Here is a 57,671-nt window from a genome sequence, read left to right as displayed (position 1 = left end):
ACTTTATACCCTATTTTAAATGCATACATATATAGAGGGGTAAAAAAACCGATGCCTTATAAAAAAATTGAAGGCTTAGAGCATGTAGACAAAGTAATTGATATTGATCAATCTCCTATTGGTAGAACACCTAGATCTAATCCGGCAACATATACAGGTACTTTTTCTGAAATTAGAAGCTTATTTGCCAAAACACCAGAAGCTGCAATTCGTGGCTATAAACCAGGCCGCTTTTCTTTTAATGTAAAAGGTGGACGTTGCGAAACTTGCCAAGGGGGTGGCGTTAGAGTTATTGAAATGAACTTTTTACCAGATGTACAAGTAGAATGTGAAACTTGCCAAGGAAAACGTTTTAACAGAGAAACTTTAGAAATTCGTTACAAAGGAAAATCTATTTCTGATGTTTTAGACATGACGATTGAAGATGCCACTAATTTCTTTGAAAACATTCCTAAAATACACAGAAAATTAAAAACGATTAAAGATGTTGGCTTAGGCTACATTACACTTGGGCAACAATCTACAACACTTTCTGGCGGAGAAGCACAGAGGATAAAACTAGCATCAGAATTATCTAAAAGAGATACTGGTAATACTTTCTACATTTTAGATGAACCTACAACCGGACTTCATTTTGAAGACATTAGAGTATTAATGGAAGTTTTAAATAAACTATCTGATAAGGGAAATACTGTTTTAATTATAGAACACAATTTAGATGTTGTAAAATTAGCAGATTATATTATTGATGTTGGTATGGAAGGCGGAAAAAAAGGCGGAAAAATACTTTGTACCGGTACTCCAGAAGAAGTTGCCAAACATAAAACAAGTTATACTGCTAAGTTTTTGAAAAAAGAACTAATTTAGCAAGCATTTCTTTTTTCAAAAAAAGAAGAAATTAACTTTTAAAAAATTATAGATAATGACAACGGAAGACAGAAAAATTAAAGAAAAGTTAAAAACAAAAACTTGGAATGAGATTAAAACAAACGACTCTTGGGCTATCTTTAAGATTATGGCAGAGTTTGTAGAAGGTTACGAAAAACTAAGTAAAATTGGTCCTTCTGTATCTATTTTTGGTTCTGCTCGTACAAAACCAGATCATCCTTATTATAAATTAGCAGAAGAAGTTGCTTTTGAGTTAACACAACATGGCTACGGTGTAATTACTGGTGGAGGACCAGGAATTATGGAGGCTGGTAACAAAGGTGCACATAGAGGAAAAGGAAGTTCTGTTGGCTTAAACATAGAGTTACCTTTCGAACAACATGACAACCCTTGGATTGATGCCGGTAAAAGTTTAGATTTCGATTACTTTTTTGTTAGAAAAGTAATGTTTGTTAAATACTCACAAGGTTTTGTTGTAATGCCTGGTGGTTTTGGTACAATGGATGAACTTTTTGAAGCAATTACATTAATTCAAACCAATAAAATAGGGCGTTTTCCTATCGTTTTGGTTGGATCTAAATTTTGGGGAGGTTTATTAGATTGGATTAAAAATACACTTATAGAAGAAGGAAACATTAGTGAAACAGACTTAAATTTATTTAGAGTTGTAGATACAGCAGAAGAAGCTGTAGAACATCTAAATAATTTCTACGATAAATATCAATTAAAACCGAACTTCTAAACAAAAATAATTATATTTCTATTTTAAACCAGATTTGGTTAGCTTTACAGCTAACCAAATCTGGTTTATTTAAATTATAGAATATTAATAATTATTGAGTTTTAATTGATAAAAAGAAACAACTACATATTACTATTATGCTTTTTAGCATCACAAATATTGTTTTCTCAGCAGAACTCAATTAAAATTAAAGCTAAATTTGATGTTCTAAAAGACCAGTTAAAAATTCAGCAAGAAATAGTTTTTTTCAATACCTCAGACTCTATATTAACCAATATTTATCTTCATAATTGGGCCAATAGTTATAGAGATAGAAAAACTCCTTTATCAAAAAGGTTTATCAAAAATTACAAAAAAGATCTTTATTTTGCTAAACAAGAAGATTTAGGTTTTTCTGATATAAAAAGTCTTTCTGTTGATTTTGAAAATACCTTTTTCGAGGAATTAAAAGATCAAGCTGATATTATAGAGGTTACTTTAAATAAACCTTTATTACCTAATTCTAAAATAAACATTAGTATTACTTATATAGTAAAAACTCCAAATGCTCGCTTTACTAACTACGGAAAAACAAAAACTGGTTATCATCTTAGAAACTGGTATATAACACCAGCAGTTTTTGATAAAGATTGGCAATTAATGAGCAATTTAGATTTAGATGACTTATATGAAAAAGGTACAGATTTTAATATAGAAATTGATGTTCCTAAAGATTTTATTATAGAATCTAATCTTTATCAATATGAAAGAAAAGAAGAAAACACAACTAATTATTTTTTAGTAGGAAAAAATAAAACGGATATTATTTTAGGAATTAATAGAACACCTCAACTAAAAACCTTCGTTACAGATTTAGCTACTATACATACTGATGTTTTTTCTAACGAGCTAGACAAAGATCTAACTACAAGTGTTTTGAATAGAGAATTACTATTCTTAAAGAAGCATTTAGGTAAATACCCTCATATAGAAATATATATAGACAAAGCAACTCAAAGAAAAAACCCTATCTACGGTTTAAATCAATTACCGGCTTTTCTTCGTCCGTTTCCCGACACTTTTAAATGGGACATTACCATGTTTAAAGCATTAACAAAAAGATATTTAGAAAACACTATTTTATTAAATAAAAGAAAAGATTACTGGCTTTTAGATGGTATCCAGAATTATTTAATGATTGAATATATAGAGGAATATTATCCAGAAATTAAACTTTTAGGAAAAGTATCTGATTCTTGGTTTTTAAAGAATTTTAATATTTCTAAACTAGATTTTAATGACAAATACCCTTTTGTTTATCAATTTACTGCCCGTAAATTTTTAGATCAACCATTAACCACTTCTGCTGATTCTTTATCTAACTTTAACAGAAAAATAGTTAGTAAATACAAAGCAGGTTTAGGTTTTACTTTTTTGAAAGGGTATATAGGTGATAGTACCTTAAACCAAACAATTAAAGAATTTTATCAAAAAAACTCTTTAAAGGTTACCAATAGTAATCAATTTAACAAGTTATTATCTTCTAAAGCAACAAAAAAATTAGATTGGTTTTTTGGTGATTTTATACAAACCAATAAAAAAATAGATCACACAATACGAGATTTAAAAATAGAAGAAGACAGTATTTCACTAACAATTAAAAACAGAAGAAACATTACAACTCCTGTAGCAATATACGCTCTTAAAGACAAGGAAATAAAATTTAAAAAATGGATTTCTGATGTTGATAGCACAAAGAGAGTAAAATTTAAAAAAGGAGATTATGACACTTTTGTATTAAATTATGAAAATCTATATCCCGAACTAAATACACTTGATAATTGGAAAAAAATTGATAAAAAAATATTTCATAAACCTTTTAAATTATCACTTGTTAAAGATATAAGCAGCCCAGATTATAATCAAGCTTTTTACCAACCAGATGTAGCTTATAATTTTTACAACGGATTAATCCTTGGATTAAAATTACATAACAAACCTATAATAAAAAGAAATTTCACATTTAAGGTATCTCCATATTACGCCACAAAGAGTAATTCTTTAATAGGTTCTTTTTCTTTTTCTTATGATCATTTTTTTGAAGAATCTAAACTTCAAAGAATATCTTATGGTTTATCCGGTAGCACTTCTGACTATGCTCCTAACCTATCTTACGAATCATTAATACCATACGTTAATCTAGTATTTAAAAGAAAAACATTAAGAGAAGCCACCTCAGAATCTTTAAGCGCAAAATTGGTTCATATTGATAAAGAAATACCTTTGAATGTAACAAGAGGTCCTCAAGACAATTATAGTATTCTTAGTTTAAGCTACAATTACTCTAACCCAGATATTATAAAAGAATTTAGATATCGTGTTAGTACAGAATTTGCCAAAAATTTTTCTAAAGCATCTGTAGACTTAAGATTTAGATCACTTACCACAACCGATACTCAATTAGATTTTAGATTTTTTGCAGGTATCTTTTTAAGTAATAAAACAAAGGGAGATTATTTTAGCTTTGGCTTAGACAGAAGTTCAGATTATTTATTTCAACTTAATTATTTAGGTCGTTCAGAAAGTTCTGGTTTCTTTAGTCAACAATTTATTATTTCAGAAGGTGGTTTTAAATCAATACTTCCCGTTAGGTTTGCCAATCAATTTATGCTTTCTAACAATTCTAGTATTGGAATTTGGAAATGGCTAGAAGCTTATAATGACGTCGCTTTTTTAAAAAACAAGAATCAGCCACTCTATTTTGCTTATGAAAACGGAATTCGTTTTAATTTTGTTCACGAAATATTTGAAATTTACTTTCCATTTTACTCAAATAATGGCTGGGAAATTTCTCAACAAGCCTACCCACAAAGAATACGGTTTTCTTTAACTTCTGATTTAAAATCTATTTACAACTTTTTTAAACGCGGTTTTTTCTAAGTTTCAATTAAAATTAAATAACTTCATTTTAATTATTACTTTACAAATAACACTTTAGCCTAATAATTCATCTTAAATATTGTTTAAATTAAAATACTTTTAAAAATTACATTATCAATAATAAAAACCATTACAAATACACATATATTACGATATTTACATTTAATAAAAGGTTTTTACTTTTCATTCAAAAACACTACCTTTGTTTGATACCTATTACAACGTAATAAATATGACAAAAACTGCTATTAAACCAACAAATAAAGATCTTTCATTTAATGATTTTAAAGAAGAAGTTTTAAAAGACTACAGAATTGCTAAAATAAGTAGAGAGTGTAGCTTATTAGGCCGAAGAGAAGTTTTAACTGGCAAAGCTAAATTCGGGATTTTTGGTGACGGAAAAGAAGTACCACAATTAGCAATGGCCAAAGCTTTTAAGCATGGTGATTTTAGATCTGGTTACTATAGAGACCAGACCTTTATGATGGCTATTGGTGAGCTAACTGCTCAACAGTTTTTTGCAGGTTTATATGCACATACAGATATAGAAGCAGATCCTATGTCTGCTGGTAGACAAATGGGAGGTCATTTTTCTACACATAGTTTAAATGAAGATGGAACTTGGAAAAACTTAACAGAACAATACAATTCAAGTTCAGACATTTCTCCTACTGCTGCTCAAATGCCTCGTTTATTAGGTTTAGCACAAGCATCTAAAGTTTACAGAAATGAAAAAAGCGTACAGCACAAAAGTAAATTTTCTTTAAACGGAGATGAAGTTGCATGGGGTACAATTGGTAATGCAAGTACTAGTGAAGGAATATTTTTTGAAACCATAAACGGTGCAGGTGTTTTACAAGTACCAATGGTTATTAGTGTTTGGGATGATGAATATGGTATTTCTGTACACGCAAAACATCAAACAACAAAAGAAAGTATTTCTGAAATTTTAAAAGGTTTTCAAAGAGATGAAAAAAATAATGGCTACGAAATATTTGTAGTTAATGGTTGGGATTATGTTCAATTAATTGACATTTATAACAAAGCTGCAAAAATAGCCAGTGAAGAACATGTACCTGTATTAATTCATGTAAAAGAACTTACACAACCACAAGGCCATTCTACTTCTGGATCTCATGAAAGATACAAGGATAAAGAAAGATTAAATTGGGAAAAAAATCTTGACTGTATTGTTAAGATGAGAGAATGGATTCTAAACTTTGAATTAGAAACAGAAACAGGGGAAACTTTACGTTTTGTAGAATCTGAAGAAGAAATTATATTAATAGAAAAGAGTGCAAAAAAAGAAGTTACCAGTGCAAAAAGAAATGCATGGAACTCTTATATTAATGATATTAAATCTCAAGTTTTAATCGCGAGTCAATTATTAGATAAAGTAATTGCTAAAAGTAAAAATGCTGCCTTTATCACAAAATATAAAGACAATTTAACATCTATTATTGACCCAAGTAAAAAAGATGTTTTATCAACTGTGAGAAAAACATTGAGGTACTTAAAAAATGAAGATTTTGCAGAAAAAATTCTACTTCAAAACTTTATTAAAGATAGCCTTAAAGACGGTCATAAAAAGTATTCATCCTATTTATACAGCGAATCTAGCTTTAAAGCACAAGATGTACCTGTAAAAAAACCGATTTACGGTAATAATAAAAACTTAGTAGATGCAAGAATTATCATGAGAGATAATTTTGATGCAATATTCAAAAAACATCCAGAAGTTTTAGTTTTTGGAGAAGATGCTGGTTTTATTGGAGATGTAAACCAAGGTTTAGAAGGTCTTCAAGAGAAATATGGTAAAATTAGAGTTGCAGATACAGGTATAAGAGAAGCTACAATTATAGGACAAGGTATTGGTTTAGCAATGAGAGGATTAAGACCTATTGCAGAAATACAGTATTTAGATTATTTGTTATATGCATTACAAATTATGAGTGATGATTTAGCAACTTTACATTATAGGACTTTTGGTAAACAAAAAGCACCTTTAATTATAAGAACTAGAGGTCATCGATTAGAAGGTATATGGCATGCTGGCTCTCCAATGGCAGGTATTATTAACCATGTTAGAGGTATGCATGTATTGGTCCCTAGAAATATGACGAAAGCTGCTGGTTTTTACAATACTTTATTAGAAGCTGATGAACCTGCTTTAGTAATAGAATGTTTAAACGGATATCGATTAAAAGAAGAATTACCTATTAATCTTGGTGAATTTAAAACAATGATTGGTGTAACTGAAACCGTTAAAGAAGGTACAGACTTAACTGTTGTTTCTTATGGTTCTACTTTAAGGATTGTAGAAGAAGTTGCCAAAGAGTTGCAACAAACAGATATAGATATTGAAGTAATTGATGCACAAAGTTTACTTCCTTTTGATTTAAATCATGACTGTGTTAAAAGTTTAGCAAAAACAAACAAACTACTTATTGTTGATGAAGACTTACCTGGTGGAGCTTCTGCTTATATTTTACAAGAAATTTTAGAGAATCAAAATGGATATCAATTTTTAGATAGCAAACCAGCAACTTTAACTGCTAAGGCTCACAGAACTGCTTACGGTACAGACGGAGATTATTTTTCTAAACCATCTGCAGAAGATATTTTTGAGAAAATCTACGAAATAATGAACGAGGCCAACCCTAATAAATATCCCAGTTTGTATTAAATAAATTCTTTAATAAAACATTAAAGCCTCAAAAACCATTCGTTTTTTAGGCTTTTTTTTAACAATTTTATAAGACATATAGGTTTTGATTTTGATAATTTAGTAGCTTATCCAAATTCAAATAATACAATGAAAAAAACACTACTCTTTTCATTGATTTTACTTCTTTCAATTACTTCTAATATAGAAGCCCAAAGAAAAAAATCAAAAGAAAAAAAAGACGAAACTACTCAAAAACCAAGTAAAGACAAAACTCCTAAGTATGCTGATTTTGTATCCAAAAGCACAAAAACAGATGACGGCTTATTTAAAGTACATTCCAACAAGGACAAATTTATTTACGAAATTCCTAAATCTTATTTAGGTAAAGAAATGTTATTAGTTACAAGGCTAAAAGACATTCCTTCTGGTTTAGGCGGTGGCTATGTAAATGCTGGGTCTAAAATTAACACACAAGTTGTTGTTTGGGAAAAATATAAAAATAAAATTTTATTAAAAGTAAAATCTTATGATGCTATTGCAAACGACTCCCTACCAATTTTTAAATCTGTAAAAGCTAATAATTTAGAACCAATCATTTATTCGTTCGATATTAAAACTGAAAACACAGATTCTACTGCAGTTTTGGTTGATGTTACAAAATTCTTTTCATCAGATATAAAAGCAATCTCTGGTTTATCATCTAGATTTAGAAGATCTTATAAAGTTAAAAGATTAGATGCTGCAAGAAGTTTTATAAATTCTATTAAAAGTTTTCCTACAAATATAGAGGTTATTCAAGATTTTACTTTTGATGCAGATACGCCACCAAGTAACCAGAGTACAAGCACAATTACAATTCGAGTAAATCAATCAATGATTTTACTACCAGAAGAACCAATGATGCCCAGAATTTCTGACAAAAGAGTTGGTTATTTTTCTGTTGGTAATGTAGATTATAGTTCGGAAGCTTTAAAAGCAGATAGCAAAAGATATATTAGACGTTGGAGACTAGAACCTAAAGACATTGAAGCTTACAAACGTGGAGAATTGGTAGAACCTAAAAAGCCAATTGTTTATTATTTAGATCCGGCAACGCCAGAAAAATTAAGAAAACATATAAAACAAGGGGTTGATGATTGGGCGAAAGTTTTTGAAACTGCAGGTTTTAAAAATGCAATTATGGCAAAATTACCTCCAAGTAAAGAAGAAGACCCAGATTTTAGTATGGAAGACGCTCGTTATTCTTCTATTAGATACGTAGCAAGCACCACAAGAAATGCAACAGGACCAAGTGTTTCTGATCCAAGATCTGGAGAAATTATAGAAAGTGATATTATTTGGTATCACAATCATTTACGTTCTTACAGAAATAGATATTTATTAGAAACAGGAGCTGCGAATCCGTCTGCAAGAACTTTAGATACTCCTGCAGAAGATATTGGAGAAATGATGCGTATGGTTATTTCTCATGAAATAGGTCATGCTTTAGGTTTACCACACAATATGGCAGCAAGTTATGCTTATCCTGTAGATTCTTTACGTTCTGGTAGTTTTACTCAGAAATATGGAATTGCAGCTACAATTATGGATTATGCTCGTTACAATTATATAGCACAACCTGGTGACAAAAACGTACGATTTGTAAGACAATTAGGTCCTTATGATCATTACGCAATTAACTGGGGTTACCGAGTAATACCAACAGCTACAAAACCAGAAGATGAAGTAAAAACTCTAGACAAATGGATTGAAGACAAAGCTGACGATCCTATTTATAGGTTTGGCGGACAACGTTTTGATCCTTCTGCACAAACTGAAGGAATTGGAAACGACCAAGTAAAAGCAAGTACTTACGGAGTTAAGAACTTAAAAATTGTTGCTAAAAATCTTCCAAGTTGGACTTCTGATCAAACAAATAATTACGAAGATTTAGATGAATTATATGGAGAATTACTAAGCGTTTGGGGAAGATACTCTGGACACGTTGCTGGTAATATTGGTGGTGTTTATGAGTTTAATAAAAAACCATCTCAATCTGGTGATATTTATGTTCCAGTTACTAAAGCAAAACAAAAAGAATCAATGGTTTGGCTACAAAACAACGTTTTTAAAACGCAAAATTGGTTGTTAGACAAAAACATTCTAAACAAGATTGATGAAACAGGTTATGCTAACAAATTGGCCAGTTATCAAAATAGATTTTTAAGCACTTTACTAAATACACGTACTTTAGACAGAATGATTGAAGCAGAAGTAATTAAAGATGAATTTTATGCTGCATCAGACATGATAAAAGATTTAAGGAGAGGACTTTTTTCTGAAACAAATTCTACTAAAAATGTAGATTTACAAAGAAGAAATTTACAAAAATCATTTATTGAAAAAATGGGGATTTTAATGAATGATGAAGCATCTAAAAATAATGACATTTCTTCTATTGTAAGAGGAGAATTAGAAGTTTTAAAATACCAAGTAAATACAGCAAGTAAAAGAGCTATAAACACTATTACAAAATACCATTACAAAGATTGTTATGCAAAAATTAATAAAATATTAGACCCAAAATAAGATTAATTTTTACTTAATAATTTAATTCCTATTGCGCATTGTAAACACAGTTTCTTTGCGCAATAGTTATTTTTAAGTTCTAACAAAGCTTGAGTATCATAAGCGTTTTTAGCATTAATTTTAATTGTATCAAATTTAGAAATAATACTATTTTTTTCTGGTTTTATTTTTTGAAGAACTTCTAAAAACTCACTTTCATCTACTTCTCCCCTATTTTTTTGATAAAGAAATTTTAAAGGGATAATGGTATTTATCAATAATAAATCTACAAACGATTTAGTAATTTTTTTAGAAGATTTTTTAGACTCTTTACTAAAAATATAATGTGTTTTCCAAAACAAGTTTACCTCAATATTAAACAACTCATAAAAACCTGCTAAAGTTTCTATTTGTATCACTTTAGAAAATAAATTTTGATGTACATGGTACAAAGCAATTAATTGCGCAATACGAATTGTAGGAAAATTTGGAGGTCGCATTCTAAAAAAAGAAAACTGATTTTTCAAAATCGGTTTTAATTGATATTTATGTTGTAAATATTGGTATTCATTTTTTAATTGTTGATGATATTCATCTTCAATAACTTCCACTAAAAAACCAGATTGCCCAAATAACAAAGCCGCTAATTGATTTTCATCAAATCGTACTTTTCTTAAAACAGAAAAGTCAAAAGACTTGGCTAAATCTAAAAAAGCTTCACCATTTACTTTTAGTCCAAAGTTTTTTGCTAACAATTGAAATAAAACAGCTTCAAAGTCATTTTGATTAACGATTAAAAGCTGATTCATTTCGGTTGATTTTCGTTCTAAACGTTCAAAAAACAAACGCTCCTTCCAATTTTCTAACACAAACTTATCAACAGCACTAATTTCTTTTTCACAATGTATCCAACGCTGCTTTACATCCAATAAATTTCTATAATTATTTAACGTAGGTTCTAATACAACACCCTTTAACTCTAAAACTGGCAAAGGTTTATCATTCTTCATAAAAACGGTTACATCATCTTCCCAAACAACATGCAAAATAACAGCATCGTAATTTTTATCTATTTCATGATGATGTGCATACCAGTCTGATGATTTTAAATGAATTTCTACATTACCAACCCAAAGCTGCGTATCAATTTTAAGTTGAGCATTTAAAAAATCTGGCCCAGAATTGTGGTTATGAATACCAGTTTTTAAAATAGTTACATCTTCTTTTTGAGTTGTCTGTAATTTAGTAATAGAAAACAATTGATATTGCCATACATAATGAAGAAAATCCTCATTCATACTTTTTTGTTTTCAAGATACAAAAAATGATTTTATCATAAAGGTTATTAATCTGCATAAGAACAAAACACATCAAAATTATTACCTTATTTTTGCACTTATGAATATTATAGAAAGTCTTAAATGGCGTTACGCCGTTAAAAAATTTGATTCAGAAAAACAACTTTCAGAAATTCAAATAAACACTTTAAAAGAAGCTTTTAATTTAACTGCAACTTCTTATGGTTTACAACCTATAAAACTAGCAGTAATTCATAATAAAGAAATTCAAAAAGAACTAGTTTCTTATTCTTTTAATCAATCTCAGGTAGCCGATGCTTCTCATGTTTTAGTGATTTGTGTACCTAATAATTATACGACCGCAGAAGTAGAAAACTATTTTACTTTAGTAAAAAAACTTAGAAATACTTCGGATGACATCATTTTTCCCTATAAAGAGTTTTTAACTACTGACATAGGGGGGAAAACACCAGAAGAATTATTTCTTTGGAACAAAAACCAAGCATACATTGCCTTAGGTAATTTAATGACTGTTTGTGCGGTAGAAAAAATTGATGCTTGCCCAATGGAAGGTTTTATTCCCGATAAATATGATGAAGTTTTAAACCTAAAAGAGCAAAATTTAAAATCTGTATTGGTGTTACCAGTGGGTTTTAGAGCAGAAGATTGCTACATGAAAGATTTAGCAAAAGTTAGAAAAGATACACAAGAAATTGTGATAGAAATAAAGTAAATTTATAGTATAAAATTATTTAATAGAAATGAGTGAAGCAGTAAGAAATTTAGAACCTAAAATTATTTGGAATCACTTTGCAGATTTAAATGCAGTTCCTCGTCCTTCTAAAAAAGAAGAACGTGTAATTCAGTTTATAGTAGATTTTGGAAAAAAATTAAACCTAAAAACTTTTGTTGATAAAGTAGGCAATGTAATTATTACAAAACCAGCAACAAAAGGTTTTGAAGATAGAAAAACAGTTATTTTACAGAGTCATTTAGACATGGTGCATCAAAAAAATGCAGAAACTGTTTTCGATTTTGATAAAGAAGGAATTAAAATGTTAATTGATGGCGATTGGGTTACAGCAGACGGAACAACTTTAGGTGCAGATAATGGTTTAGGCGTTGCTGCAATTATGTCTGTTTTATCTTCTACAGATTTACACCACCCAAATATTGAAGCATTGTTTACCATTGATGAAGAAACAGGAATGACAGGTGCTAAAGGATTAGAAGGAGGCCTTTTAAAAGGAGATATTCTTTTAAACCTAGATACAGAAGAAGATGATGAAATTGGAATGGGTTGTGCTGGAGGAATCGATGTTACTGCTACAAGAAATTATACAGAAGAAGAGATTCCAGAAAACTCAACTGCTTATTCTATTTCTGTAAAAGGATTAAATGGTGGTCATTCCGGAATGGACATTATTAAAGGTTTAGGTAATGCTAACAAAATTATGAACCGTTTATTGTTTGATGGTTTCACAAATTTTGGCTTACGTATTTCAGAAATTGATGGAGGTAGTTTACGTAATGCAATTCCAAGAGAAAGTTTTGCTATTGTTACTATAGACACAATTTCTAAAGGAGCATTTATTTTAGAAACCGAAATACTTATCAACAATATAAAACAAGAGTTTTTAACATTAGAACCTAATTTAGTTATTGATATTCAAGAAACTAAAACTCCAGAAAAAATAATGGAATTAGGTGTACAAGAAGGTTTTGTAAAATCTATTTACGCTGCCCATAATGGTGTTTATAGAATGACGCCAGATATTGATGGACTTGTAGAAACTTCTAACAATATTGCTAGAATTATTGTAAAAGAAGGTACTATTAAAGTAAGATGTTTAACTCGTTCTTCTTCTGAAAGCTGTAAACTAGATTTAGCAAACTCTTTAAAATCTGCTTTCGAGTTATCTGGTTTTGAAGTAAAATTTTCTGGAGAATACCCTGGTTGGCAACCAAATATTAAATCAGAAATTTTAGATATTGTATCTAATTTATACGAAGAATTACATAAGGAAAAAGCACATGTTGCTGCATGTCATGCTGGTTTAGAATGTGGTCTTTTAGGACAAAACTATCCACAAGTAGATATGGTTTCTTTTGGACCGACAATAAGAGGTGCTCATTCCCCTGATGAAAGAGCTGGAATAAAATCAACACAAAAATTCTGGAGATTTCTAGTTGAAATTTTAAAAAACACGCCAAAAAAGTAAAGATTACAACATATTTAAATCCGAAGTATCTACTTCGGATTTTTTTTATCTATTTTTGTTTAAATGTTTTAAGATATAAAACATAAAAAACTAACTGTCAGTATTCTAAAAAATTACATTTTTGTTAACATCTTTCACTTTTAAAAGACAGAAAAAAATGTAATTTTACTTTTCATAAAGACAACTCTTATTATGGGTAAAATAATTGCAATAGCAAATCAAAAAGGTGGTGTAGGTAAAACAACTACAAGTATTAACTTAGCCGCTTCCTTAGGTGTTCTAGAAAAAAAAGTTTTACTAATTGATGCTGATCCTCAGGCAAATGCCTCTTCTGGATTAGGATTAGATGTAGAAACTATAGAACAAGGTACTTATCAAGTTTTAGAACATTCTATTTCTGCAAAAGATGCTATTGTAAAAACCGAATCTCCTAACGTAGATATTATTCCTGCTCATATAGATTTAGTTGCCATTGAAATAGAATTGGTAGATAAACAGAATAGAGAATACATGTTGCAAAAGGCTTTAGTCGATTTAAAAAACGATTATGACTATATTTTAATTGATTGTGCGCCTTCTTTGGGTTTAATTACTTTAAATTCTTTGGTTGCTGCAGACTCTGTAATTATCCCTATTCAATGTGAATATTTTGCATTAGAAGGTTTAGGTAAATTATTAAACACTATAAAAAGTGTACAAAACATACATAATTCTGATTTAGATATTGAAGGTTTACTTTTAACAATGTTCGATTCTAGATTAAGACTATCTAATCAAGTTGTAGAAGAGGTTAGAAAACATTTTTCGAGTATGGTTTTTGATACTATTATTAGAAGAAATACACGATTAGGTGAGGCACCAAGTTATGGTGAAAGTATTATTGCATACGATGCAACAAGTAAAGGTGCAGTAAATTACTTAAATTTGGCCCAAGAATTATTAAAAAAGAATTCGTAGAATGGCAAAAGCAACTAAGAAACAAGCTTTAGGGAGAGGATTATCTGCTTTATTACAAGAAACTTCTAATAATATTAATTCTGCATCAGATAAAAATGCAGATAAAGTTGTTGGTAGTATTATAGAAATAGAATTAGAATTAATTGAAGTTAACCCTTACCAACCAAGAACTTATTTTGATGAAGAAGCGTTAAGAGAATTAGCGGGTTCTATTAGAGAGTTAGGTGTTATACAACCAATTACCGTTAGAAAACTAGAAGGGAATAAATTTCAATTAGTTTCTGGAGAGCGTCGTTTTAGAGCTTCTAAGTTAATAGGCAGCAAAACGATTCCGGCCTATATAAGACTTGCAAACGACCAAGAGATGCTAGAAATGGCATTGGTAGAAAACATACAGCGTAAAAACTTAGACCCAATTGAGGTTGCTCTTTCTTATCAACGTTTAATTGACGAGATTCAACTAACACAAGAAGAGTTAAGTATTAGAGTTGGTAAAAAAAGATCTACAGTTACTAATTACTTACGTTTGTTAAAATTAGACCCAATTTTACAAACAGGTATGCGAGATGGTTTTATTTCTATGGGACATGGTCGTGCCATGATTAATGTGGAAAATACAGAAGATCAATTAGCAATCTACGAGAAAATTTTACGCGACAAATTATCTGTAAGACAAACAGAAGATTTAGTAAAAAGTTTAAAATCTGGTACAGTAACAAAACAAGCAAAAAAGAAATTAGTGCCTAGTTATGTTAAAAGCAGCATAAAAGATATTAGTGAATACTTAGGGCAAAAGATAGACGTTACTGTAGGTACTAATGGTAAAGGTAAAATTTCTATTCCTTTTCATTCAGAAGAAGATTTCAATAGAATTAAAAACTTATTAAAATAAGTGTTCATTAAAAAATATATATACATTTTATATTTTACTTTCTTAACTACAGTCGTTTTTAGTCAAAAAGATTCTGTAAACGTAGAAGGTGTAAAAGTAAAAGGCGATATTAAAGTAGAAAAAGGTGGTGTTTACAATGCTTTAGCACCTTCTAAAGCTGCTTTTTATTCTGCTATTTTTCCTGGAATGGGACAGATTTACAATAAAAAATATTGGAAAGCTCCTATCGTTTGGGGAGCAATGGGTACTAGCATATATTATTACTTAGAAAACAATAGCGAATATAAAAGATATCGTACAGCTTATAAATTACGAAAAAATAATCTTCAAGATGAGTTTACTCTAGATGATGGAACAGAAATAATTTCTTTAACCACTTTAGAAACTGCTCAAGATCAATTAAAAGAAAATAGAGATTTATCTCTTTTAACAACTGTTGTTTTATATGTCTTACAAATTGTAGAAGCAAGTGTTAATGCACATTTATTACAATTTAATACAGACGATAATTTAACATTTAAACCTACTTTTGTAAACGACCCTATGAAGTTTGATGCACCAAAAGTAGGACTAATACTTAAATATAGTTTTTAAATGAAAATTGCACTATTAGGATATGGAAGAATGGGTAAAGAAATTGAAAAAATTGCTTTATCTCGTGGACATGAAATAGTTATTAAAAAAGATGTTGATACTGTAATTGACATAAATTTAGCAGATGTAGCAATCGATTTTAGTGTACCTACATCAGCTTACAATAATATTACCAACTGTATAAATAATAATGTACCTGTAATTTCTGGTACAACTGGTTGGTTAGATAAGTACGAAGATGCAGTTGCTCTTTGTAAAGAAAAAAATAGTGCTTTTATTTACGCTTCTAACTTTAGTTTAGGTGTAAATATCTTTTTTGAGTTAAATAAACAATTAGCTAAAATGATGAGTTCTTTAGAAGATTACAACATCTCTATGGAGGAAATTCATCATACAAAAAAATTAGACGCTCCTAGTGGTACTGCAATTACATTAGCAGAAGGAATTATAGAAAACACTTCTAAAAATGATTGGGAATTAGGAGACAAAGCATCAGAAAAAAACATCCCTATTATTGCTAAAAGAATTCCAGAAGTACCAGGAACACATTCTGTTTGGTACGATTCTGAAGTAGATACAATAGAAATTAAACACACAGCACATAATAGAAAAGGATTTGCCTTAGGAGCTGTTGTTGCTGCAGAATGGATTTTAGACAAAAAAGGCGTATTTACTATGAAAGATGTGTTAAACATCCGTTAAATACTGTAACAATTAGGTAGTTTTTCGCCTTATAAAAACATTACAATTTCATCCTTAAGATATTAAGGAATACAAAAATATTATTATGACGTTTACACAGTGGTTTATCTTTTTTTTGATTGTACAAATTATCCATTTTTTAGGTACTTGGAAACTATATGTAAAAGCAGGTAGAAAAGCTTGGGAAGCTGCAATACCAGTTTATAATGCCATTATTTTAATGCAAATAATAAATCGTCCAAAATGGTGGGTTATTTTATTATTTATACCTGTTGTAAACCTATTAATGTTTCCTGTTATTTGGATTGAAACCATAAGAACGTTTGGCTTTTATAAAAAAATAGATTCTTTTTTAGTAATTGTTACTTTAGGTCTTTATATTTTTTACATTAATTATGCTACTGATGCAAAATACAATGCAGATAGAAGTTTAAAACCTCGTTCTGAATTAGGTGAATGGGTTAGCTCTATTACTTTTGCAATTGTTGCAGCTACTTTAGTGCATACTTATTTTATGCAACCTTTTACAATACCTACCTCTTCTTTAGAAAAATCTTTATTAGTTGGAGATTATTTATTTGTAAGTAAATTTCATTATGGTGCAAGAGTACCATCAACAGTTATTGCTGCTCCTATGGTACACGATTCTTTACCAATAGTTGGTACAGCGTCTTACCTTAAAAAACCTCAACTACCTTACACTCGTTTACCAGGTTTACAAGAAATTAAAAATAACGATATAGTTTGTTTTAACTGGCCTGCAGATACTTTAGCTACAATGTGGGGAGATACCTCTGGTAAGTTTACCTACAAACCTGTTGATAAAAAAACAAATTATGTAAAAAGATCTGTTGGTATTGCTGGAGATTCTATAGAAATGAAAAACGGTTATTTTTACATTAATGGTAAAAAGAACGAATTACCTTATAGAGCAAAACTGCAATTCTATTATACTTTTGAATGTAAGCAACCAATAAGCCAAAGTACATATCCTAAATTTTTATTAGACAAAGAAAGAACTGGTGTTTACAAAATTTTATCAGAATATTGGAATAATGATAAAGTACAAGAAGCTATAAAACAAAATGGTAATTTAACTAAAATTGGTCAAGATTCTTTATATACAGAAGTTGCAGGTGGTGTAAACCCTGAGTTTGCACAAAGATTAAAAATGATTAATGTTGAGAATAAAATAAACATTAACCTAACGGAAGAAGAAGTTACTAGGTTAGAAAAATATCCTTTAACTATTTCTGTTAAAAAAATTAATCACGCTGCAGATGAGGCTATCTTTCCTCATGTAAAAGAATTAGGTTGGAGTCAAGATAACTTTGGGCCAATGTATATACCTGAAGCTGGAGCAACAGTAGCCATTAATGCAGAAACATTGCCTTTTTACGAACAAATTATAAAAAATTATGAAAACAATGATTTACAAGTTGTTGGAGAAAACATTTATATCAATGGAGAAAAAGCGGATTCTTATACTTTTAAACAAGATTACTTCTATTTAATTGGAGATAATAGACATAACTCTTTAGATGCTCGTTATTGGGGATATGTTCCTTTTGACCACGTATTAGGTAAACCAGTTATGATTTGGTTTAGTTGGGATGCAGATGCTGCTTCTTTTGGAGAAAAAATAAAATCGATTCGTTGGAATAGAATGTTTACAACCGTTCACGGAGATGGAGAACCTGTTTCTTATAGATATTTTGTTTTTGCCTTAATCGCTTTATATATTGTGTATAATTTTTACAAAGGCAAGAAAAAATCTGCTAAAAATAAGTAAGAATGTCATTATTTATTCCTACTTATTTTGGACCTATTTCTCAATATTCTGAAATTCTAAAATCTGATAAAGTTGTTTTTGAAATGGAAGACAATTTCCAAAAACAGAGTTATAGGAATAGATGTTATATCTATAATTCTAATGGAAAACAATTATTAAACATTCCGGTTATAGATAAAAATAAAGGAAATTCTCAACGAAAGAAGACAAAAGATTTATTAGTTGATAATGGAGCTAATTGGCAAGATAATCATTTAAAATCTTTACAAACGGCTTACAGAACTTCGCCTTTTTATGAGTTTTACGAGGATGATTTACTTTCTATATTCTCAAAAAAATATACTTTTTTACAAGATGTAAACATAGATACATATTTATTTATTACTGATGCTTTACAAATAACTACAGAATACTCTAAAACAAAAGAATATCATGTTAATTCTAACGAAACTGATTTTAGAGAATTAGCAAATATTAAACATCAACCTAAAAAAATAGTAGAAAAGTACATTCAAATGTTTGATGATAAACATGGTTTTATAGATAACCTATCTATTTTAGACCTCATATTTATGGAAGGTCCTAATGCTATTAGTTACTTATAAAAATTTTTATTACTTTACGGCTATAACTTCAGATTAACTTCCTTAATGAAAATTTTATCTTTCTTTATTAATCGTTTACATAAATTACCTAAAGAATCTCATCAAAAATTTCTAGATCTTGCAGAATTAAAAAAATATTCTAATAAAACTGTTTTAACTAAATTTAATGAAATTCCTTCTAATTTCTACATTATTAAAAGTGGAATTATAAGGTCTTATTATCAAGATGACAATGGTAAAGAATACATTAGAAGTTTATTTACAACATATAGTGCTATTGGTGCTATAGGTTCTTTGATTACTAATAAACCATCTGAACTTGCATATCAATGTTTAACAGATTGCGAAGTCTATTCTATTAATTACAAAAAATTAAAGCAACTTACTTTAATTGATAATGATATAAGCATAATGTATTCTAATGCACTTGAAAACACACTTTTAATATTTGAAAAAAAAATATATAATTTAACTGCATTAGATGCTACAGATAGATATCTTCTATTAAAAAAAGAAATACCAAATGTAGAAAACTTAATTCCTCAATATCATATTGCAGCTTATTTAAATATTTCTGCCGTTCAGTTAAGTAGAATTAGAAAAAAATTATACTCAATTTAATTCTATTAACATATGTTAAGTAAACATATGCTACATATATTTATATTTATCTCATAATATATTTCTCCCTATAAATACATAAAAAAAGGTCTATTATCTTAATAGACCTTTTTTTATGCTTAAAACTTAATAATAAGCTAAAAGAATATAAAGTTTAAAACATGATTATTAACATAAGTTAAGAAGTTTAAGAGAAATAATTCTTAATATTGATTTATAATACTTTCTTCCCCCCAATGATGTATTATGTTTTAAAAAAAGGTTTATTTTGTAATAATAAACCTTTTTTTATGCTTAAATTTTTCATTCACTATTCGCTTCATTTTATAGTACCCGCTTTAATTGCTTTTTTATTTTTTAAAGATAAATGGAAAACTGTCTACTTAATTTTTTTAGGCTCTATGTTAGTAGATTTAGACCATTTATTAGCAACACCAATTTTTGAAGAAAATAGATGTAGCATCAATTATCATCCATTACATTCTTATGTTGCAATTGGTTTTTACTGTATTGGTTTATTCTTTAAAAAAACAAGAATTATATGTATAGCTTTACTTTTTCATATGCTTACTGACAGTATAGATTGTTATTTGTAATACTTTTTAAGAAGATTATCAAACTCAGAAGAAATATTCAACTTAAAAATTAAGAATACATATACTATAATAATCAAAATACATTTTAAGATGATATTTACAATCGGATGAATAGGAAATTTCCAGATATAAATATCTTTTACAGGAAAGTCCCAAAAGTTAAAAGCTAAATATAAACCAATAATAACAAGAATCATTAATAACGATTTATCTGTAAATGGCGTCATAGAAAATTTATTTTTTACAAAAAATAACTTAAATGTATTTGCAGAAAATATAACGATTAATGTTGCTAAGGCTAAACCATCTGTTCCCATATCTAAATGATAATAAAACAATTTATTTAAAAAATAAACAGATAATGCCATAGAAATACTAATTGGTAAAGTAATTCTATAAAATTTGGAATTGTTAATAATTGCTCCGTTATTACCTAAAAAACCATTGTATAATTTAAGTGAAGAAATCATTAATACTACTAATGCTCCACCCGCATATTCTTTAGGTAAAAGGTCAAATAACTGCTTTACATTCGCGTTAATTAAAACAAAAAAAAGTCCGCTAATTAATAATAAATTAATAGAACTCTTTTTATAAAGAGAAGCTACTTCTAAATTATTTTCTTCATTTAAAGTCTTAGACGTTAGAGGTTGTAAGATGTTTAACATTGCTCTACTTGGTGCTTCTATAAAAGAACCTATAAATACCGCAACAGAATAATAAGCTGCTTTAACCAAAGACTCTTTACCAGGTATCATAAATTTATCAATATCTAAAATAATAGCACCTGCACTTCCTGCCAAAATAATATAACCAGAAAAACGGATTACTTCTTTAAAATTATCAGGTTTAGCAAATGTAAATTTTGGCATGTATAAACTAAATGCGTAAAACATCATTATAAACATTCTTATAAAATACGCACCGGTTAAATAATAAATAAATTCAGATTTTGTAATAAATTCAAAATAAACCGCAAATAGTAAAATCATTACTACTACTCTATTGTATAATTCTTTTAAAATATTACCAAAAACAGATTGAAATTGAACTTTTGCCCAAGAATAAAATATTTCAAAATAAGAACAAGCTACAGCAATTAAATATATTACAAACGTATAATCTTTTATAATAGGATTTTCTTCAGATAAATAATCACCTATTTCTTCGTAAAAAATATTACCAAAATAAGCAAAAGGAATTGCCACTAAAAAGGGTAAAAAAAGTACTGATGATAAAAATTTATCTTTTTCTGATTTGGTAAAATAACTAGAATAAAATTTTACAATTGTGTGGTGAATACCTAAAGCTATTAAAGGCATTAATAAATTAGATGTTGATAAAAGAAAAGTTACCAATCCATAATATTCATCCTCTAAAAAACGAGTATATAAAAACAAGGTATTTATACCTCCAAAGGCAAAACCTAAATATATAAAAAGCGTGTTTTTTAATGATTGTTTAAATACAACTCCCATATTATTAATTTAAACTTTTAATTACAGAAGCTAACTCTTTAGTTAACTCTTTTCTGTGATATTTTTCAATATTATTAGAAGCTATACTTAACTTACCTTTTTTATATTGGCTATATAACTTTAAAATCTCTTGCTTTAATTTTATCTCATTATTAAAACCAACAACAACACCTGCGTTTGTTTCTTTTAATATTTCTGATAAATCTCCTTTTTCTGGACCAATAGCTAAAATAGGTCTTTTAGATGTTAAATACTCAAATAATTTTCCGGTTAAAATACCTTCAGACTTTTTTACATTTGGAATTAACAACAACAAAACTTGTGCTTTCTTTTGATACTCTATAGCTTTATTGTGAGAAACGTATCCAATAAAATTCACATTTTCTTCTAATTGATTATGTGTTATTTCAGCTTTAACTTCATCAGAAATATCACCAATAAAATTAATAATTAAATCATTTTTAAACTCTACATGTTCTAAACAAAGCTCTTTTAAAACTTTAAATAATAATTTAGGATTACTTTGTTTTGGTAACAAACCAATATAAGAAATTGAGAATTTTTTATCTAATCTTATTAAATTCCTTGTTAAAACTTCATCATCAAAACCATTAGTAATTACTTCTACTCTTTTTGCATTTTTTATAAATTCTTTTTTTAAAGAATTACTTACAGTTAACACACAATCTGCATTTTTTAAAACAGATATTTCTAATTTTTTGTTTCGTTTTTTAGCAACAGAAAGTTGATTAAAATCTTTATTATAATACAAATCTGTCCACGGATCTCTAAAATCTGCAATCCATTTTATATTATTTTTTTGATGTAATTTATTTCCAATTAAATGCATACTGTGTGGTGGGCCTGTAGAAATTACTACATCTATTTTATTTGAATTTAAAAAGGTTTGTAAATAATTTACAGAAGATTTTACCCAAAATATTTTAGGATCCGGAATAAAAAAATTACCCCGTATAAAAGATAAAAATCCACCTTTACTTACATTAGAAATTCCATTATTCGACTTATTTTTCTTCCAAAAAAGTAAGTCTGTAGGCTCCCAAATTGGTTGTTTTAAAACCTGAACATTATTAGGAATTTGATTTATCAAGGTATTATCTTCTTTGGGATAATTTATAGCATCAACCGTATAAACCACTGGCTCTATATCAAAATTTTGTAAATATTTTACAAACTTTAACCAACGTTGCACCCCAGAACCTCCTGCTGGTGGCCAATAATATGTAATTATTAATACTTTCAAGATTCTAAATTATCGTATAAATTAATAAGTTTTTTTGATGTTTGCTCCCAAGAGAATTCTTCTTCAATAAAACGTTTACCATTTTCTCCCAACTCTATTCTTAAAGTTTCATCTTTATAAAGAGTTATAATTTTATCAGAAAAATCATTTACATCTCTATCTTTATGTACTAAACCTGTTTTATTTTTTTCTACCACTCTTTTTTGGGCAATTGCATCACTCACTAAAAGTGGCTTTGCAAAACTCATGTATTGGAAAATTTTGTTAGCGTAAGCAACATCGTGTTGTAAATTTCTATGTAAAGGAGAAATACAAATATCACTTGCTAAAATATAAGATTGAAATAAGGCTACATTTTGCCAACCTTCAAAATCTACAAACTCTTCTAATTCTAAATCTGCAACTTGTTGTTTTAAAATAACATCTGTAGTATTTTTACCAACAATTACTAATTTAATATTTGGTATTACTTCTTTTAAAAAATTAAGAGATTCTATAGCAGTTTGTAATCCTCTTCGTAAATGAGTATCACCTAAATATAAAATTACAAAATGGTTTTTGTACTTATTTATAATCAACTCATCTACTTTATAATCTTTATAAAAAGACTGCCTAATTGTATTAGGTACCAAAACCAGTTTGTTCTTAGAAGAAGGAATTCTTTCTACTAAATTCTCTAAAAACTCAGGAGAAACAGAAATAACTTTATCTGCTTTTTTTATAAACTTTTTTTCTTTTTGCTTCCATTTTAATGGAGAAATAATATACTTACCAGGAAACTTCTGAAGATGCGGATACAGCTTCATTACTTCTGGCATATTATCATGTAAATCTAAAACTATTGGCAAATTAAATTGCTTATTTACATTAAAAACAGCTTCTGCAATTCTAATATCATGTATATGTATAGCATCAACTTTTGTCTCTTTTACAAATTGATGTATTTTTTTTTCCATTAAAAAATGATATAGAGAAATCGTATAGGCTAAAGCGGACAATTTATATTCTAGTTTATTAGAACTATATCTTTTTACTTGAATCCCATTTATAATTTCAGACGATTTCTCATCCGCATATTTTAAACAAAAAAGAAAAACATCATGACCAGAATTTACCAAAGAAACGGCTTCATTTTCTACTCTAGGATCCGGAGGAAAAGGAGCATCGAGTATCATTCCTATTTTCATATTTAACTTTTTAAAATTAAGAATAAAACTTGGCTGCTACTTTTTAATAATTTTATAGTATTTTCTAATACAAAATTTAGGTAATTAATTTTCAACAATCTTAGTTTATTTAAAAAGTAAATTTAGAAAGAATTAAAGAAGTATCACATAATTTTATACACAAAAAAAGAGGTGATAAAATCACCTCTTCCTTTTTTCTTTCTCTTTCTCAAAAATAAAATAGCTTCCCCCAAAGCATCTTCTATATATTAACCAAAGATACTACTATATAGGTATATTACCTATATTCACCTTAGACTTTTTATAAAAAGCACAGTTAAAATGTCAAAAAAATCCCTTTTTTTAATATATTACACTTCTAAAAAATATATTAGTTGTAATTAAATTTAATGAAAAAAATCAATAAAATATTTTTAAGCCTTCTTTTTATATTTTTCAACAATTTTGTTTTCTCACAAACAAATGAAAAAGATCAATATTATATTGATAAAATAATTTCTTTTACAAACTCTAATAATGATAGTTTAATTTATTATGCTAATAAATTAAAGGTTTCTAAAAGCTTATGTAATTATCATTATGCAATAAATACCCTTGCAAAAGCTTTTTATCAAAAAGGAAATTTAAAAAAAGCAGAAGAAAAGACATTGTTTGTTTTAAAAAACTTAAAAGAAGTAGAAAAATTTTGTTCTAAAAAAAATAAAAACATTGCATTAAATAGACTTTTTTGGATATATAAAAATCAAAATAAATTTGAAGAAGCTTTTAAAGTTATAATGCAAAAGAAAGAATTTATTGAAAGCTTCTCTGTAAAAGACAACTACTATAAAGCCAACCTTATATCTACAGATAAAAATTTAGCAATTATAAAACAAACATTAGGATTACACGAAGAGTCTAGGACAATTTTAAAAAAAATGCTTCCTAAACTTTCTACTGTTTACAACGATTCTAATATAGACAAAAATGCATTAAAATTAAATATTGCATCTACTTTAAATATAATCGGAGATTCTTATTTAGAATCTAATAAAAATAATTCTAATAACGAATTGGATTCTGCAAGAACCTATTTTAAAAGAGCTTTTGATGTTTCTAAAACATTTAACCCAATTCTTAAAAACTCCGAAGCTCTATACGAGTTAAGAATTGCAGAAATTTTAATTGCTGAAAAAAAATATAAAAAAGCACTAAATATTATTCAAAAATACCATGCCTTTTCTAAAGAATTTAGAATTAGACAACTTACAAACTCTTTAAAAGCTATTTGCTTTTATCAACTTAACAATAATGATTCAACTCTTTATTATAGTAAGCAATTTTTAAAAGAACACTCTAAAAAAAGTATCGTTAAAAAAAGTTTAATTTCTATCTACGATATTTTAGCTAATACATATTATAAAAATCAACAAATTGATAGTGCTTACAAATATTCTGAATTAACTATTAAGGAGTTAAATGATTTAAATAAAAATAAAAATGAGGCTAATAGATCTCATCATTTATATGACTATAACACTGCTCAAGAGTTAAATACTTTAATTATAAAAAATGAAAAAGGGAATAGAAATGTTCTTATAATGAGTATTTTATTTATTCTAATTTTTGGTTTTACCATCATCTACTTTCTTTTTAAGAAAAATAAAAATATTTCAAATGATTTAATAGATATTAAAACTGAAATAGATAATAAACCATTACCTCAAAAAAAAGAATATAATATTGATAAAGATTTAGAAATTAAACTTATAACAGAAATTAACAAACTTGAAAAATCTACAGAATATTTATCTCCTGATTTTAATATTAATATTCTAGCTAAAAACTTAAAGACAAACACTTCTTACTTATCTTATATAATTAATAAAGAATACAACCAAACTTTTAAACAATATATTACTGGTTTAAGAATAGAGTATCTAATTAATAAATTAAATAAAGAAAATAAGTATAGAAACTACACCATTAAATCTTTAGCAGAAGAAATTGGCTATACCAATGCATCTGCATTTACAAGAGCTTTTAAAAAATACAAAGGTGTAACTCCTTCTGAATATATAAAATCTATACAAAAAGATTAATTAGATTCTTTTCTTCTTTTTTTAATAAAAAACCAACCGACAGGAATTAATAGTAATAAACAATAAGAAGATAACGAAATAATTTTTCCTTGTTGAATTACTTTTGGCTCAAACTTAAATTCTATTTTATGTTCTCCTTCTGGAATTAACATTCCTCGTAATACATAATTAACTCTAAAATGTGGCGTTAACTCTCCGTCTATATATGCATTCCATCCATCTTGATAATAAATTTCAGAAAAAACAGCAAACTGTTCTTTTTCTGTTTTAGATTGATAAGAAAGATAATTAACATCGTACTTTGACAACTTAATTGTTGCTGTTGAATCAATTTCATTCGAAAAATTAATTTGATTCTCAAACTTACTTACATCTATAACCGCTGTTAATTTTGTATTTAAAGAATCTAAAGCTTGTATTTCTTCATTTGCAGAATTTACTCTTTTAATATTTTTTACAAACCAAGCATTACCATTTGCATCTGGGTTTAATTGTGCTTGTTTTTCTCCTTTATCATTACCAATAATAAAATATTTGGTATTTAACATGTTTAAAACTTGCATGTTATTTTTTGCTATTTGATAATCAAACAACTCTTGATAACGTCCTAATTTTGCAGCATGATAACCACCTATAGATTGATGAAAATACGAAGTACTTCCATCATTCATTGGATTTACCGTAAAATTACCAACTCTAAAATGCGCTTTATCTTTTAGTATTAACTGATCTGCTACAGAAGCTGTAAATGGTTGTTCTATTTTTCTTGCAGATTTAAAATCATCTTCATTTACATATTTTTTATCTACAGAAATTAAATCGAATAAAATAAAAGTACCTAGAGTAATTATTGCAACACCCTGTTTTAATTTACCTTTTAATAAAAACCATAAAACACCCGCAGAAAGAATTGTTAAAACTAAAGTTCTAAAAGTGTCTGCCAATAACATCGATTTTCTGTCTGCAATTATAGCATCTATTAAACCTGGTAACTGACTATATTGTCCATCTCTAATACCTTGAAAAGTAGAAAATCCGTGAGCTAATAAAAATCCTAAAATAATTAATCCACCAAAACTATAAACAGCTTTCTTTATAGCATCTTGCTTTTCTTGCGAAGATATTTTTGATGAAAAGAATTCTCTTAAAGCTAAGACCCCTAAAATAGGCACAGATAATTCTGCGATTACTTGTATAGAAGAAACAGCTCTAAATTTATTATAAAGAGGAAAATAATCAATAAAAAAGTTAGTTAACACGTCAAAGTTTCGTCCCCAACTCATTAAAATTGAAAATACTGTTGCAGTAACCAACCATTGTTTTAAACGCCCTTTTACTAGAAAAACACCTAAAAAGAATAAAAAGAAAATAACTGCTCCAATATAAGCTGGTGCTTCTACAATTGTTTGATCTCCCCAATAAGTTAATGCTTGTTCAGAATATTCTTTTGCCACTTTTTTGCCAGCAGCAGCTTCTATGGTCTCAAAAAAATCAGAATTATTTCCTAATTTCTCAAAAGTTCCTCCTCCCATAAAACGAGGAATAAACAAATTAAAAGTTTCTAATTTAGCGTAACTATACTCTGTTATATAAGCTTTATCTAAACCTACAGATGCTTCTTTTTTAGTTCCGTCTGCATTAATTGTTAACTCAGATTTACCTCTAGTACTGCTATCTGCATATTCTTTCATTGCCATTAAACGAGAAGAATTTGCACCAATACCCAATAAAATTGCTGCTAATATTACAGCTACCTGTTTTATAAACTGAGGAATTATTTTTTCTTTAACAGCGTTTACCAACTCTACAAAACCTAAAATAAGTAATGAAAAACCTAAATAATAGGTCATTTGTGGATGATTTGTATAAATTTCTAATGCCATTGCAACACCAGTAACTACAAAACCTAAAATATATCTTTTTTGAAAAACCCATAAAATACCAGCTAACACCAAAGGCATATAAGCTATGGCATGTGCTTTAGCATTATGTCCTGCACCAAAAATAATTATTAAATAAGTAGAAAAACCAAAAGCAAGAGAACCTAAAACAGCCAATCTCCAATCAACTTTTAAGGCCATCATCAACACAAAAAAACTTAAAAAATAAAGAAATGTATAATCTGCTGGTCTTGGTAAGAAACGTAAAACCTTATCTAAACCTCTTACAAAATCATTTGGGTAATAAGTACTAACTTGGTAAGTTGGCATTCCGCTAAAAGAAGCTCCTGTCCAATAAGGTTCTGTATTCTTTTCTGCTCTAAAATCATTAATCTCTTTTACCATTCCAGTAAATTGAGTAATGTCTGACTGATTAATTTTTTCGCCTTTTAAAACAGGATGAAAATATATAATAGAAGCTAAAACAAAAATAGCAACAGTAATTACATAAGGTAAAAATTTAGTAAACTTCATAAATTAGTCTATTTCCTCAAAATCAACATACTCTCCTACAGAGTTTTTGCTTTGTTTTTGACTTATTGGTTTTTTATCAATAACTGTTTCTCCTTCAGAAACATTACTTTTTGGTCTTTGCTGACCACCATTAAATTGCTGTTCTGCTTTCTTTTGAATTGTTTCTGCTGCCTTTTTCATTAAAAAAGGAGCTAATAAACGTGCTAAAAACTTAAAAGCATAATAAAAAAGAAATATAAATAATATCGTTTTTAATAAACCCATTTAAATAAATATATATAAAAATTTAATCAAAAATAACAATTTGAATACAATTGTAGCGTTAACAACCTATAAAACTTTCATAAACTCAAAAAAGTATAGTTTGCTTTTAAAAAACAGCATATTTATCCTATGTTTGTCTTAATTGATAGTTACTATTTATATTATTGTATCATAATTTATGAAAAACTTTTTTTTAAAACTATTACTCACCTGTTTTGCACTTGTAACCACATCAATACAAGCACAATATACAAGTATTATAAATTCTAATTCTCCTGGTTTTTCTCAAAGCCCATATAGTGTTGGTACAGGGGTTTATCAATTTGAAAGTGATCTTTTCTTAAAAAACTTAAGTATTGAACCTACTTTTTCTCAACCACAGTCTACTGGTGTCAATTTTCTTTTTAGAACTAGTTTCTTCTTAGAAAAACTAGAATTAAACACCCAACTAACCTATCAAAAAGACAAAGTAGCTTTTAAAAATATTTTTACTTCTGATTATTTTACAACAGGTTTAAGTCAGTTTACGATTGGTGCAAAATATTTAATTTATCAACCAAATTATAAAGATAAAACTAAAGAGATTAGAAGCTGGAGAAAAAGACATGCTTTTGATGCGATGCGTTTTATACCTTCAGTAGGTATTTACGTTGGTGTAAATACAGATTATGTAGGAGACTTATACAAATTACAACAAATAACACCTAAAGTAGGATTACTTTTACAACATAACCTAACCAATGAATTTAATGTTATATCTAATATTTATTACGATAAAATAGGATCAGATTTTTCTGAAATCTCATATATTATTACTGCTACACAAAATTTTACACAAAGATGGTCTGGATTTTTAGAACACCAAGCTATCATTATGGAGAACCAAAATAATATAAATTATGGTTTAGGTTTTGCATATTTATTTAATAGAAACTTTCAAATTAATGCTTCGGGTAAATTTATTGAAGAAGGAAGGTCTAAAGGTTTTTACGGTAGCTTAGGTGTATCATATAGAATAGACAGACATAGAGATTCTTATATAGAATTAGATGAAAATGGAAATGAAATAAAAGAGCCTAAAATTTCCGATTCTAAAAAGGCAAAAAAAGCTAATAAAAAAAGGAAAAGACGACGAAGAAGAAAGCGCTTTCTTGGTATATTTTAAGAACGAGAAGAGCATAAAAGTAAACGTAAATAACAAATAGAAATACTATTTTTGTAATATGATTACAATTAAAGAAATTAGTACAAAAAAGGAAATGAAACAATTTGTAGCATTTCCTTTTTCGTTATATAAAGACAATAAATATTGGGTTCCGCCAATTATTAAAGACGAAATAGATAATTTTGATGCAACAAAAAACCCTGTGTTCGAAAATGCAGATGCGCGCTTTTTTGTTGCTCTTAAAGATAATAAAATTGTTGGTAGAGTTATTGCAATCATCAATTGGTTTGAAGTTGAAAAACAACAAATAAAAAAAATGCGTTTTGGTTGGTTTGATGTTATTGATGATATAAAAGTTAGTAAAGCACTTTTAAATAAAGTAAAAGAAATTGGTTTAGAAAATAAACTTGAATTTATAGAAGGCCCAATTGGTTTTAATAACTTAGACAAAACAGGTGTTTTAACAGAAGGATTTGACCATATTGGCACAATGATTACTTGGTACAACCACCCTTATTACAAAGAACATTTAGAACAATTGGGTTTTGTAAAAGAAAAAGAATATTTAGAAAACAAGTTTAAATTTAAAAGTGTTGATGCTCCTTATTTTAAAAGAATTAGTACTATTTTAAAAAGACGTTTTAAATTAAAAGCTTTAGACTTTACAAATACAAAAGACATAATGCCTTATGTTGATGAAATGTTTGAGGTTTTTAGTGCTTCTTACTCTAAACTCTCTTCTTTTGTACCAATTTCTGATGCTCAAATAGAATTTTTTAAGAAGAAATACATTTCATTTATCAACCCAGAATATATTAAATTTGTGGTAAATGAAGACAATAAATTAGTAGCCTTTGCCATTGTAATGCCCTCTTTTTCTGAGGCCTTACAAAAATCAAAAGGTAAATTATTTCCTTTTGGATTGTTTCACTTATTAAAAGCTAGAAAACATTCTAAAGACGTTACTTTTTATCTAATTGGTGTGCATCCAGATTATCAAAACAAAGGGGTACATGCAATTATTTTTGATCAATATGCAACAACTTTTGCTCCTTTAGGCATAGAAAACTGCATTAGAACACCTGAGTTAGAAGACAATAAAGCAATCAACAAATTATGGGAAAATTTTGATCCTATAACACATAAAAGACGTAGAACTTATAAATTAGATATTAATGCAACTATTTTATAATTCTGATATTACTACAGAAACAAAACAAATTACTTTCGATAAAATTGAAAGTAAGCATATTGTACGTGTTTTACGTAAAAAAGAAAACGACATCCTTAAAATTACCAACGGTAAAGGTTTTTTGTTTGATGTAAAAATAATTATTGCTAGTGATAAAAAGTGCTTGGCAGAAGTAATTGCTTTTGAAAAAAAACAAAAACCTTGGGATTATTATTTACACATTGCCATTGCACCAACAAAATTAAACGACAGAACAGAATGGTTTTTAGAAAAAGCAACCGAAATTGGTATTGATGAAATTACACCAATAATTTGTTCTAATTCTGAGCGTAGAGTTGTAAAGCTAGAAAGGTTTCAAAAAATCATTCAATCCGCAATGAAACAGTCTTTAAAATTTACTTTGCCAAAATTAAATGAACCTATAAAATTAAGTGAATTTATTAAGCAAGATTTAGACGGACAAGTTTGTATTGCGCATTGCGAAGAGCAAGAAAAAACGCTTTTACAATCGGTTGTAAAACCATCTACAAAAACAACTATTTTAATTGGGCCAGAAGGCGATTTTTCTGTACAAGAAATATCAAAATGCCTAGAAAAAGGTTTTACACCAATTTCGTTAGGAGAAAGTAGATTACGTACAGAAACGGCTGCATTAGTTGCTGTAAATACTGTTTCATTCATCAATCAGTAAAGATTTTCTTATATTGCTTTACTATTCTACCAAACAATAAAATGAAGCAATTTTTATTTATCTTTTTCACTTTTTTATCTTTTACTTTTTGCGCACAAGATGTTGCCATTTTAAAATACAATGGTGGTGGAGATTGGTATGCAAACCCAACTGCTATTCCTAATTTGGTGGACTTTACTAATAAAAACATCAAAACTAATATTTCTAAAAATCCGCAACCTGTAGCAATTAACAGTGAAGATCTTTTTAACTTCCCGATATTGTTTATGACAGGTCATGGAAACGTTTTATTTTCTGATGACGACGCAGAAAATCTTAGAAATTATTTAATTTCTGGTGGTTTTTTGCATATTTCCGATAATTATGGTTTAGATAAATTTATAAGAAGAGAACTAAAAAAAGTGTTTCCTAATTTAGAATTTAAAGAAATACCTACAAATCACCTCATCTACAATCAAACTTTTAAATTCCCAAACGGAATTCCTAAAATTCATGAACATGATAAAAAAGCACCACAAGGTTTTGGTCTTTTTTATGAAGGTAGATTGATTGTTTTTTATGATTATGAAACCGATTTGAGTGATGGATGGGAAGATGAAATTATACATAACAACCCAAAAAGTGTGAGAGAAAAAGCACTTAAAATGGGAGCTAATATTATAGAGTATGCTTTTACAAACTAACACCAATATTAACATTGATGACATAAAAATAAACTTCGATTCTAGCGGATTATGGGTTTTAAATATTGCCATTGCAATAATAATGTTTGGTGTAGCTCTGGCAATTACTGTAGATGATTTTAAACGACTTTTAAAAAACCCAAAAATAGTTTTTGTAGGTGTTTTATCGCAATTTATATTATTACCAGCACTTACATTTATAGCTATTTTAATTATAAAACCTCATTCTAGTTTTGCTTTAGGGATGATGATGATTGCTGCTTGCCCAGGCGGCAATGTTTCTAATTTTTTTAGTAAAATGGCTGGCGGTAATGCTGCTTTATCTGTAAGCTTAACAGCATTTGCCACATTAATTTGTATTGTAATGACGCCTTTTAATTTACAATTTTGGGGTAGTTTGTACGAACCAACCAACCAGATTTTAAAAACCGTATCTTTAAATCCGTTTGATTTATTTAAACTAGTTTCTTTAATTTTAGGAATTCCATTAATTGCAGGAATGCTTATAAACCATTATCATTCTGAAATGGCAAGTAAAATTGAGAAAGTTTTAAAACCTTTATCTATGTTGGTTTTTATTGCCCTAATTTTTATTGCATTTTCTCAAAATTTAGATGTCTTTGTAAACCACATTCATCATGTGTTATTTTTAGTAGTTTTTCATAATATTTTTGCTTACGTTTTAGGTTTTTACACTGCTAAATCTTTTAAATTAGATAAAAAAGATTGTAAAACCATTGCTATGGAAACAGGTATACAAAATGGCGGTTTGGGCTTATTATTAATTTTTGGTTTTTTTGATGGATTAGGCGGAATGGCTTTATTGGCAGCTTTTTGGGGAATTTGGGATGTTTTTTCTGGCATGGCTTTAGCTACTTATTGGGGTAGAAAAACTGCAAAAAAACTGACAACCAATTAAGTTTAATTTTTCTTAATTTTAAACGATGATTAAAAAAATATGGTACTTTTCTGTAAAGCTTTTTGTAAAAACTAGCTTATTTTTTTACTGTAAAAAAATTAAAGTTACAGGTAAAAAAAATATCCCTAAAAAAGGAGCCATTCTCTTTGCTATTAATCACCCTAATGCATTATTAGATCCTTTATTGGTTACCTCTAACAATCCTAGAGAAAATCATTTTTTGGTAAGAGCAGATGTTTTTAAGAAACCTTTGGTAAAAAAAATATTGGCTAGCCTAAATTTGATGCCTATTTACAGAATTAGAGATGGTAGAAGTCAGCTTTCTAATAACGAAGAAGTTTTTGAAAAATGCTTTACTATATTAAAAAAGAGACAAACATTATTTATTTTTCCGCAAGGTGGACATTCTAGAGATAGAAGCATAAAACCTTTAAGCAAAGGTTTTATAAGAATTGTTTTTGGTGCTTTAGATAAATATCCTGATTTAGATATTGCTGTTATTCCGGTTGGTATTACATACCAAAATTCATCTACTTTCCCTTGTAAAGTTGCTATTAATTATGGTAAAGTAATTGATGCTAAAACCATTTTACAATCTAATTCAAAACCGAAAGCTATCAATATTTTAAAAGAAAATGTTAGCAACCAATTAAAAGAATTAACGGTTCATATACCAGAGGATGAAAATTATAAAACTGTTTTAAAGAAACTAAACGATGCAAATGTAGATTTTACAAATGTAGATTTAGTTAATAAAATGATTACTGAAAACAATATACCAAATACTGTAAAAAAGCCTATTAACTTTTTAAAACCTTTATTTTATTTAATTGTCTTAAACAGTATTATACCTTATTTATTTTGGAAAAAACAACATAAAGGAATTGGTGAAGTTGAGTTTACAGATACTTTTAGATACGGTTTAAACACCATTGCTTTCCCTCTTTTTTACGCTTTACAAAGTTGGGTTATCGGCTATTTTTTTAATTATAAAATTGCTTTAACTTATCTATTTATTTCTATATTTTCAATTTTAATCTATGCTAAATTTTCTGTAAAAAATGCAGAAAATAATTAAATCTTAAAAAAAGTAAACAAACAAGTTTAGCCCTGATTGAAGCATTTGTTTGAGCTCTTTTTTACTTAATAATATTCAGTTACTTTTTTAAATTGAAAATTACTTATAAGAAGTAGTTTCTAAAATAAATTAAGCGTAAAAAAAAGCGAGTGCGGAAAGCAGGATATAGCTTCTAATCTAAAATAGCATCTTGTATAACTTGCTGAATTTCGGTACGCATATTACTTCTTATTAATCCTGTGTTCTCTGCTGTTGGATATACTCTGTTTGATAAAAATACATACACAATTTCACTTTCTGGATCTGCCCAGGTATATGTGCCTGTAAAGCCAGAATGCCCAAAACTTTCGTCTGAAACGCAACCACAAGTAGATTTAATTCTTGGGTTTAACTGCGGTTTATCAAAACCTAAACCTCTACGAACTTTTTTATTAGAAAAATAACGATGGTTAAATTTATCTACCGTTTCTGGTTTTAAATAACGTTTACCACCATAAGATCCTTTTTGCAAATACATTTGCATAATTTTTGCAACATCGTTGGCATTTGCAAATAAACCTGCATGACCTCCTACTCCTCCTAACATTGCCGCTCCCATATCATGCACATAACCTTGCACTAATTGGTTACGATAATATGTGTCTTTTTCAGTAGGAATTATTTCGTCAATAGAAAATTTTTCTAATGGTAAATAACTTGTTCTATTTGCGCCCAAAGATTGATAAAACTCTGTATCTACCAAAGTATTTAAGGGTTTATGATACGTTGTTTCTAAGGCTTGTTTAAAAATATAATAGCCTAAATCGCTATATTTATAACCTTCCTTTTCTCTTTGGTCTGCATCTCTAATATATTTATAAATACTGTCTTTATAACTTCTATTCAAATACAAGTCATTAGCAACTTTTATATTAAAATCTGTAGATTGTTTATTGCTGTAAAATGTGGCTAAATTTTTATGTGTTATACTATCTTGAGTTGCCACATAAAAAGGAATCCATGCTTTTAATCTACCATAATGAGATAAAATTTCTCTAACCGAAACCCCTGCTTTATTAGAATCTTTAAAATCTGGTAAAAGATCTTGTAGCTTTTCATTTAAAGACAGTTTTTTCTCTTCTTCTGCTTTCATAATTAAAGGTAAAGAAGCCAAAATTTTGGTAAGCGAAGCTAAATCATAAACATCAGAATTTTCTACTTTTTTACTGTTAACATCTGTATGGTGTCCGTAACTTTTATTTACAACTACTTTTCCTTTTCTTGCAACTACTATCTGAAAACCAGGTGCCATTTTTTTCTTTAAAATAATGTTTGCCAAAGAATCTATTTCTGCTAATTTTTTAGAGGATAATTCTGCAGCTTCTGGTATTGTATATTCAAACCTATGAAGATTAGAAGTTACCAGACCATAACCTTCTGCATAACCATGTTTAATAGATACTGGCAATTTACCTTTTGCACTAAAAGCACCAAATAATAATTGTGCAGACAATTCTTGGGCTATTTTACTGTTTTGATAAGACACAACAAGTGCTTCTATATTTGTTAACGTTTTTACTTGTAACAAACTATACGGACTTGCAAGAACATCTAAAATAACATTGTTTTGTCTAGAAATTTCTTGCAACCAAACCAAGTCTTTGTTAGAAAACTTATAACTTTTCCAAGGATTTGCATTCGATTTATGAAAACCAATAATTACTAAATTATAAGCTTTTAGTTTTTTAATTACTTCATCCAAATTTTTGCCAGTAACCTCATCAACCTTAGTATAATTCTGTAACATGTTTACAAAATTATAACCAGAACCATCACCCAGTTTTACGTAAGCTATTTTTTTATCTTCTAAGTTCCTAATAGGAAGCTCTTTTGCTTCATCTCTAACTACTGTTAAAGATTTTTTAACCAATTCTCTGTGTAACAATTCATCATCTACAGAGTTTAAGTCTTCTTTTATGTTTTCTAATTTTATAGGTTTGTAATTATTTAAACCCGCCCAATATTTTGCTTTTAATATTTTTCTAACAGAAATGTCTATTCTTTCTTCTGAAAGAGTTTTTAACTCAATTGCCTTTTTAATTAAATTAACGGTTGCAGGTATATTTTGTGGTATTAATAATAAATCATTACCCGCTTGTATTGCCGCCAAATTAATTTCTGCTGATGTTGCATAATTTGCAGCACCTTTCATATTTAAACCATCGGTAATTACCAATCCTAAAAAACCTAATTTCTGTTGCAGTAAATTAGTTACTACATTTTTAGATAAAGACGTTGGTAACTTACTATTTGGTTCTAAACTTGGTATACTTAAATGCGCTGTCATAACACTTGCCATACCCGCATCAAAAACTCTCTTATACGGATATAACTCTATAGAATCTAAACGATTCTGATCAAAATTTAAAACAGGTAAAGTGTGATGAGAATCTGTTGCTGTATCTCCATGACCCGGAAAATGTTTTCCGTTTGCCAAAACTCCCATACTTTGCATTCCTTGTGTAAAGGCTATTGCTTTTTGAGTTACATTTTCTTTATTTTCTCCAAAAGAACGATTCCCAATTATAGGATTATCTGGATTTGTATTAATATCTACAACTGGTGCAAAATTTATATGAATTCCTATACGATTACAATGTTTCCCCAATCGTTCTCCAAACTCTTTTATTAAAGAATCACTTCTTATTGCCCCTAAAGTCATGTTCCAAGGAAAGCGATATGTATCTTTTAAACGCATATCTAAACCCCATTCACCATCAAAACCAATCATTAAAGGCACTTTTGCAGAATCTTGATATTTATTAGTTAATTCCGCTTGTTTTTCTGGAGTTCCTTGCATAAAAATTAAATTACCAACATGGTACTTGGTAATCATTTCTATAATAAAATCTTCGTGCTTTTTATCTTTATTAGAGTAAGTTTGTATCATAAATAACTGACCAATTTTCTCGTCTAAGGTCATATTATTTATAATATTATCTACCCAAACCTCTTGTGCTTCGGCATCTTCTGTTCTTAAAGGATCTACACTTTGTGCATACAAATTAAAAACAAAACTTATAAAAAGGATAATTAACAACTCTTTCTTCATACTATTCTATCACCTATTTTTAGGGCGTTTTAACAGGCTTTCCATTATATCTTTTTAGTTTTTGTTTTCGATATAAATTTGTTCATGCTTCACAAATTCACTCCAACAAAAATTAAAAAGTATGCCATTTCAATCCTTAACGCAACTACTTTGCAAACTTAAATACTTAATTAAAAACTACTTTTTTATACAAAAAAACGCTTATGCCAACTCTCTTTTGCCGGAACTTCCCAATTTCTTTCAAAGTCTGCTTTTGTATTTACCATATTGTTAAATACAATGGTTTCCGAAGTAATTTTTTCTGCTTTTGCAAACTTTTGAAAATCTGCTAATTTTACTAAATTGATGTTCTCACTATCTTTAAAAGTAACATTCATTTTGTCCATTAAATCTAAATTTAACTCGTTTTCTAAACCTTGTATAAAACGGACTGAACTATCTATAGAACAACCAGAAACATTATTAAAGCTTTCATCTACTGCTAAAACCAAAAACTGATTATATTTAATAGTAAACGACCCTTTTAAATCATCTCCATGGCGCGTCCATTGATTGATAAACTCTACAGCTTTTTCTGTAATAAACGCTATTTCGTTAGATGTAAACTCTCTATCCGATTGATAAATCCAAACACGAGAATTATCTGGTAAATTTTTATATTCTGTAAACATTTTTTTACTTTTTTATTAATTTAGATTTCTCAATCATCTAAAAAGACTCATTTCGAAATAAAAAAAACCTAAAAATCTATCTTAAATTAAACTTTTGCTGCAAAGCTTGTAACTTTTCTGCATCCGTCATTTTCTTCTTTTTCGGTTTCATTCTTTCTTTAATCTCTCTTAAAACTTTTTTTGTATAAAGAGGAAAATCTGCATTTTGCATCCAATTATTATAACCAGGATTTTCTTTAAACACATCTTCTACTGTTCTACCTTTATATTTTCCGAAAGAAAAAATTTCTTGTTTTTTATCATTCATCAAAATAAAACCAGCAAAATCTGCTCTTTCACCATGTGTAGAATATTCACTTAAAGCATCTACACTATTTTCTATGTCTTTGTATTTATCTAATTGTGCTAACAAAATTTCATAAGTAGCATTGGTATCTGCTTCTGCTCCGTGAGCACCTTCTAATTCTTTACCACAATAAAATTGATAACCAGCACTTAATGTTCTTTGTTCTTTTTTATGAAAAATTACTTGTACATCAATTGCTTTTCTATTTTTCATATCAAAATCTATGCCTGCCCGCATTAATTCTTCTGCTAAAAGCGGAATATCAAAACGATTAGAATTGAAACCTGCTAAATCAGAATCTGCAATCATTTCATTTACTTTAGTAGCTAACTCTTTAAAAGTTGGTTCTGCTGCTACTTTTTCATTTGTAATTCCGTGTACATCAATAGATTCTTGAGGAATTTCCATTTCTGGATTTACCAACCATGTTTTACTTTCTTTATTTCCATTAGGAAACACTTTTAGAATTGATATTTCTACAATTTTATCTGTAGCAATATTTACTCCTGTTGTTTCTAAATCGAAAAATATAATTGGTTTTGTTAAGTTTAAATTCATTATAATCGTTCTTAGAGTTTATCAAGTTAAAATTTTACAACCAAAACTTTACAACTCATATTTATTCGTTATTTAATTGTTCTTTAAATTCTTCTACTTGCGCTTGTATTTTTGATGGAAGCACAGGTTCTTTAAAATTGTATTTTTCTAATTCATCTAAAACAATATCTGCTAATATTAATCTTGCAGTTGGTTTATCATCCGCAGGAATTATAAACCAAGGCGCATTTTTTTTAGATGTTCTATTTAATAAATCTTCGTAACAAAACTGATATTTATCCCAAAGTTTACGTTCTTTTAAATCTCCTGCAGAAAATTTCCAGTTTTTTTCTGGTAAATTTAATCTACGTAACAACCTATTTTTTTGTTCTTCTTTAGATAAGTTTAAAAAGAATTTTAAAACAATTGTTCCACTTTCTACTAAGTGACTTTCAAAGTTATTAATTCTTTCCATTCTTTCACGGAAAAAATCGTCATTTACATCTTCTAAACTATTTATTTGTGGTAAGTTTTCGCCGAAAACATATTCTGGGTGTACTCTTGTTACCAAAACATTTTCATAATGTGTTCTATTAAAAACACCTATTTTCCCTTTAGCGGGTAATGCTATATAGTGTCTCCATAAAAAATCGTGTTTTAACTCTAATTCTGTTGGCACTTTAAAGCTATGTACCTCAACTCCACGTGCATTTACATCTTTAAAAACCTCTCTAATTAAGCTGTCTTTACCAGATGTATCCATTCCTTGTAAGCAGATTAACATACTATATTTGCCTTCTGCATACATAGTATCTTGGATGTCACTTAGCTTTTTTCGAAGCTTTTTAAGCTTCTTTTTAGCATCACCAATTACTTCTTTTGTATCAAAATCTGCAAGCTTAATCTTTTTTTTAACCTTATAATTTTCTTTACTCATCTTCCTCTAAATATTTTCTAAAGGTAAAAAAAATAGTGCTTTTACTACCTCTTTCGGGTAGCTTTTCTTAAAAAGGAATAATAATAGAAATAAAGAGTTTAAACGCTATTCTAATCGTTTATTAAAATGATTTTTTAGAAAGATAATTTGTACAAAAATCATAAAAGTAAAAATAGCAATTACTAAAAATAAAGAGTTAGAAATTACAACATTTTCAAACAAATTTGGCATTTTAATTTTAGTTAAAAAGCTAAAATTAAATTCAGGAAACTGAATCGAATTTTCTTTTTTATTTTTTAGGATAAAAGCCAAACAAGCAACAAATAAAACGGTTAAAACAGTCCACATTTTTTTAGAAATTAAAATTGAAGGCTTTAAAACTTTAGAGGTACTTTCTTTAGTTATTGTTTGTATTATAAACGAAGTAAAATCTAAAGACGGTTGTTCTTGCTTAATTTCTTTTACATACTTTTTAGCAAAAGCATCTAATTTTTTTATGTCTTTATTTTCTTCCATAATGCTTAATTATTTCTGGTTCAACATTTTCTTTTACAATATTTAATAGTTTTTTTCTTGCTCTGTGTAATTTTACTTTAATGTTTGCTTCAGAAAATTGAGTTACCTCAATTATTTCTTTTAAAGTTAACTCATCATAATAAAACATCCAAATTAAAGCGCGCTCATCTTCTGGTAATCTTAACAAACAATCGTTCATTATTTTAGACCGTTCTTTTCTTTCTATTCCTTGTAAAATATTTTCTACAGACTGTATCTGATTAAAAGTAACTTCGTTTATTTCTAACGAATTATTATTGTTTTTATTCTTTTTAATAGCATCTAAACACGCATGATATGTAATTCTGTACAACCAAGTAGAAAATTTAGAATCTCCTTTAAACTTACTTAAATTCTTATATGCTTTTATAAATGTATCTTGACTAATTTCTTCCGCCTCTTCTCTACTCTTTGTCATTTTGTATGCCAAAGAAAACACCAAATCTTTATAATTATCAACAAGATATGCAAAAGCATTTACATCTCCATTAATAACTTTATTTATGTATAGTTGGTCGTTTTTGTTAGTCATTTTATCTTTGACTGTTTCTTACAAGAATAGGTTACAGATTTAATGAAAAATATTTTTTTTTAATTTTTTGTAACCTTTAATCTAATGATGTCGTCAAAGCTACATACACAATAAAAATAATCATTTAAAACAATAGTATGGAAGTAGCAATCGTATTTATGTTCTTATTCGCAGTAATTTTCGGAATATTTTATTTATTCTTTTCTACAAGAAACAAAGAACGTCTAGCATTAATTGAAAAAGGAGTTGATGCCACCATTTTTATGAAAGGTCAGCAAGAAAGAAAAGCAGCACCTTTTTGGAAAATTTTAATTTTAAACTTAGGTTTATTAGCTATGGGAATCGGAGTTGGTGTTCTATTAGGTTCGTTATTATCATATAATTTTGGTTATAATGGTGGTTTTCAAAACAGACCAAGTAATTATATTGCAACAGAAACTTTTTACTTAGCCTCTATCTTTTTATGTGCAGGTGCATCTTTGTTAATTGGTTTTAAAATCACCAAAAAACTAGATCAAGAATAAACTTTACTATTCTTTTAACACACAAACCGCTTCAATTTTGCTGAAGTGGTTTTTTGTATTTAAAAAAGTCTGTATATTTAAAAAAATATTTTAAAATGCATAAAATTACTTTCTTTTTCTTATTGATGTCAGTTTCTTTAACTGCACAAACAAATCCTAAAATTTACGATATTATTGATGCTATTTCAGCTGATAGAATAAAAGCTGATGTAAAAACATTAACAGAGTTTGGTACAAGAAATACATTTTCTGATACTATATCCAATACTCGCGGAATTGGTGCTGCTAGACGTTGGATAAAATCTGAATTTGAAAATATTTCTAAAAATTGTAATAATTGTATGGATGTTTTTTATCAAAAAGATTTAGTTACTAAAAAAGGAAATAGAAGAGTACCACATGATGCCTATGTTGTAAATGTTGTTGCTGTACAAAAAGGAACAAAATACCCAAACAAATACATTATTATGAGTGGTGATATTGATTCTCGTGCAAGTGATACAATGGATTTTACTACAGATGCTCCTGGTGCAAATGACAATGCTTCTGGTATGGCAGGAACTATTGAGGCTGCAAGAGTTTTAAGCAATTATAAATTTGAAAGCAGTATAATTTATGTTGGTCTTTCTGGAGAAGAACAAGGTCTTTTTGGTGGTGCTGGTTTAGCCAAATACGCTAAAGAAAAAGGTTGGGATATTATTGGTATTTTAAATAATGATATGATTGGTAATATTACAGGTGTTGATGGTGTTATTGATAATAGAAGTTTTAGAATTTTTTCTGAACCAGTTCCAGCAAACGAAACAGAAAGACAACGTAATGCAAGACGTTTTTATGGTGGTGAAGTAGATGGAATTTCTAGACAATTAGCAAGATACATTCACAAAACAACTAAAACCTATATGCCTGAAATGAATCCGATGATGATTTATAGGTTGGATAGGTTTGGACGTGGAGGACACCATAGACCTTTTAATGATTTAGGTTTTGCCGGAATTAGAATTATGGAAGCTCATGAAAATTATACGCAACAACACCAAGACATTAGAACAGAAGACGGAATTAATTATGGTGATGTTTTTGAACATGTAAATTTTCGTTATGCTAAAAAACTAACAGCTGTAAATGCAATTAATTTAGCCAGTTTAGCTTGGGCACCAGAAGCACCAAAAGTGGTAGAAATTGGAGGGATCGTTAAACCTTCTGTTAAACTAAAATGGAGCAAGGTAGAAGGAGCTAAAGGATATAAAATTTATTGGAGAGACACAACATCACCAACTTGGGACAATTTCAGGTATGTAGAAACTACAGAATTTACTTTAGACGGAATTGTAATTGACAACTTCTTTTTTGGAGTTGCTGCTGTTGGTGAAAATGGTGAAGAAAGTGTAGTTGTTTTCCCTAATAAAATTTGGAGATAAAAGTGCGCTTATTATCAGTATTTTCTCTGGTACTTTTGCTTTCTTGCGCTAGCTATGAAGTAAAGATAAAACCAAAGTATATTAAATTCGAAGAATTTAAAGATTCTATTTTTGTTGTTGTAAAAAACCCAATTTTAGGAAATACTTTTCTTAAAATTAAAAATTTAGAGCAACAAAAAGAAAAATATATCGAATTTACAAAACCCGATACTTTAAAAATTTTACAGTTTTCTAAAACAGAAATCGATACTTTAAAAATCTTAGAAAAATTTGATTTTTCACTGCAATATGGCCCATCTAACTTAAAACGATATGACACATTATTCAATTATGCTTTGCCTTATTTAAAAGGCAAACGTTATAAAGTTTTACAAGGACAAAATACAAACTTTACTCATAAAGGTAATTTTTCTAAATATGCAATAGACTTTAAAATGAATATTAGTCAAACTGTTTGTACCATTAGAGATGGTTTAGTTGTTAACTTAAAAGAAAATTCTAATCTTGGTGGTAAGCAAAAAAAATATTTAAAACATGCCAATTATATCGTTATTGCACACAATGATGGCACTTATGCACAATATGTACATTTAAGAAAAGAGGGGGCAATTGTAAAAATTGGTGATACTGTAAAGCAAGGAGAACCAATTGGTTATTCTGGAAATACAGGTTTAAGTACAGAACCACATTTACATTTTGCAGTTTACAAACCTACTACAAATGGCTTTGTGTCCATACCTTTTATTTTAAACAGTTTTCCTTCATCAAAATATAAAAAAGGGAAATTTGCTAAAAATTAAATATTAAAGTTAAGAATTGAGAAACTCTTGTATTTGTAATTCGCTTATAATAGGATTTGCACCTTCACTTTGTGCTACTAAAGCACCAACAGCACAAGCAAAATCAATAGCCTTTTGTGGTGTTGATCCATTAATTAATTTACTCGTTAAAGAAGCTAAAAAAGAATCTCCAGAACCAACCGTGTCTTTTACTTTAATTTTGTAACCACTATTGTAAAACAACTCATTGTTATACAATAAAACAGCTCCATGTTCTCCTTTAGTTACACAAATATGTTTGGTATTTGTTTTTTCTGATATAAAATGAATGTTTTGCTCTAAATTATTGAATTTAGAACCTAAAAAAGCACTTATCTCATACAGTTCTTCATCATTAAATTTGATGAAATTTGCTTTTTGCATCAACTCCACTAAAATCTCTTTTGTATAAAAAGGTGCTCTTAAATTCACATCAAAAATGGCATATTTTGCAAATTTTAAAAGCTGATATAAAGTGTTTTTAGACACCTCATCTCTTGTAATTAAACTCCCAAACACAAAAGCATCAGCTTGCTTTACCAAGTTTTCTGATGCTTTTGTAAAAGGAATTTTATCCCAAGCTTTTGGGTGTACTATCTCATAAGTTGCAGATCCTTTTTCATTTAAAGTTACTGTAACTTCTCCTGTATTAAAATCTTCTAAAACTGATACAGCTTCAGAATTTATCTCTAAATCATTTATATTGTGTAAAATTGGTTTTGCTAAATCATCATTACCTACAGCACTTATCATTGCTACTTCGTTTTTAAAGGATTTTAAACGGATTGCAACATTTAGAGGTGCTCCTCCAATTTTTTTATGAGTAGGAAAAATATCCCACAAAACTTCACCAAAACAGGCAATTTTAGACATAACTAGGTTTTAATAAATATTAGACTCTGAAGTTCTTTGACTTATTGAACTAGAAAAAATGGCTAACATTCTTTTTGCAATACCTGTCCAACCAAAATTTCTACGAGCAAATCGTGCTCCTTCTACAGACATTTCATTTCTTAAATTAGGGTATAAAAGTGGCATTGCCATCATTGCTCCAAATTCTTTTGGTCTATGAGGATCTGCAAATAAAGCTTGATTACCAAAATCAATTAAATCGCACAAGCCACCATGTACAGTTACCACACTTGGCGTACCACAAGCCATTGCTTCAATAGCCACCATACCAAAAGGTTCGTACCTAGAAGGCATTACAAAAATACTTGCAGATCTATAAACATTGGCTAAATCTTCATCTGCAATGTAATTTTTCCATTTTATTTTATCCATTACTCCTAATTCTTTCGCCAAAACTTTTAAGGTTTCTATTCCATCTCTATCCTGTTGAGAATCTCCACCAATTGCAGCGACCAATCTTGCTTCCGGACATAATTCAAAAACAGTTGGTAGTGCATGTAATAATAAATCATAACCTTTGTTATGTGCCATCCTACCTAAAGCTAAAATATCTGTTGGTTTTATATCATACTTTAAACGGATTTTATCATTTTCTTTTGATGGAACAGGGAAGAATCTATTCTCATCAATTCCCGGAGGAATCATACTACAATTTCTAGATAGAACATCATACTGTTGTACTAATAAATCAACCTGAGGTAAAGTAGTTGCAATTACAAAATTACACATTTGGTAAACAAAATATTCTTTTCTAATTCTTTCTTTAAATCGATAGGTTTTTTCCATTTCTTTTTCGTCCATATCACTTCCCATCGTGTGCTGTTTCCACCAACCTAGAGAATGTGGAGTATGAACATGACAAATACCTAATTCTTCTGCAATTTTTTGACCTGCCCAACCTGCATCCCAATAATGAGAATAGACAACATCGTATTTTTTATTTTCTTTTTTAATTGCTGCCAATGTATTGGTAACAAACTTTTTTAAATGGTCGTGCATGTCTTCTTTTCTGATGAACTTTTTTCCACCAAAAGGAATTCTCCAAACACTAAAATTTTCGTCTACATGATCATACTCTGGTTGATCTTCGAACTGACGGGTAACTAAATCTACACGTTTTCCTAACCTACTAAATCTATCTGCTAATTCTAATACATATACTACTTGACCTCCTGTATCTGGTTTTCCTAATTCTGCATTTGCTCCAACATACCCATGTAAAGAGATCATTAATATCGACTTCATAATTCTATTTTTTAATTTTACTTATTTTTAAATCGTGACAGGCTGCAATATATTGGGCAGCAGACCAAGCTTGATATGCTTTACCCATAGGCTTACCTGTCGTTCCATGTGCCCATTCTGTAAATTCCCATTCGTCTGTAATTCCTTCTTTGTTAATTAAAGCTAGTTTGTGTAATTCTGCGATTGCTACATCTCTAAACCCTAATTTATTTACAAATTTCACCCAAAACCCACCTACAAAAGGCCAAATCCCTCCATTATGGTAATGATTTGGTAAGTTTAAAAGGTTTACTGTATAATAAGGTTTCCAATCTTGGTCTCCAGGACTTACAACCGGATAAACATTTGCAACCGGAAAAGGATCGTTAACACCAACACCTAACATAAATCTAAATGTTTGATGTGCTTTTTCTGCATCTATTGTACCGTGTAAAAAAGCTAAAATATTTCCTAAAGTATCACAACGCCAACTAAAATCAAAAGGAGTTGTTTGTGCTATTAAATAAGAAGTATCTCCTAAAGTAAATTGCTTTTCGGCAAAAGAAACCGATTGAAATAATTTTTGCTGTGTTGAGGGCCAAAAATTCTGAACAATTTCTTTTTTAATTACTTGAGACCACCTTATATATTCACCAGCTTCTTCATGACTTCCTAACATTTCTAGCATCCTACCAAAGCAAACATTAGATCTATACCAAAGAATTTCATCATATAAAATATTATAACTTCTACCAAACAAATCTGTCCAATCTCCTGCTTCTGGTATTTCTAAAAGTGCATCATTATTACTATCATGTGCACCTAACCAACGCATCGTTTCTTTAATGTCATTTATATATTTTCTTAAGAACTCAATATCTTTAGTAACATTTACATATTCATAAAATGCAATTATCACCCAGATTCCACTATCAATAGAACAGATTCCTCCAACTCCAGAATAATCTGGTTCTTCATCCCTTAACCTTACATTGGCTGGTATTTGTCCGTTTCTAGAAATGTGTTCTAATAAAGTAATTAATGTTTGCCTTTGACATTGATGTATTTCTTCATCATCTATTAAAGAAAGTGAACCTATTACAGTAATTGCACCATCTCTGGCCCAAACACTGTGGTAATTTTCATCAGTTCCGTTAGGTATATTATCTTTAATAGAACATGCAGAAAACCCTAACGGCGTTATATTTTTCCTTAAGGCTTCTATGGCTTTTAAGTAACCTTCTTGTATTAAAGCTATTTTTTCATCATTATCCTCTAAAGCAATATTTTCTATTTCTTTTTTAATAAAAAAGTCATCAGAATGATCTACAACAACATCTTCAATTGCCTTTTCAGGTAAAATTCCATAAAAAATTAAGCCTTCTACAACTCCATCTCCTTTAGCTTTTTCTGTATGATATACTTTTTTGTGTTTTGTATATACATATAGCTCTTCATGTGCATTAGCAACTACAATACCAAATACATCTTTTAAATCGAACATTGCAGAATCATTACCACTATCTCCGGCTACTAAAACTTCATTCGTTTTTATTTTCAATCTTTTAATTAACCACTGTAAAGCATTACCTTTATTTGCCCATTTAGGTAAAATATCTAGGTATTTATCTCCAGAATAAACTACATTAACATCCATATCTGCATCAGCAAAATCTTGCTCGATACCCTCTACAAGTTCTGTACTTGCATCATGAAAGAAGTAACTTCTTTTATAAGAATGTTGAAATTTACTTGGTTGATCACTTATTGGATGGTCTATTTTTTGAATGATGTTTTCTACGGACTCTAGATTCCAACCATCATCTAAAACATCATTAAATTCTTTTTCTACAGCACCTTTTTTAAAATTGTAAATATGTGTACCAACTCCTGAAATTATATAATCTGGTTCTGGCAACACTTTTTTTTCTATTAGATGTAGAACATCATCCTTTAAACGCCCTGTGTTGTATGTTAAAATTACATCGTTTTGGTCTTGATACTTTTCCCATATTTTTTTAAAATTACTTTTATAAGTATGAAAATCTATTAATGTATTATCAATATCAAATGATAATAACTTTATTTCATTCTCTATTTTTAAGCTTTTTACAGTCATTTAAATATATTTTTAAGCTAAAATTATTAATATTCGTTAATTTAACAAAAATTAGAAGAGCATCCAAAACTTGAGGTTTATAAGATTATTTGTAAACCTATTTTTATGATTGTGATAATTATGTATATAAAAAAATCCTAAATAAAGAATGAAAGAAATAATAGAATTCTATTTTAAAAATGATGTAGAATGGAGAAACTGGTTGTCTAAAAATTATGATTCTAAAAATGGAATTTATCTTATTTTTTACAAAGTAGAAAATGAAGAAGAATCTATGCGTTGGGAAGAAGCTGTAAAAGTTGCACTCTGTTTTGGTTGGATAGATGCCACTGTTAAAAGTTTAGGTAACGGAAAACGAAGACAATATTTTTGTCCGAGAAAACAAAAAAGTATTTGGAGTGCCGTAAACAAAAAATATATTGAAGAATTAACTGCCAATAATTTAATGCACCAAAGTGGATTTAATATTATTGAAATTGCAAAACAAAATGGTTCTTGGACTGCTTTAGATGCCGTAGAAAAAGGGATAATTCCTAATGATTTACAAACTGAGTTTGATAAAAATAAAACTGCTTTTACAAATTACACCAATTTTGCCCCTAGTTATAGAAAAAGTTATTTGTATTGGTTACAACAAGCAAAAAGAGAAGCCACAAGAAAAAACCGAATTATAGAAATAATTCGGTTGTGTAATGAAAACATAAAATCTCGTGATGTTAGATGACTTTTACAATCCACTCATAAAATTACCATAAGGATCTTTAAACTGTGTTCCTTCAGAAAATCTGTATTTACTCAATTTATTAAATTCTACTAATGCCCACAGTACAAATTCTTTTACAAAATAACGTTCTTGTTGTGTTGCTTTTGATTGATATTTTTCTAATAAATCTTCTAATGGGGCAACACTATCTAACAATGCTGTATATGTTTCTTGGTCTAAATCGTCTAAAATTTCAAAATCTGAGTTGGTATTAAAAAACCAAGAAATTACATCATCGTAAGGAGATTCTGCTGTTTGTTTTTCTAGCTTTTTAATCTCTGGAAAATACGTTGGAAACAATGTTTTAATAGCACTTACAATCAGATTTTGTGCAACAGATGCTGCTCCTTCTTGTTCTCCTTCATAAACCAATTCTACTTTACCAGTTATTGCAGGAATAATTCCATCAAAATCACTCAACCGAATCGTTGTTTTTTCATCACCCGAAATTAACAATCTTCTTTCTGCTGTGCTTAATAAATTCTGAAAAGCAGTTATACTTAAACGAGCACTTACACCACTTTTTGCATCAATATACTCACTTTCTCTTGCTTCAAAAACAATTTGCTCTAACAAGTCTTTAGCTAATTCTGGTACAAAAATAGTTTCTGCTTGTCTTTCATCTAACTTTGCCTCTTGCTGTGTAATTGTTTTAGCTATTGCTATATCTTCTGGATAATGTGTTAAAATTTGCGAACCAATTCTGTCTTTTAATGGCGTTACAATACTACCTCTATTTGTATAATCCTCTGGATTTGCCGTAAATAAAAATTGCATATCTAAAGGCAAACGTAATTTAAAACCTCTAATTTGAATGTCGCCTTCTTGCAAAATGTTAAACAAGGCAACTTGTATTCTTGCTTGTAAATCTGGCAACTCATTAATTACAAAAATACATCTGTTTGCTCTCGGAATCATTCCGTAATGAATTACTCTATCATCTGCATAGCTCAGCTTTAAATTGGCTGCTTTTATAGGATCTACATCACCAATAATATCTGCAACTGTTACATCTGGCGTTGCTAATTTTTCTGCAAAACGCTTACTTCTATGCATCCAATAAATTGGAGTTTCATCTCCTTTTTCTTTTATGGTTTCAATTGCAAATCTAGAAATAGGGTTTAACGGATCATCATTAATTTCTGAACCTTCTACAACCGGAATGTATTCGTCTAACAAATTTAACATCAATCTTGCTAAACGGGTTTTTGCTTGTCCTCTTAATCCTAATAAATTGATATTATGTTTACTTAAAATTGCTCTTTCTAACTGAGGAATTACTGTATTTTCATACCCATGAATTCCTTTAAAAGTAGCTTCTTTATTCATTATTTTGGTAATCAGGTTTTCTCTTAATTCATCTTTTATCGACTTCGATTTATATCCTGATGTTTTTAATTCTCCTAATGTTTTTATTTGCTGTAAATTCATTTATCCTTTAATTCGTTTTTTTCTATTTGTTTCGTAATCCTCAAAAATCATTTCTCCCAAACCTTTTAAACCTGTATAAAACGCTTTTCCTTGATTTGCTTGTGTAAATACTCTTACAAATTGCATTAAATACGGATCTTGTGCAATCATAAAAGTAGTAATTGGTATGTGTAATTTTCTAGATTGTTGTGCCATTGCATAACATTTATTTACAATGTATTTGTCTAAACCATTACTGTTTTTATAATATTGCCCGTCTGGTAAACGCAAACAACTTGGTTTTCCATCGGTAATCATAAAAATTTGTTTGTTGGTATTTCGTTTTCTTCGCAATAAATCCATCGCTAAATTTAAACCTGCAACGGTATTTGTATGGTAAGGACCAACTTGTAAATAAGGTAAATCTTTAATTTTGATAGACCAAGCATCGTTACCAAAAACAATAATATCTAAAGTGTCTTTTGGATAACGCGTTGTAATTAATTCTGCCAAAGCCATCGCTACTTTTTTGGCAGGTGTAATTCTGTCTTCTCCATACAAAATCATAGAATGACTGATATCAATCATTAAAACCGTACTCATTTGACTTTTATGTAAAGTTTCTTCTACAACTAAATCATTTTCGGTTAAATTAAAATTGTCAATTCCATTATTAATTTGAGCATTTCTGATGCTTTCTGTCATAGAAACTTTATCTAAAGCGTCACCAAATTGATAATTTCTAAAATCTCCGGTATGCTCATCTCCTATTCCTGGAGATTTACTTTTATGATTTCCTGCTCCGCTTCTTTTAATTTTACCAAAAATATGATTCAATGCTTGCTGACGAATAGCGCGTTCTGTTTTTGGAGTAATTTTTGTTCCTCCTGTTCCATCTCCTTTTATTTCTTCCTTTATATAACCTTTCTTTTTAAGGTCTTCTATAAAATCATCAATGGTATAGTTTTCATCAGTTAAATTGTATTCTTTATCTAAAGATCTTAACCAGTCTATTGCTTCGTCAAAATCGCCAGAAGTATGTGTAATTAGTTCCTTAAAAATTTCGAATAATTTGTCGAAAGGCGATATATTTTCTGCCTCATACGTTTTAAAAACAAATCCTTTTCTTCTACTATTGTTTTTCATCTCTATAAAAGTACTACTTTAAACGGATGAAAAATAAAGATTAACATTGCTTTAATATATGTGAACATAAATTTGTTTTATTATTTTAAAAAAAAGTTAAACAAAAAATAATTATATTTACAATATGGCAAAAATAATTATTACAGGTGGTACAGGTTTAGTCGGTAAAAAATTGACAAAATTACTGATTAAAAAAAATCATGACGTTGCAATCTTAAGTAGAAGTCCTAAAAATAAAAATGAGTTTAAATGGAATATTTCTGATAATTATATTGATGAAAGTGCTTTATTAAATACTGATTACATTATCCATTTAGCAGGAGCAGGAATTGCTGATAAACGTTGGACCGAAGAAAGAAAACAAATTATTATTGATAGTAGAGTTAAAACAGCTAATTTACTTTTTGATAAAATAAATGAACTTAAAATTGACCTAAAAGGCTTTATTTCTGCTTCTGGAGTTGGTTATTACGGAGCAATAACTTCTGATAAAATTTATACAGAAACAGACAAACCTGGACATGATTTTTTAGGTGATGTTTGCCAAAAATGGGAAAACGCTGCATACCAATTTTCAACAATAAAAATACCGGTGACTATTTTAAGAACAGGAATAGTTTTATCTGATAAAGGCGGAGCTTTAGATAAAATGAAAACACCAATTATATCACCTTTAGGTTCTGGTAAACAATTTTTACCGTGGATTCATATTGATGATTTGTGTGAAATGTATGTAAAAGCTGTTGAAAACAATTTAATGGGAATTTTTAATGCCGTTGCGCCAGAACATCAAACAAGTAAATCTTTTTCTAAAGCATTAGCAAAAAGTATTAAAAAACCTTTTTTACCAATAGCTGTTCCTGGTTTTTTATTAAAATTGGTTTTTGGTAAAATGGCAATTATTTTATTAGAAGGAAGTAAAGTTTCTGCAAAAAAAATCGAAAAGAATGGATATTCTTTCCGATTTAAAACGCTTAAAAAAGCATTAAATAATTTATAGTTTTCTTAGAAAGTAGTTGTAATATCTAAAGCAACTTCACTCCAAGTTTTAGAAACTCCGTCAGCACCTTTATGTAAATCAAAACAAGCTTTGTTTAAAGATTCTAAAGCCGCAGAAGCATTCCAATTTGTAATATCCATAGTTGCTTTCATATTAAACACTTTATCAGTAATTGTATATGTAAAATCTACTTTTTCTGTAACACCATTCATTTTAATTTCTGCAACACCAGTAGTATCATCAGTAATCATTAATTTACCAGAAAGTAATTTTGTGTTATCCATAATACCAAAGAAGAATTTTTTAATCTTAAAATCTCTACTTGTATCTTTTGTAAAAATACTGCTTACAGGTATAGAAAACTCTGTATTGTTAATTGCCTCTTTTGCAGTTGTTCCTTCTCCTCCAGCTAAAACATCAACTTTTTTAAACTCACCACCTACCCCAATTTTTTCTGTAGTCTTGTAAGCTGTAAAATTTATAGAGTTTTCTGCACTTGCAACAGAAAAATCGGCTGTACTTTTTGTAACTTCTACTTTTTCTTCTGTTTTAACATCTTTACTTTTCTCTGATTTACAAGATGAAAAGTTTAAAGTTGTTGCTACTAATAATGATAAAATTAATACTTTTTTCATGATCTTATTTGTTAGTATTTAAAACTGTATTTGCTAATTCTATATATTCTTTTTTGGCTTCGTCAGATTTCATTCCGTTTAACTGCATCCAAGCATTTAATTTAAATGCATTTCTAACATCTAGATTATCATTAGAAGAAAATTTATTCCCAAAATTTGCTTGCTTATTATAAGCATACAATTTAAGCATTATATCTGGGGCTATTGCCTCTCTTAATTTAGAAATTTTAGAAAATGCTTCTTTAAACTCTTCGTCTAAATCATATTCCATAAACTATTTTTCTGCAATTACTTGAATTCCTCCTTTAACCTTATCTCCTAAAACTACGTTTAATTTTGTATTTAATGGTAAAAAAAGATCTACTCTAGAACCAAATTTTATAAAACCCGCATCTGTACCTTGTATCACTTTATCTCCTTCCTTTGCATAGTTGACAATTCTCTTAGCCAAAGCACCTGCAATTTGTCTGTATAAAACATCTCCAAAAGCATTATTATTAATAACAACTGTAGTTCTTTCATTTTCTGTAGAAGCTTTTGGATGCCATGCAACTAAATATTTACCAGGATGATATTTACTGTACTTTACAACTCCGCTTATTGCATATCTTGTAACATGCACATTAATTGGAGACATAAAAATTGATACTTGTAATCTTTTTCCTTTAAAATATTCTGGTTCTTGTACCTCTTCTATAACAACAACTTTACCGTCTACAGGAGCAACTATCGTATTTTCACTTAAAGAACCTATTCTTTTAGGATTTCTAAAAAACTGCAAAACAATTACTAGAAAAGCTATCATTACAATTTGAATAGCTTTTACTAACCAAGATATTTCAATAAACTTTTCTGCTAATAAAATTCCTGCAATAGCAATTATAAAAGTGATAACAATTATTTTATATCCTTCTTTGTGAAAACGAATCATCCTTAAATTATAAAATTAATATACAAATATACAAATGGTGCTGCAAACAACAAACTATCTAACCTATCTAAAATACCTCCATGACCAGGCATAATGTCTCCACTATCCTTAACATTTGCTTGTCTTTTAAATTTAGATTCTATCAAATCTCCAATAGTACCAATAACACTCACTAAAAAAGCAATTATTAACCAATTTCCAATAATAAAATCATCATTAAACGTACCAATAATAATTGCAGCAATTAAAGCAAAAACTAAACCTCCTAAAAAACCTTCTATTGTTTTTTTAGGTGAAACAGATGGAAATAGTTTTCTTTTCCCTAAATTTTTACCAACTAAAAAGGCAAAACTATCGTTTACCCAAATGATGATTAAAATAGAAATCATTAAATAAGGATTATATTCACCTTGGTAAATTGGCAAGAAAACTAAAAAGATCATGGAAAATATAGGATACCTTATTAAGAGTCCTAATTTAGATCTGTCATTAGAAAAAGTAACTTCTTTTTTAACAAATAAATAGTAAATAAGAGATAAAGAAGAAAGTAATGTAATCCCTAAAATAACTGCAACAGCATAATTATCGGGTCTTTTTAACATTAAAAATAATGTTAAACCAAAAAAAATGTAACCAATTATACCTTTAAAATCAATTAATTTAGAAAACTCCCAAATACATAAAACACCGAATAAAGAAGTTAAAGCGATATACGATTCTTTTGAAATAAGAATTGCTGATAAAAAAATTAAAACGTAAATAATTCCAGAAAGACTCCTTTTTAAAAGGTTACTCATATTACAAATCTTCTAATAGCAGCAAATATAAGTTTTTTGAGTTACTGTTACCGTAGTTTAAGAAATTATCCTCATTATTATTGATGTTGTAATTTTTTACGGCAGAAATGTTAGTAGGTAAATTTCCTTTATGATTAATCTTAATACCAGTTAAGCCTTGACCCATATCTGTAACTAACTGACTTGTTGTTGCAAAAACGATGAAGTTTTCTGGCATTTCTGATAATTTTGTACTTTTTAATTGATTTGAAGAGAATAAAACATCTCCTTTATCTGCAATTAAATGCTCACAATTTATAAGAATCGGTAAATTTGATTTGATTGTTGATGTAACTGATACTTTTTTTTGATCTAAAAAACCTATCAAATCTTTATCTAAAAGCGATAATTCTTTCCAATTATTCTCTCTTAATATACTTTCTAAATTTTCAACAACTTCTGTTTTCTGCAAACAGTAAAGAAACTTACCTCCTTTTTCCACAAAATTGTGTACAAATAAATCATCCAAAGAAAGGTTTAAATCTTTCTTTGGATTATTATTTTCTTCCTTTTCAGAAGGAATGTTAAACAATTTTTTAAAAAAACTCATTAAATAAAATATGTTTAATTATTCTTCCGTTGTCAATTCTACCGAAGGACTACCTCCTTTTTGTTCAACAGATATTTCTTCTCCTTCTATTAATTCATCAAAAGGTCTTTTACCGAATATTTTTTCTAAATCATCTTTAAAAATAACCTCTTTTTCTAATAATAATTCTGCAAGAGTTGTTAATTTATCCTTATTCTCATTCAATATATCGATGGCTCTCGCATATTGATTTTCGATAATTTTAGAAATCTCTGTATCTATTTTCTTTCCAGTTTCTTCACTGTAAGGTTTTACAAAACCATCATTACCAGAAGAATCATAATAAGTTACATTTCCTACTTCTTCATTTAAACCGTAAACAGTTACCATTGCTCTGGCTTGCTTAGTTACTTTTTCTAAATCACTTAAAGCTCCTGTAGAAATTTTATCAAACATTACTTTTTCTGCTGCTCTACCTCCCATGGTAGCACACATTTCATCTAACATTTGTTCTGTTTGTACAATCATTCTTTCTGCTGGTAAATACCAAGCAGCTCCTAAAGATTGTCCTCTAGGCACAATTGTAACTTTTACTAATGGTGCAGCGTGTTCTAACATCCAACTAATAGTTGCATGCCCCGCTTCATGAAAAGCAATTACTTTTTTCTCTTTAGGTGTAATTACTTTATTTTTCTTTTCTAAACCACCAACAATTCTATCTACAGCATCTAAGAAATCTTGATGATGAATTGCTTTTTTACCATTTCTGGCAGCTATTAAAGCAGATTCATTACACATATTAGCAATATCTGCACCAGAAAAACCAGGTGTTTGTTGCGCTAGGAAATCAATTTTGACATCATCTGCTAATTTTAAAGCTTTAATATGTACTTCAAAAATTTCTTTTCTTTCATTAATATTCGGTAAGTCTACATAGATTTGTCTATCAAAACGTCCTGCACGCATTAACGCACTATCCAAAACATCTGCTCTGTTTGTTGCTGCTAAAACAATTACGTTTGTATCAGTACCAAAACCATCCATTTCTGTTAATAGTTGATTTAACGTGTTCTCACGCTCATCATTTCCTCCTGTCATACTATTTTTTCCACGAGCTCTACCAATTGCATCAATCTCATCAATAAAAATAATAGATGGTGATTTTTGTTGTGCTTGTTTAAATAAATCTCGTACTCTAGAAGCACCAACCCCTACAAACATTTCTACAAAATCTGAACCAGAAAGAGAGAAAAAAGGAACACCTGCTTCTCCTGCTACTGCTTTTGCTAATAATGTTTTACCTGTTCCTGGAGGTCCTACTAATAATGCTCCTTTAGGTATTTTACCACCAAGAGAAGTATATTTTTCTGGACTTTTTAAGAAATCTACAATCTCTTGTACTTCTTCTTTTGCGCCTTCTAAACCTGCAACATTTTCAAACGTTGTTTTTACTTTAGTGTCTTTATCAAATAACTTTGCTTTAGATTTACCAATATTAAAAATTTGGCCTCCACCACCTGCTCCAGATCCACCACCAGACATTCTTCTCATAAAAAATAACCAGACAGCAATTAAAATTATAAAAGGTAAAAAACCTAAAATTGTTTCGAACATACTGGTTTTTTCAGTATTTTCTTTATCAAAATCAAGTCCTTTTTCTTCTTTAATTTCCTCAATACTGTTTTCGAAGTTTTGTAAATCTCCAAAATTATATTCGTATAAAGGCGCTCCTTTAGAATAGAAGGTAGAACCTACCATTTTTTTGTAACGATCTTTTTTTGCAATAGCTTCATCTTTGATAAAAACTTGTGCTACATTGTTGTTTACAACAACTATTTTAGAAATATCATTTTCTTCTAAAATCTCATTAAACTCATTTTTAGTAATGTTTTTAGATCCTAAATCTCCACTACTAAAAAATTGAAATGCCATAATTAAAACAAATATGGCTCCATATATCCAATATGCATTAAACTTAAATTTTGGCATATTTGAATTACTATTTTTTTTTGAATCACTCATTTATTAAAAATAAAAAAATTAAACTGACTTTATCTCTGTAATTTTAGCATCTCCCCAAAGACTTTCTATATCATAAAAATCTCGAACGTGTTTTTGAAATACGTGAACAACAACGTTTACATAATCCATTAAAACCCATTCAGAATTTCCTTGTCCCTCTGTATGCCAAGGTTTGTCTTTAAGTTCTTTGCTAACAATTTTATGAATAGAACCAGAAATTGCATTAACTTGTGTGTTAGAGTTACCCGAGCAT

Annotated in this window: 51 protein-coding genes (2 of these 51 cut by a window edge); 27 read left to right on the top strand and 24 right to left on the bottom strand. The window is 28.7% G+C overall.

Features of this window, described 5'->3' with window-relative positions; translation table 11 throughout:
* The 5 genes from uvrA to ACJJVY_RS09260 all read left to right on the top strand — a co-directional run.
* Positions 1–867, top strand: the final stretch of a protein-coding gene (gene uvrA, locus ACJJVY_RS09280) for an excinuclease ABC subunit UvrA (protein ID WP_405607278.1). Its footprint begins 1,956 nt before the window's first position; the window shows 867 of its 2,823 coding nt (coding positions 1,957–2,823); its start codon lies beyond the left edge, outside the window; its stop codon occupies positions 865–867.
* A gap of 55 nt (positions 868–922) precedes the next feature.
* Positions 923–1,630 carry a TIGR00730 family Rossman fold protein gene (locus ACJJVY_RS09275; protein ID WP_405607275.1) on the top strand — a complete coding sequence of 236 codons (708 nt, stop codon included), beginning with the start codon at positions 923–925 and terminating at the stop codon, positions 1,628–1,630.
* A 159-nt stretch (positions 1,631–1,789) separates the two neighbouring features.
* A complete protein-coding gene (locus ACJJVY_RS09270; RefSeq protein ID WP_405607272.1) occupies positions 1,790–4,549 on the top strand; it encodes an aminopeptidase in 2,760 nt (919 codons plus the stop codon).
* A gap of 232 nt (positions 4,550–4,781) precedes the next feature.
* Positions 4,782–7,235, top strand: coding sequence for a thiamine pyrophosphate-dependent enzyme (locus tag ACJJVY_RS09265; protein ID WP_405607270.1), 2,454 nt, complete (start codon positions 4,782–4,784; stop codon positions 7,233–7,235).
* A gap of 129 nt (positions 7,236–7,364) precedes the next feature.
* Entirely contained in the window at positions 7,365–9,785 is a 2,421-nt protein-coding gene (locus tag ACJJVY_RS09260) for a zinc-dependent metalloprotease (RefSeq protein WP_405607268.1), read from the top strand.
* A gap of 2 nt (positions 9,786–9,787) precedes the next feature.
* Here the strand turns inward: ACJJVY_RS09260 and ACJJVY_RS09255 are convergent, their stop codons facing one another.
* Complete coding sequence (locus ACJJVY_RS09255) at positions 9,788–11,062, bottom strand: DUF2851 family protein (RefSeq protein WP_405607266.1); 1,275 nt, start codon at positions 11,060–11,062, stop codon at positions 9,788–9,790.
* 100 nt (positions 11,063–11,162) lie between these two features.
* On the opposite strand from ACJJVY_RS09255, the gene ACJJVY_RS09250 reads away from it, so the two are divergent.
* From ACJJVY_RS09250 to ACJJVY_RS09205, 10 genes are all read left to right on the top strand, one after another.
* Positions 11,163–11,795 (top strand): NAD(P)H-dependent oxidoreductase, encoded by a 633-nt coding sequence (locus ACJJVY_RS09250; RefSeq protein WP_405607264.1) that lies wholly within the window; start codon positions 11,163–11,165, stop codon positions 11,793–11,795.
* Between the two features lie 28 nt (positions 11,796–11,823).
* Complete coding sequence (locus tag ACJJVY_RS09245; protein WP_405607261.1) at positions 11,824–13,284, top strand: aminoacyl-histidine dipeptidase; 1,461 nt, start codon at positions 11,824–11,826, stop codon at positions 13,282–13,284.
* Positions 13,285–13,476: 192 nt separating this feature from the next.
* Positions 13,477–14,241 (top strand): ParA family protein, encoded by a 765-nt coding sequence (locus tag ACJJVY_RS09240; protein WP_405607259.1) that lies wholly within the window; start codon positions 13,477–13,479, stop codon positions 14,239–14,241.
* A 1-nt stretch (position 14,242) separates the two neighbouring features.
* A complete protein-coding gene (locus ACJJVY_RS09235) occupies positions 14,243–15,133 on the top strand; it encodes a ParB/RepB/Spo0J family partition protein (RefSeq protein ID WP_405607257.1) in 891 nt (296 codons plus the stop codon).
* A complete protein-coding gene (locus ACJJVY_RS09230; protein ID WP_405607254.1) occupies positions 15,134–15,727 on the top strand; it encodes a DUF5683 domain-containing protein in 594 nt (197 codons plus the stop codon).
* Positions 15,728–16,429 carry a 4-hydroxy-tetrahydrodipicolinate reductase gene (gene dapB, locus ACJJVY_RS09225; RefSeq protein ID WP_405607251.1) on the top strand — a complete coding sequence of 234 codons (702 nt, stop codon included), beginning with the start codon at positions 15,728–15,730 and terminating at the stop codon, positions 16,427–16,429. It abuts the gene before it with no gap.
* An 85-nt stretch (positions 16,430–16,514) separates the two neighbouring features.
* The gene (gene lepB / locus ACJJVY_RS09220; RefSeq protein WP_405607248.1) at positions 16,515–18,221 is read left to right on the top strand and encodes a signal peptidase I; all 1,707 of its coding nucleotides are present in this window, start codon (positions 16,515–16,517) and stop codon (positions 18,219–18,221) included.
* Positions 18,222–18,223: 2 nt separating this feature from the next.
* Positions 18,224–18,826, top strand: a complete 603-nt coding sequence (locus ACJJVY_RS09215; RefSeq protein WP_405607245.1) for a WbqC family protein — start codon at positions 18,224–18,226, stop codon at positions 18,824–18,826.
* A 45-nt stretch (positions 18,827–18,871) separates the two neighbouring features.
* Positions 18,872–19,447, top strand: coding sequence for a Crp/Fnr family transcriptional regulator (locus ACJJVY_RS09210; protein WP_405607242.1), 576 nt, complete (start codon positions 18,872–18,874; stop codon positions 19,445–19,447).
* A gap of 290 nt (positions 19,448–19,737) precedes the next feature.
* Entirely contained in the window at positions 19,738–20,043 is a 306-nt protein-coding gene (locus ACJJVY_RS09205) for a DUF6122 family protein (RefSeq protein ID WP_405607239.1), read from the top strand.
* On the opposite strand, the gene ACJJVY_RS09200 is transcribed toward ACJJVY_RS09205, so the two are convergent.
* The 3 genes from ACJJVY_RS09200 to ACJJVY_RS09190 are packed head-to-tail and all read right to left on the bottom strand — an operon-like array spanning position 20,034 to position 23,972.
* On the bottom strand, positions 20,034–21,521 hold the full coding sequence (locus tag ACJJVY_RS09200; RefSeq protein WP_405607236.1) for a lipopolysaccharide biosynthesis protein: 1,488 nt from the start codon (positions 21,519–21,521) through the stop codon (positions 20,034–20,036). The two genes, ACJJVY_RS09205 and ACJJVY_RS09200, sit on opposite strands and share 10 nt — an antisense overlap.
* Before the next feature lie 4 nt (positions 21,522–21,525).
* Positions 21,526–22,785, bottom strand: coding sequence for a glycosyltransferase family 4 protein (locus tag ACJJVY_RS09195; protein ID WP_405607233.1), 1,260 nt, complete (start codon positions 22,783–22,785; stop codon positions 21,526–21,528).
* Positions 22,782–23,972, bottom strand: coding sequence for a glycosyltransferase family 4 protein (locus ACJJVY_RS09190; RefSeq protein ID WP_405607230.1), 1,191 nt, complete (start codon positions 23,970–23,972; stop codon positions 22,782–22,784). Before ACJJVY_RS09190 ends, ACJJVY_RS09195 begins: the two co-directional genes overlap by 4 nt.
* A 389-nt stretch (positions 23,973–24,361) precedes the next feature.
* Here ACJJVY_RS09190 and ACJJVY_RS09185 point away from each other — a divergent pair, with 389 nt between their 5' ends.
* The gene (locus tag ACJJVY_RS09185; protein ID WP_405607227.1) at positions 24,362–26,053 is read left to right on the top strand and encodes a helix-turn-helix domain-containing protein; all 1,692 of its coding nucleotides are present in this window, start codon (positions 24,362–24,364) and stop codon (positions 26,051–26,053) included.
* Here ACJJVY_RS09185 and ACJJVY_RS09180 read toward each other — a convergent pair.
* Both ACJJVY_RS09180 and ACJJVY_RS09175 read right to left on the bottom strand, forming a co-directional pair.
* Complete coding sequence (locus ACJJVY_RS09180) at positions 26,050–28,467, bottom strand: YfhO family protein (RefSeq protein WP_405607225.1); 2,418 nt, start codon at positions 28,465–28,467, stop codon at positions 26,050–26,052. The genes ACJJVY_RS09185 and ACJJVY_RS09180 overlap by 4 nt on opposite strands.
* Positions 28,468–28,470: 3 nt before the next feature.
* A complete protein-coding gene (locus tag ACJJVY_RS09175) occupies positions 28,471–28,731 on the bottom strand; it encodes a DUF4834 family protein (RefSeq protein WP_405607222.1) in 261 nt (86 codons plus the stop codon).
* A 178-nt stretch (positions 28,732–28,909) separates the two neighbouring features.
* Here ACJJVY_RS09175 and ACJJVY_RS09170 point away from each other — a divergent pair, with 178 nt between their 5' ends.
* From ACJJVY_RS09170 to ACJJVY_RS09145, 6 genes are read left to right on the top strand one after another with little or no spacing between them, the layout of a single operon-like run.
* Positions 28,910–29,896 (top strand): transporter, encoded by a 987-nt coding sequence (locus tag ACJJVY_RS09170; RefSeq protein ID WP_405607219.1) that lies wholly within the window; start codon positions 28,910–28,912, stop codon positions 29,894–29,896.
* Positions 29,897–29,954: 58 nt separating this feature from the next.
* A complete protein-coding gene (locus ACJJVY_RS09165) occupies positions 29,955–31,088 on the top strand; it encodes a GTP cyclohydrolase (RefSeq protein ID WP_405607216.1) in 1,134 nt (377 codons plus the stop codon).
* Entirely contained in the window at positions 31,072–31,779 is a 708-nt protein-coding gene (locus tag ACJJVY_RS09160; protein ID WP_405607213.1) for a 16S rRNA (uracil(1498)-N(3))-methyltransferase, read from the top strand. The genes ACJJVY_RS09165 and ACJJVY_RS09160 overlap by 17 nt, the downstream gene beginning before the upstream one ends.
* 41 nt (positions 31,780–31,820) lie before the next feature.
* Positions 31,821–32,462: a DUF4159 domain-containing protein gene (locus tag ACJJVY_RS09155; protein WP_405607210.1), complete on the top strand. Its 642-nt coding sequence runs from the start codon at positions 31,821–31,823 to the stop codon at positions 32,460–32,462.
* Positions 32,446–33,381 carry a bile acid:sodium symporter family protein gene (locus ACJJVY_RS09150; protein WP_405607207.1) on the top strand — a complete coding sequence of 312 codons (936 nt, stop codon included), beginning with the start codon at positions 32,446–32,448 and terminating at the stop codon, positions 33,379–33,381. The genes ACJJVY_RS09155 and ACJJVY_RS09150 overlap by 17 nt, the downstream gene beginning before the upstream one ends.
* A gap of 25 nt (positions 33,382–33,406) precedes the next feature.
* Positions 33,407–34,459 carry a lysophospholipid acyltransferase family protein gene (locus tag ACJJVY_RS09145; protein WP_405607204.1) on the top strand — a complete coding sequence of 351 codons (1,053 nt, stop codon included), beginning with the start codon at positions 33,407–33,409 and terminating at the stop codon, positions 34,457–34,459.
* 172 nt (positions 34,460–34,631) lie between these two features.
* Here ACJJVY_RS09145 and ACJJVY_RS09140 read toward each other — a convergent pair whose 3' ends face one another.
* The 6 genes from ACJJVY_RS09140 to ACJJVY_RS09115 all read right to left on the bottom strand — a co-directional run bounded on the left by ACJJVY_RS09140 (position 34,632) and on the right by ACJJVY_RS09115 (position 41,128).
* On the bottom strand, positions 34,632–37,550 hold the full coding sequence (locus tag ACJJVY_RS09140) for a glycoside hydrolase family 3 N-terminal domain-containing protein (RefSeq protein ID WP_405607201.1): 2,919 nt from the start codon (positions 37,548–37,550) through the stop codon (positions 34,632–34,634).
* Between the two features lie 185 nt (positions 37,551–37,735).
* On the bottom strand, positions 37,736–38,221 hold the full coding sequence (locus ACJJVY_RS09135) for an ABC transporter ATPase (RefSeq protein WP_405607198.1): 486 nt from the start codon (positions 38,219–38,221) through the stop codon (positions 37,736–37,738).
* Positions 38,222–38,297: 76 nt separating this feature from the next.
* On the bottom strand, positions 38,298–39,125 hold the full coding sequence (locus tag ACJJVY_RS09130; RefSeq protein WP_405607195.1) for an exonuclease domain-containing protein: 828 nt from the start codon (positions 39,123–39,125) through the stop codon (positions 38,298–38,300).
* A 61-nt stretch (positions 39,126–39,186) separates the two neighbouring features.
* Positions 39,187–40,041: a PPK2 family polyphosphate kinase gene (locus ACJJVY_RS09125; protein WP_405607192.1), complete on the bottom strand. Its 855-nt coding sequence runs from the start codon at positions 40,039–40,041 to the stop codon at positions 39,187–39,189.
* A 105-nt stretch (positions 40,042–40,146) separates the two neighbouring features.
* Complete coding sequence (locus tag ACJJVY_RS09120; protein WP_405607189.1) at positions 40,147–40,557, bottom strand: hypothetical protein; 411 nt, start codon at positions 40,555–40,557, stop codon at positions 40,147–40,149.
* On the bottom strand, positions 40,544–41,128 hold the full coding sequence (locus ACJJVY_RS09115) for an RNA polymerase sigma factor (protein ID WP_405607186.1): 585 nt from the start codon (positions 41,126–41,128) through the stop codon (positions 40,544–40,546). The genes ACJJVY_RS09120 and ACJJVY_RS09115 overlap by 14 nt, the downstream gene beginning before the upstream one ends.
* Positions 41,129–41,265: 137 nt before the next feature.
* Here ACJJVY_RS09115 and ACJJVY_RS09110 point away from each other — a divergent pair, with 137 nt between their 5' ends.
* The 3 genes from ACJJVY_RS09110 (at position 41,266) to ACJJVY_RS09100 (ending at position 43,873) form a co-directional block, all read left to right on the top strand.
* Positions 41,266–41,652: a DUF6249 domain-containing protein gene (locus tag ACJJVY_RS09110; protein WP_405607183.1), complete on the top strand. Its 387-nt coding sequence runs from the start codon at positions 41,266–41,268 to the stop codon at positions 41,650–41,652.
* Between the two features lie 95 nt (positions 41,653–41,747).
* Positions 41,748–43,073, top strand: a complete 1,326-nt coding sequence (locus ACJJVY_RS09105; protein ID WP_405607180.1) for a M28 family peptidase — start codon at positions 41,748–41,750, stop codon at positions 43,071–43,073.
* Positions 43,064–43,873, top strand: coding sequence for a M23 family metallopeptidase (locus ACJJVY_RS09100; RefSeq protein WP_405607177.1), 810 nt, complete (start codon positions 43,064–43,066; stop codon positions 43,871–43,873). Before ACJJVY_RS09105 ends, ACJJVY_RS09100 begins: the two co-directional genes overlap by 10 nt.
* 9 nt (positions 43,874–43,882) lie before the next feature.
* On the opposite strand, the gene ACJJVY_RS09095 is transcribed toward ACJJVY_RS09100, so the two are convergent.
* The 3 genes from ACJJVY_RS09095 to ACJJVY_RS09085 are packed head-to-tail and all read right to left on the bottom strand — an operon-like array spanning position 43,883 to position 48,146.
* Positions 43,883–44,764, bottom strand: a complete 882-nt coding sequence (locus ACJJVY_RS09095; protein ID WP_405607174.1) for a carbohydrate kinase family protein — start codon at positions 44,762–44,764, stop codon at positions 43,883–43,885.
* A 9-nt stretch (positions 44,765–44,773) separates the two neighbouring features.
* Positions 44,774–46,048 (bottom strand): glycosyltransferase, encoded by a 1,275-nt coding sequence (locus tag ACJJVY_RS09090; RefSeq protein ID WP_405607171.1) that lies wholly within the window; start codon positions 46,046–46,048, stop codon positions 44,774–44,776.
* Between the two features lie 4 nt (positions 46,049–46,052).
* Positions 46,053–48,146, bottom strand: coding sequence for an HAD-IIB family hydrolase (locus ACJJVY_RS09085; RefSeq protein ID WP_405607168.1), 2,094 nt, complete (start codon positions 48,144–48,146; stop codon positions 46,053–46,055).
* Between the two features lie 148 nt (positions 48,147–48,294).
* Between ACJJVY_RS09085 and ACJJVY_RS09080 the strand changes: the two genes are divergently transcribed.
* Positions 48,295–48,870, top strand: coding sequence for a YdeI family protein (locus ACJJVY_RS09080; RefSeq protein ID WP_405607165.1), 576 nt, complete (start codon positions 48,295–48,297; stop codon positions 48,868–48,870).
* A gap of 3 nt (positions 48,871–48,873) precedes the next feature.
* Here the strand turns inward: ACJJVY_RS09080 and ACJJVY_RS09075 are convergent, their stop codons facing one another.
* A complete protein-coding gene (locus tag ACJJVY_RS09075; protein ID WP_405607162.1) occupies positions 48,874–50,340 on the bottom strand; it encodes a magnesium chelatase in 1,467 nt (488 codons plus the stop codon).
* Positions 50,341–51,465 (bottom strand): vWA domain-containing protein, encoded by a 1,125-nt coding sequence (locus ACJJVY_RS09070; protein WP_405607159.1) that lies wholly within the window; start codon positions 51,463–51,465, stop codon positions 50,341–50,343. It abuts the gene before it with no gap.
* A gap of 124 nt (positions 51,466–51,589) precedes the next feature.
* Between ACJJVY_RS09070 and ACJJVY_RS09065 the strand changes: the two genes are divergently transcribed.
* The gene (locus ACJJVY_RS09065) at positions 51,590–52,465 is read left to right on the top strand and encodes a TIGR01777 family oxidoreductase (RefSeq protein WP_405607156.1); all 876 of its coding nucleotides are present in this window, start codon (positions 51,590–51,592) and stop codon (positions 52,463–52,465) included.
* A gap of 5 nt (positions 52,466–52,470) precedes the next feature.
* Here ACJJVY_RS09065 and ACJJVY_RS09060 read toward each other — a convergent pair whose 3' ends face one another.
* The 7 genes in view from ACJJVY_RS09060 to rsfS are tightly spaced (at most 18 nt apart) and all read right to left on the bottom strand, a layout consistent with a single transcriptional unit that may run on beyond the window.
* Positions 52,471–53,100, bottom strand: coding sequence for a YceI family protein (locus tag ACJJVY_RS09060; RefSeq protein ID WP_405607153.1), 630 nt, complete (start codon positions 53,098–53,100; stop codon positions 52,471–52,473).
* Positions 53,101–53,104: 4 nt separating this feature from the next.
* The gene (locus tag ACJJVY_RS09055) at positions 53,105–53,371 is read right to left on the bottom strand and encodes an acyl-CoA-binding protein (protein ID WP_405607150.1); all 267 of its coding nucleotides are present in this window, start codon (positions 53,369–53,371) and stop codon (positions 53,105–53,107) included.
* A gap of 3 nt (positions 53,372–53,374) precedes the next feature.
* Positions 53,375–54,031, bottom strand: a complete 657-nt coding sequence (locus ACJJVY_RS09050; protein WP_405607147.1) for a phosphatidylserine decarboxylase family protein — start codon at positions 54,029–54,031, stop codon at positions 53,375–53,377.
* 2 nt (positions 54,032–54,033) lie between these two features.
* Positions 54,034–54,828, bottom strand: a complete 795-nt coding sequence (locus tag ACJJVY_RS09045) for a phosphatidate cytidylyltransferase (protein ID WP_405607144.1) — start codon at positions 54,826–54,828, stop codon at positions 54,034–54,036.
* A gap of 1 nt (position 54,829) precedes the next feature.
* Positions 54,830–55,417, bottom strand: coding sequence for a hypothetical protein (locus tag ACJJVY_RS09040; RefSeq protein ID WP_405607141.1), 588 nt, complete (start codon positions 55,415–55,417; stop codon positions 54,830–54,832).
* 18 nt (positions 55,418–55,435) lie between these two features.
* Positions 55,436–57,418, bottom strand: coding sequence for an ATP-dependent zinc metalloprotease FtsH (ftsH, locus tag ACJJVY_RS09035; protein ID WP_405607138.1), 1,983 nt, complete (start codon positions 57,416–57,418; stop codon positions 55,436–55,438).
* 18 nt (positions 57,419–57,436) lie between these two features.
* Positions 57,437–57,671 carry the 3' portion of a ribosome silencing factor gene (gene rsfS, locus ACJJVY_RS09030; protein ID WP_405607135.1) on the bottom strand. It continues 134 nt past the right edge of the window, so the window shows 235 of its 369 coding nt (coding positions 135–369); the start codon falls outside the window, past its right edge — the gene reads right to left on this strand; the stop codon is at positions 57,437–57,439.

The organism is Polaribacter sp. Asnod1-A03 (assembly GCF_045063585.1).
Taxonomy (GTDB): Bacteria; Bacteroidota; Bacteroidia; order Flavobacteriales; family Flavobacteriaceae; genus Polaribacter.
Note: the sequence above shows the minus strand (reverse complement) of the source record. Positions and strands in the feature narration are given on the sequence as shown.

Bases quoted from the DNA above. Each gene is read 5' to 3' on its own strand.
- ACJJVY_RS09275 (WP_405607275.1), top strand. From the start codon at position 923: ATGACAACGGAAGACAGAAAAATTAAAGAAAAGTTAAAAACAAAAACT.
- ACJJVY_RS09265 (WP_405607270.1), top strand. From the start codon at position 4,782: ATGACAAAAACTGCTATTAAACCAACAAATAAAGATCTTTCATTTAAT.
- ACJJVY_RS09260 (WP_405607268.1), top strand. From the start codon at position 7,365: ATGAAAAAAACACTACTCTTTTCATTGATTTTACTTCTTTCAATTACT.
- ACJJVY_RS09255 (WP_405607266.1), bottom strand. From the start codon at position 11,062: ATGAATGAGGATTTTCTTCATTATGTATGGCAATATCAATTGTTTTCT.
- ACJJVY_RS09250 (WP_405607264.1), top strand. From the start codon at position 11,163: ATGAATATTATAGAAAGTCTTAAATGGCGTTACGCCGTTAAAAAATTT.
- ACJJVY_RS09245 (WP_405607261.1), top strand. From the start codon at position 11,824: ATGAGTGAAGCAGTAAGAAATTTAGAACCTAAAATTATTTGGAATCAC.
- ACJJVY_RS09240 (WP_405607259.1), top strand. From the start codon at position 13,477: ATGGGTAAAATAATTGCAATAGCAAATCAAAAAGGTGGTGTAGGTAAA.
- ACJJVY_RS09235 (WP_405607257.1), top strand. From the start codon at position 14,243: ATGGCAAAAGCAACTAAGAAACAAGCTTTAGGGAGAGGATTATCTGCT.
- dapB (WP_405607251.1), top strand. From the start codon at position 15,728: ATGAAAATTGCACTATTAGGATATGGAAGAATGGGTAAAGAAATTGAA.
- lepB (WP_405607248.1), top strand. From the start codon at position 16,515: ATGACGTTTACACAGTGGTTTATCTTTTTTTTGATTGTACAAATTATC.
- ACJJVY_RS09215 (WP_405607245.1), top strand. From the start codon at position 18,224: ATGTCATTATTTATTCCTACTTATTTTGGACCTATTTCTCAATATTCT.
- ACJJVY_RS09210 (WP_405607242.1), top strand. From the start codon at position 18,872: ATGAAAATTTTATCTTTCTTTATTAATCGTTTACATAAATTACCTAAA.
- ACJJVY_RS09205 (WP_405607239.1), top strand. From the start codon at position 19,738: ATGCTTAAATTTTTCATTCACTATTCGCTTCATTTTATAGTACCCGCT.
- ACJJVY_RS09200 (WP_405607236.1), bottom strand. From the start codon at position 21,521: ATGGGAGTTGTATTTAAACAATCATTAAAAAACACGCTTTTTATATAT.
- ACJJVY_RS09190 (WP_405607230.1), bottom strand. From the start codon at position 23,972: ATGAAAATAGGAATGATACTCGATGCTCCTTTTCCTCCGGATCCTAGA.
- ACJJVY_RS09185 (WP_405607227.1), top strand. From the start codon at position 24,362: ATGAAAAAAATCAATAAAATATTTTTAAGCCTTCTTTTTATATTTTTC.
- ACJJVY_RS09180 (WP_405607225.1), bottom strand. From the start codon at position 28,467: ATGAAGTTTACTAAATTTTTACCTTATGTAATTACTGTTGCTATTTTT.
- ACJJVY_RS09175 (WP_405607222.1), bottom strand. From the start codon at position 28,731: ATGGGTTTATTAAAAACGATATTATTTATATTTCTTTTTTATTATGCT.
- ACJJVY_RS09170 (WP_405607219.1), top strand. From the start codon at position 28,910: ATGAAAAACTTTTTTTTAAAACTATTACTCACCTGTTTTGCACTTGTA.
- ACJJVY_RS09165 (WP_405607216.1), top strand. From the start codon at position 29,955: ATGATTACAATTAAAGAAATTAGTACAAAAAAGGAAATGAAACAATTT.
- ACJJVY_RS09160 (WP_405607213.1), top strand. From the start codon at position 31,072: ATGCAACTATTTTATAATTCTGATATTACTACAGAAACAAAACAAATT.
- ACJJVY_RS09155 (WP_405607210.1), top strand. From the start codon at position 31,821: ATGAAGCAATTTTTATTTATCTTTTTCACTTTTTTATCTTTTACTTTT.
- ACJJVY_RS09150 (WP_405607207.1), top strand. From the start codon at position 32,446: ATGCTTTTACAAACTAACACCAATATTAACATTGATGACATAAAAATA.
- ACJJVY_RS09145 (WP_405607204.1), top strand. From the start codon at position 33,407: ATGATTAAAAAAATATGGTACTTTTCTGTAAAGCTTTTTGTAAAAACT.
- ACJJVY_RS09140 (WP_405607201.1), bottom strand. From the start codon at position 37,550: ATGAAGAAAGAGTTGTTAATTATCCTTTTTATAAGTTTTGTTTTTAAT.
- ACJJVY_RS09135 (WP_405607198.1), bottom strand. From the start codon at position 38,221: ATGTTTACAGAATATAAAAATTTACCAGATAATTCTCGTGTTTGGATT.
- ACJJVY_RS09130 (WP_405607195.1), bottom strand. From the start codon at position 39,125: ATGAATTTAAACTTAACAAAACCAATTATATTTTTCGATTTAGAAACA.
- ACJJVY_RS09125 (WP_405607192.1), bottom strand. From the start codon at position 40,041: ATGAGTAAAGAAAATTATAAGGTTAAAAAAAAGATTAAGCTTGCAGAT.
- ACJJVY_RS09120 (WP_405607189.1), bottom strand. From the start codon at position 40,557: ATGGAAGAAAATAAAGACATAAAAAAATTAGATGCTTTTGCTAAAAAG.
- ACJJVY_RS09115 (WP_405607186.1), bottom strand. From the start codon at position 41,128: ATGACTAACAAAAACGACCAACTATACATAAATAAAGTTATTAATGGA.
- ACJJVY_RS09110 (WP_405607183.1), top strand. From the start codon at position 41,266: ATGGAAGTAGCAATCGTATTTATGTTCTTATTCGCAGTAATTTTCGGA.
- ACJJVY_RS09105 (WP_405607180.1), top strand. From the start codon at position 41,748: ATGCATAAAATTACTTTCTTTTTCTTATTGATGTCAGTTTCTTTAACT.
- ACJJVY_RS09095 (WP_405607174.1), bottom strand. From the start codon at position 44,764: ATGTCTAAAATTGCCTGTTTTGGTGAAGTTTTGTGGGATATTTTTCCT.
- ACJJVY_RS09090 (WP_405607171.1), bottom strand. From the start codon at position 46,048: ATGAAGTCGATATTAATGATCTCTTTACATGGGTATGTTGGAGCAAAT.
- ACJJVY_RS09085 (WP_405607168.1), bottom strand. From the start codon at position 48,146: ATGACTGTAAAAAGCTTAAAAATAGAGAATGAAATAAAGTTATTATCA.
- ACJJVY_RS09080 (WP_405607165.1), top strand. From the start codon at position 48,295: ATGAAAGAAATAATAGAATTCTATTTTAAAAATGATGTAGAATGGAGA.
- ACJJVY_RS09075 (WP_405607162.1), bottom strand. From the start codon at position 50,340: ATGAATTTACAGCAAATAAAAACATTAGGAGAATTAAAAACATCAGGA.
- ACJJVY_RS09070 (WP_405607159.1), bottom strand. From the start codon at position 51,465: ATGAAAAACAATAGTAGAAGAAAAGGATTTGTTTTTAAAACGTATGAG.
- ACJJVY_RS09065 (WP_405607156.1), top strand. From the start codon at position 51,590: ATGGCAAAAATAATTATTACAGGTGGTACAGGTTTAGTCGGTAAAAAA.
- ACJJVY_RS09060 (WP_405607153.1), bottom strand. From the start codon at position 53,100: ATGAAAAAAGTATTAATTTTATCATTATTAGTAGCAACAACTTTAAAC.
- ACJJVY_RS09055 (WP_405607150.1), bottom strand. From the start codon at position 53,371: ATGGAATATGATTTAGACGAAGAGTTTAAAGAAGCATTTTCTAAAATT.
- ACJJVY_RS09050 (WP_405607147.1), bottom strand. From the start codon at position 54,031: ATGATTCGTTTTCACAAAGAAGGATATAAAATAATTGTTATCACTTTT.
- ACJJVY_RS09045 (WP_405607144.1), bottom strand. From the start codon at position 54,828: ATGAGTAACCTTTTAAAAAGGAGTCTTTCTGGAATTATTTACGTTTTA.
- ACJJVY_RS09040 (WP_405607141.1), bottom strand. From the start codon at position 55,417: ATGAGTTTTTTTAAAAAATTGTTTAACATTCCTTCTGAAAAGGAAGAA.
- ftsH (WP_405607138.1), bottom strand. From the start codon at position 57,418: ATGAGTGATTCAAAAAAAAATAGTAATTCAAATATGCCAAAATTTAAG.